The organism is Lelliottia amnigena, from assembly GCF_019047465.1.
GTDB classification, from domain to species: domain Bacteria; phylum Pseudomonadota; class Gammaproteobacteria; order Enterobacterales; family Enterobacteriaceae; genus Enterobacter; species Enterobacter amnigenus.
In genome coordinates this window covers 230687-287491 of sequence record NZ_CP077236.1, presented here as the reverse complement: position 1 = coordinate 287491, position 56805 = coordinate 230687, and the positions used below count along the sequence as shown (strand labels likewise).

General features: G+C 53.0%; 53 protein-coding genes and 1 riboswitch (1 of these 54 running past the window's edge). Of the genes, 33 read left to right on the top strand and 20 right to left on the bottom strand.

Annotated features, from left to right (window positions below):
- Positions 1–836, top strand: partial view of a catecholate siderophore receptor CirA gene (cirA, locus tag I6L74_RS01400; RefSeq protein ID WP_059179262.1) — the 3' portion only. It extends 1135 nt beyond the left edge of the window; the window shows 836 of its 1971 coding nt (coding positions 1136–1971); its start codon lies beyond the left edge, outside the window; it ends in the stop codon at positions 834–836.
- Between the two features lie 49 nt (positions 837–885).
- On the opposite strand, the gene fghA is transcribed toward cirA, so the two are convergent.
- Entirely contained in the window at positions 886–1722 is an 837-nt protein-coding gene (fghA, locus tag I6L74_RS01395; protein ID WP_059179261.1) for an S-formylglutathione hydrolase, read from the bottom strand.
- Positions 1723–1860: 138 nt separating this feature from the next.
- On the opposite strand from fghA, the gene I6L74_RS01390 reads away from it, so the two are divergent.
- The 7 genes from I6L74_RS01390 (at position 1861) to mglC (ending at position 10059) form a co-directional block, all read left to right on the top strand.
- Entirely contained in the window at positions 1861–3009 is a 1149-nt protein-coding gene (locus I6L74_RS01390) for a YbfB/YjiJ family MFS transporter (RefSeq protein WP_059179260.1), read from the top strand.
- 104 nt (positions 3010–3113) lie between these two features.
- Complete coding sequence (gene folE / locus I6L74_RS01385) at positions 3114–3782, top strand: GTP cyclohydrolase I FolE (protein WP_059179259.1); 669 nt, start codon at positions 3114–3116, stop codon at positions 3780–3782.
- 16 nt (positions 3783–3798) lie between these two features.
- Positions 3799–4956 (top strand): DUF418 domain-containing protein YeiB, encoded by a 1158-nt coding sequence (gene yeiB, locus I6L74_RS01380; RefSeq protein WP_059179258.1) that lies wholly within the window; start codon positions 3799–3801, stop codon positions 4954–4956.
- A 155-nt stretch (positions 4957–5111) separates the two neighbouring features.
- A complete protein-coding gene (galS, locus tag I6L74_RS01375; protein WP_059179493.1) occupies positions 5112–6134 on the top strand; it encodes an HTH-type transcriptional regulator GalS in 1023 nt (340 codons plus the stop codon).
- 297 nt (positions 6135–6431) lie between these two features.
- Entirely contained in the window at positions 6432–7430 is a 999-nt protein-coding gene (gene mglB, locus I6L74_RS01370) for a galactose/glucose ABC transporter substrate-binding protein MglB (protein ID WP_059179257.1), read from the top strand.
- An 82-nt stretch (positions 7431–7512) separates the two neighbouring features.
- Complete coding sequence (gene mglA, locus I6L74_RS01365; RefSeq protein WP_059179256.1) at positions 7513–9033, top strand: galactose/methyl galactoside ABC transporter ATP-binding protein MglA; 1521 nt, start codon at positions 7513–7515, stop codon at positions 9031–9033.
- Between the two features lie 15 nt (positions 9034–9048).
- Complete coding sequence (gene mglC, locus I6L74_RS01360) at positions 9049–10059, top strand: galactose/methyl galactoside ABC transporter permease MglC (protein ID WP_015959746.1); 1011 nt, start codon at positions 9049–9051, stop codon at positions 10057–10059.
- Between the two features lie 49 nt (positions 10060–10108).
- Here mglC and sanA read toward each other — a convergent pair whose 3' ends face one another.
- The 4 genes from sanA to I6L74_RS01340 form a co-directional block, all read right to left on the bottom strand.
- On the bottom strand, positions 10109–10828 hold the full coding sequence (sanA, locus tag I6L74_RS01355; protein WP_015959745.1) for an outer membrane permeability protein SanA: 720 nt from the start codon (positions 10826–10828) through the stop codon (positions 10109–10111).
- Positions 10829–10955: 127 nt separating this feature from the next.
- Entirely contained in the window at positions 10956–11840 is an 885-nt protein-coding gene (gene cdd, locus I6L74_RS01350; protein ID WP_059179255.1) for a cytidine deaminase, read from the bottom strand.
- Between the two features lie 128 nt (positions 11841–11968).
- Positions 11969–12664, bottom strand: coding sequence for a CidB/LrgB family autolysis modulator (locus tag I6L74_RS01345; protein ID WP_059179254.1), 696 nt, complete (start codon positions 12662–12664; stop codon positions 11969–11971).
- Positions 12661–13059, bottom strand: a complete 399-nt coding sequence (locus I6L74_RS01340) for a CidA/LrgA family protein (protein WP_059179253.1) — start codon at positions 13057–13059, stop codon at positions 12661–12663. The genes I6L74_RS01345 and I6L74_RS01340 overlap by 4 nt, the downstream gene beginning before the upstream one ends.
- Positions 13060–13274: 215 nt before the next feature.
- On the opposite strand from I6L74_RS01340, the gene I6L74_RS01335 reads away from it, so the two are divergent.
- The 5 genes from I6L74_RS01335 (at position 13275) to I6L74_RS01315 (ending at position 18981) form a co-directional block, all read left to right on the top strand.
- Positions 13275–13538 (top strand): hypothetical protein, encoded by a 264-nt coding sequence (locus I6L74_RS01335; protein ID WP_059179252.1) that lies wholly within the window; start codon positions 13275–13277, stop codon positions 13536–13538.
- Positions 13539–13625: 87 nt separating this feature from the next.
- Positions 13626–14558: a tRNA dihydrouridine(16) synthase DusC gene (gene dusC / locus I6L74_RS01330; RefSeq protein WP_059179251.1), complete on the top strand. Its 933-nt coding sequence runs from the start codon at positions 13626–13628 to the stop codon at positions 14556–14558.
- Between the two features lie 183 nt (positions 14559–14741).
- Positions 14742–15575 carry a transcriptional antiterminator BglG gene (gene bglG, locus I6L74_RS01325; RefSeq protein WP_059179250.1) on the top strand — a complete coding sequence of 278 codons (834 nt, stop codon included), beginning with the start codon at positions 14742–14744 and terminating at the stop codon, positions 15573–15575.
- 136 nt (positions 15576–15711) lie between these two features.
- Positions 15712–17568: a PTS beta-glucoside transporter subunit IIABC gene (bglF, locus tag I6L74_RS01320; protein WP_059179249.1), complete on the top strand. Its 1857-nt coding sequence runs from the start codon at positions 15712–15714 to the stop codon at positions 17566–17568.
- A 15-nt stretch (positions 17569–17583) separates the two neighbouring features.
- Complete coding sequence (locus tag I6L74_RS01315; protein WP_059179248.1) at positions 17584–18981, top strand: glycoside hydrolase family 1 protein; 1398 nt, start codon at positions 17584–17586, stop codon at positions 18979–18981.
- 45 nt (positions 18982–19026) lie between these two features.
- Here I6L74_RS01315 and yohP read toward each other — a convergent pair whose 3' ends face one another.
- Entirely contained in the window at positions 19027–19110 is an 84-nt protein-coding gene (gene yohP, locus I6L74_RS01310; RefSeq protein WP_015572324.1) for a small membrane protein YohP, read from the bottom strand.
- 220 nt (positions 19111–19330) lie between these two features.
- On the opposite strand from yohP, the gene mdtQ reads away from it, so the two are divergent.
- Both mdtQ and I6L74_RS01300 read left to right on the top strand, forming a co-directional pair.
- Positions 19331–20749: a multidrug resistance outer membrane protein MdtQ gene (gene mdtQ, locus I6L74_RS01305; protein ID WP_059179247.1), complete on the top strand. Its 1419-nt coding sequence runs from the start codon at positions 19331–19333 to the stop codon at positions 20747–20749.
- Positions 20750–20800: 51 nt separating this feature from the next.
- Positions 20801–21574: an SDR family oxidoreductase gene (locus I6L74_RS01300; protein WP_059179246.1), complete on the top strand. Its 774-nt coding sequence runs from the start codon at positions 20801–20803 to the stop codon at positions 21572–21574.
- 48 nt (positions 21575–21622) lie between these two features.
- Here the strand turns inward: I6L74_RS01300 and I6L74_RS01295 are convergent, their stop codons facing one another.
- Positions 21623–22189, bottom strand: coding sequence for a DedA family protein (locus tag I6L74_RS01295; protein WP_059179245.1), 567 nt, complete (start codon positions 22187–22189; stop codon positions 21623–21625).
- Positions 22190–22364: 175 nt separating this feature from the next.
- Between I6L74_RS01295 and I6L74_RS01290 the strand changes: the two genes are divergently transcribed.
- Positions 22365–22952 carry a Yip1 family protein gene (locus tag I6L74_RS01290; protein WP_059179244.1) on the top strand — a complete coding sequence of 196 codons (588 nt, stop codon included), beginning with the start codon at positions 22365–22367 and terminating at the stop codon, positions 22950–22952.
- 168 nt (positions 22953–23120) lie between these two features.
- Positions 23121–24065, top strand: a complete 945-nt coding sequence (gene pbpG, locus I6L74_RS01285; protein ID WP_059179243.1) for a D-alanyl-D-alanine endopeptidase — start codon at positions 23121–23123, stop codon at positions 24063–24065.
- On the opposite strand, the gene I6L74_RS01280 is transcribed toward pbpG, so the two are convergent.
- Together I6L74_RS01280 and dld are read right to left on the bottom strand one after the other, a co-directional pair.
- Positions 24066–24620, bottom strand: coding sequence for a GNAT family N-acetyltransferase (locus I6L74_RS01280; protein ID WP_059179242.1), 555 nt, complete (start codon positions 24618–24620; stop codon positions 24066–24068).
- Positions 24621–24713: 93 nt separating this feature from the next.
- Complete coding sequence (gene dld, locus I6L74_RS01275) at positions 24714–26480, bottom strand: D-lactate dehydrogenase (protein ID WP_059179241.1); 1767 nt, start codon at positions 26478–26480, stop codon at positions 24714–24716.
- Positions 26481–26668: 188 nt separating this feature from the next.
- Between dld and bglX the strand changes: the two genes are divergently transcribed.
- The 5 genes from bglX to I6L74_RS01250 all read left to right on the top strand — a co-directional run bounded on the left by bglX (position 26669) and on the right by I6L74_RS01250 (position 32863).
- On the top strand, positions 26669–28966 hold the full coding sequence (gene bglX / locus I6L74_RS01270) for a beta-glucosidase BglX (RefSeq protein ID WP_072241871.1): 2298 nt from the start codon (positions 26669–26671) through the stop codon (positions 28964–28966).
- A 145-nt stretch (positions 28967–29111) separates the two neighbouring features.
- Complete coding sequence (osmF, locus tag I6L74_RS01265; protein ID WP_059179239.1) at positions 29112–30029, top strand: glycine betaine ABC transporter substrate-binding protein OsmF; 918 nt, start codon at positions 29112–29114, stop codon at positions 30027–30029.
- Positions 30030–30041: 12 nt separating this feature from the next.
- Positions 30042–31199 (top strand): ABC transporter permease, encoded by a 1158-nt coding sequence (locus tag I6L74_RS01260; protein WP_059179238.1) that lies wholly within the window; start codon positions 30042–30044, stop codon positions 31197–31199.
- On the top strand, positions 31192–32142 hold the full coding sequence (locus I6L74_RS01255) for an ABC transporter ATP-binding protein (RefSeq protein ID WP_059179237.1): 951 nt from the start codon (positions 31192–31194) through the stop codon (positions 32140–32142). The genes I6L74_RS01260 and I6L74_RS01255 overlap by 8 nt, the downstream gene beginning before the upstream one ends.
- On the top strand, positions 32126–32863 hold the full coding sequence (locus I6L74_RS01250) for an ABC transporter permease (RefSeq protein ID WP_015959725.1): 738 nt from the start codon (positions 32126–32128) through the stop codon (positions 32861–32863). The genes I6L74_RS01255 and I6L74_RS01250 overlap by 17 nt, the downstream gene beginning before the upstream one ends.
- Here I6L74_RS01250 and I6L74_RS01245 read toward each other — a convergent pair.
- On the bottom strand, positions 32838–32951 hold the full coding sequence (locus I6L74_RS01245; RefSeq protein WP_015959724.1) for a protein YohO: 114 nt from the start codon (positions 32949–32951) through the stop codon (positions 32838–32840). The two genes, I6L74_RS01250 and I6L74_RS01245, sit on opposite strands and share 26 nt — an antisense overlap.
- A gap of 79 nt (positions 32952–33030) precedes the next feature.
- Positions 33031–33762 (bottom strand): HTH-type transcriptional regulator MlrA, encoded by a 732-nt coding sequence (gene mlrA / locus I6L74_RS01240; RefSeq protein ID WP_059179236.1) that lies wholly within the window; start codon positions 33760–33762, stop codon positions 33031–33033.
- A gap of 219 nt (positions 33763–33981) precedes the next feature.
- Here mlrA and I6L74_RS01235 point away from each other — a divergent pair, with 219 nt between their 5' ends.
- Genes I6L74_RS01235 through I6L74_RS01225 form a run of 3 tightly spaced genes read left to right on the top strand, consistent with a single transcriptional unit; the run spans position 33982 to position 36896 of the window.
- The gene (locus tag I6L74_RS01235; RefSeq protein ID WP_059179235.1) at positions 33982–35670 is read left to right on the top strand and encodes a sensor histidine kinase; all 1689 of its coding nucleotides are present in this window, start codon (positions 33982–33984) and stop codon (positions 35668–35670) included.
- Complete coding sequence (gene btsR / locus I6L74_RS01230) at positions 35664–36383, top strand: two-component system response regulator BtsR (RefSeq protein WP_059179234.1); 720 nt, start codon at positions 35664–35666, stop codon at positions 36381–36383. Before I6L74_RS01235 ends, btsR begins: the two co-directional genes overlap by 7 nt.
- 45 nt (positions 36384–36428) lie before the next feature.
- A complete protein-coding gene (locus I6L74_RS01225; protein ID WP_059179233.1) occupies positions 36429–36896 on the top strand; it encodes a YehS family protein in 468 nt (155 codons plus the stop codon).
- A gap of 31 nt (positions 36897–36927) precedes the next feature.
- On the opposite strand, the gene metG is transcribed toward I6L74_RS01225, so the two are convergent.
- Entirely contained in the window at positions 36928–38961 is a 2034-nt protein-coding gene (gene metG, locus I6L74_RS01220; RefSeq protein WP_059179232.1) for a methionine--tRNA ligase, read from the bottom strand.
- A gap of 166 nt (positions 38962–39127) precedes the next feature.
- Between metG and apbC the strand changes: the two genes are divergently transcribed.
- Positions 39128–40237, top strand: coding sequence for an iron-sulfur cluster carrier protein ApbC (apbC, locus tag I6L74_RS01215; protein ID WP_059179231.1), 1110 nt, complete (start codon positions 39128–39130; stop codon positions 40235–40237).
- A 23-nt stretch (positions 40238–40260) separates the two neighbouring features.
- On the opposite strand, the gene I6L74_RS01210 is transcribed toward apbC, so the two are convergent.
- Both I6L74_RS01210 and I6L74_RS01205 read right to left on the bottom strand, forming a co-directional pair.
- The gene (locus I6L74_RS01210; protein WP_059179492.1) at positions 40261–40746 is read right to left on the bottom strand and encodes a GNAT family N-acetyltransferase; all 486 of its coding nucleotides are present in this window, start codon (positions 40744–40746) and stop codon (positions 40261–40263) included.
- Positions 40691–41020 carry an RcnB family protein gene (locus I6L74_RS01205; RefSeq protein WP_059179230.1) on the bottom strand — a complete coding sequence of 110 codons (330 nt, stop codon included), beginning with the start codon at positions 41018–41020 and terminating at the stop codon, positions 40691–40693. Before I6L74_RS01205 ends, I6L74_RS01210 begins: the two co-directional genes overlap by 56 nt.
- 485 nt (positions 41021–41505) lie before the next feature.
- On the opposite strand from I6L74_RS01205, the gene I6L74_RS01200 reads away from it, so the two are divergent.
- Genes I6L74_RS01200 through etk form a run of 3 tightly spaced genes read left to right on the top strand, consistent with a single transcriptional unit; the run spans position 41506 to position 45275 of the window.
- Positions 41506–42645 carry a polysaccharide export protein gene (locus I6L74_RS01200; RefSeq protein ID WP_059179229.1) on the top strand — a complete coding sequence of 380 codons (1140 nt, stop codon included), beginning with the start codon at positions 41506–41508 and terminating at the stop codon, positions 42643–42645.
- Positions 42633–43079 carry an arsenate reductase/protein-tyrosine-phosphatase family protein gene (locus I6L74_RS01195; protein ID WP_059179228.1) on the top strand — a complete coding sequence of 149 codons (447 nt, stop codon included), beginning with the start codon at positions 42633–42635 and terminating at the stop codon, positions 43077–43079. The genes I6L74_RS01200 and I6L74_RS01195 overlap by 13 nt, the downstream gene beginning before the upstream one ends.
- Positions 43080–43094: 15 nt before the next feature.
- On the top strand, positions 43095–45275 hold the full coding sequence (gene etk, locus I6L74_RS01190) for a tyrosine-protein kinase (protein ID WP_059179227.1): 2181 nt from the start codon (positions 43095–43097) through the stop codon (positions 45273–45275).
- 118 nt (positions 45276–45393) lie between these two features.
- Here the strand turns inward: etk and I6L74_RS01185 are convergent, their stop codons facing one another.
- The 3 genes from I6L74_RS01185 to I6L74_RS01175 all read right to left on the bottom strand — a co-directional run bounded on the left by I6L74_RS01185 (position 45394) and on the right by I6L74_RS01175 (position 49047).
- Complete coding sequence (locus I6L74_RS01185) at positions 45394–46860, bottom strand: pyridoxal phosphate-dependent decarboxylase family protein (RefSeq protein ID WP_059179226.1); 1467 nt, start codon at positions 46858–46860, stop codon at positions 45394–45396.
- Positions 46861–46878: 18 nt separating this feature from the next.
- Positions 46879–48255, bottom strand: coding sequence for a diaminobutyrate--2-oxoglutarate transaminase (locus tag I6L74_RS01180; RefSeq protein WP_059179225.1), 1377 nt, complete (start codon positions 48253–48255; stop codon positions 46879–46881).
- Positions 48256–48543: 288 nt separating this feature from the next.
- Positions 48544–49047 (bottom strand): hypothetical protein, encoded by a 504-nt coding sequence (locus tag I6L74_RS01175; RefSeq protein ID WP_059179224.1) that lies wholly within the window; start codon positions 49045–49047, stop codon positions 48544–48546.
- A 670-nt stretch (positions 49048–49717) separates the two neighbouring features.
- A riboswitch (TPP riboswitch) is annotated at positions 49718–49814 on the top strand.
- 35 nt (positions 49815–49849) lie between these two features.
- Between I6L74_RS01175 and thiM the strand changes: the two genes are divergently transcribed.
- Genes thiM through I6L74_RS01160 form a run of 3 tightly spaced genes read left to right on the top strand, consistent with a single transcriptional unit; the run spans position 49850 to position 52213 of the window.
- The gene (gene thiM, locus I6L74_RS01170; RefSeq protein WP_059179223.1) at positions 49850–50620 is read left to right on the top strand and encodes a hydroxyethylthiazole kinase; all 771 of its coding nucleotides are present in this window, start codon (positions 49850–49852) and stop codon (positions 50618–50620) included.
- Positions 50617–51417 carry a bifunctional hydroxymethylpyrimidine kinase/phosphomethylpyrimidine kinase gene (gene thiD / locus I6L74_RS01165; protein WP_059179222.1) on the top strand — a complete coding sequence of 267 codons (801 nt, stop codon included), beginning with the start codon at positions 50617–50619 and terminating at the stop codon, positions 51415–51417. Before thiM ends, thiD begins: the two co-directional genes overlap by 4 nt.
- 49 nt (positions 51418–51466) lie before the next feature.
- Positions 51467–52213 (top strand): GntR family transcriptional regulator, encoded by a 747-nt coding sequence (locus tag I6L74_RS01160; RefSeq protein WP_059179221.1) that lies wholly within the window; start codon positions 51467–51469, stop codon positions 52211–52213.
- Here I6L74_RS01160 and I6L74_RS01155 read toward each other — a convergent pair.
- From I6L74_RS01155 to I6L74_RS01145, 3 genes are read right to left on the bottom strand one after another with little or no spacing between them, the layout of a single operon-like run.
- Positions 52187–53143 carry a PfkB family carbohydrate kinase gene (locus I6L74_RS01155; RefSeq protein ID WP_059179220.1) on the bottom strand — a complete coding sequence of 319 codons (957 nt, stop codon included), beginning with the start codon at positions 53141–53143 and terminating at the stop codon, positions 52187–52189. The genes I6L74_RS01160 and I6L74_RS01155 overlap by 27 nt on opposite strands.
- A complete protein-coding gene (locus tag I6L74_RS01150) occupies positions 53140–54144 on the bottom strand; it encodes an ADP-ribosylglycohydrolase family protein (RefSeq protein ID WP_059179219.1) in 1005 nt (334 codons plus the stop codon). Before I6L74_RS01150 ends, I6L74_RS01155 begins: the two co-directional genes overlap by 4 nt.
- Positions 54141–55418 (bottom strand): nucleoside permease, encoded by a 1278-nt coding sequence (locus tag I6L74_RS01145; RefSeq protein WP_059179218.1) that lies wholly within the window; start codon positions 55416–55418, stop codon positions 54141–54143. Before I6L74_RS01145 ends, I6L74_RS01150 begins: the two co-directional genes overlap by 4 nt.
- A 251-nt stretch (positions 55419–55669) precedes the next feature.
- Between I6L74_RS01145 and fbaB the strand changes: the two genes are divergently transcribed.
- Positions 55670–56722: a class I fructose-bisphosphate aldolase gene (gene fbaB, locus I6L74_RS01140; RefSeq protein WP_059179217.1), complete on the top strand. Its 1053-nt coding sequence runs from the start codon at positions 55670–55672 to the stop codon at positions 56720–56722.
- Positions 56723–56805 lie beyond the last annotated feature (83 nt).

Here is a 56805-nt window from a genome sequence, read left to right as displayed (position 1 = left end):
CCGGCGTGCGTATGGATGACCATGAAACCTATGGCGATCACTGGAGCCCGCGTGCGTATCTGGTGTATAACGCGACCGACACGATGACGGTGAAAGGTGGCTGGGCCACGGCCTTTAAAGCGCCATCACTCCTGCAGCTTAGCCCTGACTGGACCACCGGTTCTTGCCGCGGCGCATGCGAAATTGTGGGGAGCCCGGATCTAAAACCAGAAACCAGCGAAAGCTTCGAACTCGGCCTTTATTACGCCGGGGAAGAGGGCTGGTTAGAAGGCGTTCAGGCCAGCATCACCACCTTCCAGAATAACGTGGATGATCGCATTAGCATCACCCGTACCGCCAACGTTAACGATGCGCAAAGTTACCCGAATTATGTCGGGTTGAACGGCGACGGCGAACCGATTTTCCGCTATTACAACGTCAACAAAGCGCGTATTCGTGGCGTCGAAACGGAACTGAAATTCCCGCTGGCAGAAGACTGGAAAATGACGCTGAACTACACCTATAACGATGGGCGTGATATTAGCAACGGCGGTAATAAACCGCTGTCCGAACTGCCGTTCCATACGGCAAACGGTACGGTTGACTGGCAGGCGACCCAGGCATGGTCATTCTACGTGCAGGGTAACTACACGGGTGAGAAGCGCGCCGTTGCCGATGGTGATACAACGCCTGGCGGTTATGTCGTCTGGAATACGGGCGGAGCGTGGCAGGCAACGAAAAACGTTAAGCTGCGTGCCGGCGTGCAAAACCTGCTGGATAAAGATCTCAGCCGTGACGATTACAGCTATACGGAAGATGGCCGTCGTTACTTTATGGCCGTAGATTATCAGTTCTGATGTATGAAATGCCCGGTGAGCGAAAGGCTACCGGGCATAATGCTCGGGCTTACTTGAACAAATGCTCCGCATGGAAACGGAGATGATCTTCAATATACGATGCGATGAAATAGTAGCTGTGATCGTGACCCGGCTGAATGCGTAACGTCAGCGGCCAGGCTTTCTGGCGCGCCACTTCTGCAAGGACAGCTGGCTGGAGCTGGTTGGCGAGGAACTGATCCGCATCGCCCTGATCGATAAGCGTAGGAATGGCGTCTCCCGGCTGGCTCGCCTGCATCAGCGCACAGCTGTCCCACTCCTGCCATTTATCCGTATCTTCACCCAGATAGTGTGAAAACGCTTTTTGTCCCCACGGTACCTGCGTGGGATTCACGATCGGGGCAAACGCCGACACGCTGGTGAACATGCCAGGATTTTTGAGCGCCATAATGAGCGCACCGTGTCCGCCCATCGAATGCCCGCTGATCGCGCATCGGTCACCGACATCAAATTCCGCTGCAATCAGCGCGGGCAGTTCATTACGAATGTAATCATACATCCGGTAATGGCTTGCCCACGGCTGCTGCGTGGCGTTCAGATAAAATCCTGCGCCTTTACCTAAGTCGTAACCCGCATCATCGGCGACATCATCGCCACGGGGACTGGTGTCCGGCATAACAAGAGCAATGCCCAGCTCGGCGGCAACGCGCTGCGCACCCGCTTTGGTGGTGAAGTTTTCATCGTTGCAGGTCAGGCCAGAAAGCCAGTACAGCACCGGCGGTTTTGCCTTCCCGTCGGTTGGCGGTAGAAATATACTGAACGTCATCGCGCAATTCAGTGTTGTGGAGTCGTGCCGCCAGCGCTGCTGCCGACCTTCAAAACAACGGTGCTCTTCGAGCAGTTCCATGCAAGGCTCCTTAATGCATACAGGTATTCATTAAACCCATAATACATATTATTCATTCACCTGTGAGCAACTTTCACTTCCGCTGTTACCCGATATACTGCATCATAAATTTACTTAAATTTAACATTTGGAGCGATCATGGCGCTGCGTATCGCGCTTAGTGGATTTGTGGTGCTTGTCGTCGCGATGGGAATAGGGCGTTTTGCCTTTACGCCCCAGGTTCCGCTGATGATCGCGGCTGGACAGCTGACGCTTACCAGCGCCGGATTAGTGGCTGCCATGAATTATCTTGGCTACCTGGTCGGTGCATGGGATGCCATGCGTGCGCATCGTTTTGTCGAAGGGCGCTTGTATCTGGGGATTGTAGGCTCCGTGGCGCTGACGCTGCTCTCTGCTGTGGCGGATAACGCCATCGTACATGGAATGATACGCTTTGTGATCGGCTGCATGAGCGGCTGGTCCATGGTGTTGATCGCCGCGTGGACCAATGAACGGCTGGCGCATTCCGGCAAGCCTGGTCTGAGCGCGGCAGTGTTTGCGGGTCCAGGGGCGGGCATTGCGCTCAGCGGCCTGCTGGCCGTTTATATTCAGGCGCGATCGCTTTCGGCGGGTGCAGCCTGGCAAATTTATGGCGTACTGGCGCTGATTTTAATTGTGCTGGTGGCGCGCTATTTACCGCGTGGCGGACAGCTGCACCGCCCTGGTACCGCACCCGATCCGCTGGTACTGACACCCGATTTGCGTCGCCTGGTCTGGAGCTATAGCCTGGCCGGGTTTGGGTATATTCTTCCGGCGACATTTTTGTCGCAGATGGCCGCTTTGCGTTTTCCGGGAAGCCTGTTTGCCCAGTTTGTCTGGCCGATTTTTGGCGTAGCGGCCGTGGTGGGGATCGCGTTGAGTATCGCACTGCGCCATGTCTCGACGTCGAATCGACGTTTATCCATTGTGCTGTGGTTGCAGGGATTGGGCGTTTTTGCCGCCTGGTTAATGCCGGGGATCGCGGGTCTGGTGACCGGTGCGTTGCTGGTCGGAGGCGGATTTCTCTGCGCCGTTCAACTCTCGCTGCTGTGTGGTCGCGAGCTGGCACCCGAACATACCCGTTACATGGCGGGACTCTTGACCACGGGATACGCGATAGGCCAGCTGGTGGGCCCGGTGACATCCGCGATTTCCACCTGGCTGACTCACCAACTGGAGCCTGCGCTGGGTCTGGCGGGTGTCGCCCTGATTGTTGGCGGAGCACTGGTCTGGAACCGTCAGGCTGAAAGGCAACGGCAATCGCAATAATTATCGCTGTGAATACTGGATTATGTGCGTCACCTCACGCACAATGAGCGAACACTTTTGCCTCTATGAGGGTAAAAGGCAGCCACACCTGCAGGAGAAAAATAATGCCATCACTCAGTAAAGAAGCCGCTCTCGTCCACGAAGCGCTGGTTGCGCGTGGTCTTGAAACCCCGCTGCGTCCACCGGTCACCGAACTGGACAATGAAACACGCAAACGTCTTATTGCCGGGCACATGACCGAGATTATGCAGTTGCTGAATCTCGACCTGAGCGACGACAGCCTGATGGAGACGCCGCAACGCATCGCAAAAATGTATGTCGACGAGATTTTCTCCGGCCTGGATTACGCTAATTTCCCAAAAATCACCGTCATCGAAAATAAAATGAAAGTCGATGAAATGGTGACCGTGCGCGAAATTACGTTGACGAGTACCTGCGAACACCACTTTGTTACTATCGATGGCAAAGCGACCGTGGCGTATATCCCTAAAGATACGGTGATTGGCCTGTCTAAAATTAACCGCATTGTGCAGTTCTTTGCCCAGCGTCCGCAGGTTCAGGAACGTTTGACCCAGCAAATTCTGACTGCGCTTCAAACGCTGTTGGGGACCAACAATGTGGCTGTATCCATTGATGCCGTGCATTATTGCGTGAAAGCGCGCGGCGTACGTGATGCCACCAGTGCAACGACCACGACCTCCCTTGGCGGTCTGTTTAAGTCGAGCCAGAATACCCGTCAGGAATTTCTGCGCGCAGTGCGTCACCACAACTGATCGGAAGGCAGGATAAATGGAGCGTAATGTCACGCTGGATTTTATACGTGGCGTTGCCATCCTCGGTATCCTGCTGCTCAACATTAGCGCCTTTGGTCTGCCAAAGGCGGCTTATCTCAATCCTGCCTGGTATGGCGAAATCACCCGCCGCGACGCATGGACCTGGGCGATTTTAGATCTGTTTGCGCAGGTCAAATTCCTCACGCTCTTTGCGTTACTTTTTGGTGCGGGTCTCCAGATTTTGCTCAAGCGCGGCAAGCGCTGGATTCAGTCCCGCCTCACGCTGCTGGTCATCCTCGGGTTTATTCACGGTCTGTTTTTGTGGGATGGCGACATTCTTCTGGCCTATGGTTTAGTCGGGCTGATTTGCTGGCGCATGATCCGCGACGCGCAGGATGCCAAAAGCCTGTTTAACACTGGCGTGATGCTCTATGCCATTGGCATTGGGGTCCTGCTGCTGCTGGGTATGATTTCGGGCGGTACCACGAATCGTTCGTGGATCCCTGGCGCGGCATCGCTCCAGTATGAGCAATACTGGAAGCTGAAAGGCGGCGTCGAAGCGATCAGCAATCGGGCGGATATGCTCGGAGACAATCTGCTCGCATTAGGGGCGCAATACGGCTGGCAGCTGGCGGGGATGATGCTGATCGGTGCCGCGCTGATGCGCACCGGCTGGCTAAAAGGGGCGTTTAGCCTCAGGCATTATCGCCTCACGGGAGCCGGACTGGTTCTGTTGGGCATGGCGATTAACCTGCCTGCGGTGAGTGCGCAATGGATGTTGGGCTGGGACTATCGCTGGTGTGCTTTTCTGTTGCAGGCTCCGCGAGAGCTAAGCGCGCCGTTCCAGACCATCGGCTATGCGTCGCTTATTTTCGGGTTCTGGCCGCAAATTGCACGTTTCAGATTAGCCGCTGCTGTCGCGTGCGTTGGACGCATGGCTCTCAGTAATTACCTGCTGCAAACCGTAATCTGCACGACGCTTTTCTATCGATTAGGCCTGTTTATGAAATTCGACAGGTTCCAGCTCATGGCATTTGTGATCCCCGTTTGGATGGTCAACATGCTCTTTTCCGTTATCTGGTTGCGCTATTTCCGTCAGGGCCCGGTGGAATGGGTATGGCGTCAATTAACCGCACTTGCTTCGGGTGTTTCATTGAATAATACATCCAGATAACGATCTGGATCACAATCATTAACAAAACGGATGTAACCGTTTTCATCTGTGTGAGCTTCTTCACGTAGTCCCTTCTCCGTCGCTGCCAAAATAGCCTCCTTGCTAAACACAGGGGGTGTCTGTGAGTTGCTGCAATCCTACAAAGTGTGGTGAATATGATCACCATTCGTGACGTGGCCCGCATCGCGGGTGTTTCTGTTGCTACCGTTTCTCGCGTCCTGAACAACAGCGCGCTGGTGAGTCCTGAAACGCGTGAAAGCGTGATGAAAGCGGTCACGCAGCTGGGCTATCGGCCAAATGCTAACGCTCAGGCGCTCGCCACTCAGGTGAGTGACACCATCGGCGTTGTGGTGATGGATGTGTCAGATGCATTCTTTGGCGCGCTGGTGAAAGCCGTGGACGTTGTTGCCCAGCAGCACAATAAATACGTGCTGATCGGCAACAGCTATCATGAAGCTGAAAAAGAGCGTCATGCCATTGAAGTGCTGATACGTCAGCGATGTAACGCCCTGATTGTTCACTCAAAAGCGTTGAGCGATGAAGAGTTGGCAGGTTTCATGGATCACATCGATGGGATGGTTCTGATTAACCGCGTTGTACCGGGCTACGCCCACCGCTGCGTGGCGCTGGATAACGTCAGCGGCGCCATGATGGCCACGCGAATGCTGATCAATAACGGCCACCAGCGCATCGGTTATCTGGCCTCAAGCCATCACATTGAAGATGACGACATGCGGCGTGAGGGCTGGCAGAACGCAATGAAAGAAGCGGGGATTATGCCTGTCGATAGCTGGATAGGTACCGGTGCACCGGATATGCAGGGTGGGGAGGCCGCCATGGTCGAATTGCTAGGACGCAATTTGCAGCTCACGGCGGTATTTGCCTACAACGACAGCATGGCCGCCGGGGCGCTTACCGCGCTAAAAGACAACGGAATTGCGGTGCCACAGCATTTGTCATTGATTGGTTTCGATGATATCCCCATTGCGCGGTACACAGACCCTCAGCTAACCACGGTGCGTTACCCTATTGCGTCGATGGCGCGTCTTGCCACTGAGTTGGCGTTACAGGGCGCCGCAGGGCAGCTTGATTCGAGCGCAACACACTGTTTCATGCCAACTTTAGTGCGTCGTCATTCTGTTGCTATTCGGCAAATTGTGGCTCCGATCACTAACTGATAACGATGAGTGATGTAACCGTTTTCAATCTGTGAGTAAATTCACAGTATCTTAACAAGGCGCTGACTATGATGTCAGCGTTTTAGGAACTGAAACGCTATGTAACGGTGATTAATCACTTTTACTATAGCCAAAGTGCCGCAAACAACCATAAAGCGCATTTCTGGAGCGTTACCGAACACGGAAGAGAGAAATTTTATAAGTGAACTTCGGCGGTCAGTAACGTTTTTTTAACACCCGCCTGCCGATCGTTATTCACAAGAAGAATTACCCTGCATAAAAAAAACCGGAGATACCATGAATAAGAAGGTTTTGACTCTGTCTGCCGTTATGGCAAGCATGCTTTTTGGCGCAGCAGCGCACGCTGCGGATACCCGTATTGGCGTGACAATCTATAAATACGACGACAACTTCATGTCTGTTGTGCGTAAAGCAATTGAAAAAGATGCTAAAGCAGCGCCAGACGTCCAGCTGCTGATGAACGACTCCCAGAACGACCAGTCCAAACAGAACGATCAGATCGACGTTCTGCTGGCAAAAGGCGTTAAAGCCCTGGCAATCAACCTGGTTGACCCGGCTGCGGCAGGTACGGTTATCGAGAAAGCGCGCGGGCAGAATGTGCCAATCGTCTTCTTTAACAAAGAACCTTCCCGCAAAGCGCTGGACAGCTACGACAAAGCCTTCTACGTGGGTACTGACTCCAAAGAGTCCGGTATTATTCAGGGCGATCTGATCGCTAAACATTGGGCAGCAAACCCGAACTGGGATCTGAATAAAGATGGTCAGATTCAGTTTGTTCTGCTGAAAGGCGAGCCGGGTCACCCGGATGCTGAAGCGCGTACCACTTACGTTATCAAAGAGCTGAACGACAAAGGGCTGAAAACGCAGCAGCTGGCGCTTGATACCGCGATGTGGGATACCGCAATGGCAAAAGACAAGATGGACGCATGGCTGTCTGGTCCGAATGCTAACAAAATCGAAGTGGTTATCGCGAACAACGATGCGATGGCAATGGGTGCGGTTGAAGCGCTGAAAGCGCACAACAAATCATCTATTCCAGTCTTCGGTGTGGATGCATTGCCAGAAGCGCTGGCGCTGGTGAAATCGGGCGCAATGGCCGGTACCGTGCTGAACGACGCTAACAACCAGGCGAAAGCCACCTTCGACCTGGCGAAAAACCTGGCCGCGGGCAAAGGTGCTGCAGATGGCACCACTTGGAAAATCGAGAACAAAATTGTACGTATCCCATACGTGGGCGTAGATCAGTCGAACCTGGCTGAGTTTGTCGGTAAATAAGTTATTTGATTGCATGTTCTCACAGGGCGCAATTCGTTGCGCCCTTTTATAACGCGATATGCGAGGCCGTCAAGGTATAATTATGGTCAGCACAACTACTCAGTCGTCACGCGAATTCTTGTTAGAAATGAGCGGTATTAACAAGTCATTCCCGGGCGTTAAGGCTCTCGATAATGTTAATTTAAAAGTGCGTCCTCACTCTATTCACGCGTTGATGGGAGAGAACGGTGCAGGTAAATCAACATTATTAAAATGCCTTTTTGGAATCTATCAAAAAGATTCTGGTAGCATCCTTTTTCAGGGGAAAGAGATCGATTTCCATTCAGCCAAAGAAGCGCTGGAAAATGGTATTTCGATGGTTCACCAGGAGTTAAACCTGGTGCTTCAACGTTCTGTTATGGACAATATGTGGTTGGGTCGTTATCCGACCAAAGGCGTATTTGTCGATCAGGACAAAATGTACCGTGATACAAAAGCTATTTTCGATGAACTGGATATTGAGATTGACCCGCGCGCACGCGTAGGGACATTATCCGTTTCGCAGATGCAGATGATCGAAATTGCAAAAGCTTTCTCCTATGATGCGAAAATTGTCATCATGGATGAGCCAACATCTTCATTGACGGAAAAAGAGGTGAATCACCTTTTCACTATTATCCGTAAATTGAAAGATCGTGGCTGCGGTATTGTGTACATCTCGCATAAAATGGAAGAAATTTTCCAGCTTTGCGATGAAATCACTATTCTGCGTGATGGTCAGTGGATCGCCACCCAGCCTCTCGAAGGGCTGGACATGGACAAAATCATCGCCATGATGGTTGGGCGCTCTTTGAACCAGCGCTTCCCGGACAAACAGAACACGCCAGGCGAAGTGATTCTTGAGGTGCGCAACCTCACGTCGCTGCGTCAGCCTTCCATCCGCGATGTCTCTTTCGATCTGCACAAAGGCGAAATTCTGGGTATTGCCGGGCTGGTCGGTGCAAAGCGTACTGATATTGTGGAAACCCTGTTTGGTATCCGTGAGAAAGCCGATGGCACCATCACGCTGCACGGTAAAAAAATTAATAACCATAATGCCAACGAAGCCATTAATCATGGTTTTGCACTGGTGACTGAAGAGCGTCGCTCGACGGGTATTTACGCGTATCTCGATATTAACTTTAACTCGTTAATTTCGAATATTCGTAACTATAAGAATAAAGTCGGCCTGCTGGATACTTCCCGCATGAAAAGCGATACCCAATGGGTTATCGATTCAATGCGTGTGAAGACCCCAGGACATCAGACGCAAATTGGTTCGCTTTCCGGCGGTAACCAACAGAAAGTCATTATCGGTCGCTGGTTATTAACCCAACCAGAAATTTTAATGCTGGATGAACCGACGCGCGGTATTGACGTTGGGGCCAAATTTGAAATTTATCAGCTGATTGCTGAACTGGCCAAAAAGAATAAAGGGATCATTATTATATCTTCCGAAATGCCGGAATTGTTAGGGATCACAGATCGTATTCTGGTTATGAGCAATGGTCTCGTTGCCGGAATTGTTGACACCAAAACGACAACGCAAAACGAAATTCTCCGTCTTGCGTCTTTGCACCTTTAAGATCAGGGGCTCCTCATGAGTGCGTTAAATAAAAAAAGTTTTCTCACTTATCTGAAAGAAGGCGGAATTTACGTCGTACTTTTAGTATTACTGGCCATTATTATTTTCCAGGACCCTACGTTCTTAAGTTTATTAAACTTGAGTAACATTCTGACCCAGTCCTCAGTGCGTATTATTATCGCATTGGGTGTGGCGGGTCTTATTGTCACTCAGGGTACCGACCTGTCAGCAGGACGTCAGGTGGGCTTAGCGGCTGTTATCGCGGCAACATTATTGCAGTCCATTGATAATGCAAACAAAGTGTTCCCGGAAATGGCTACCATGCCTATCATTCTGGTGGTGCTGATTGTGTGCGTTATCGGTGCCATTATCGGTCTGATTAACGGCATCATCATCGCGTATCTGAACGTAACGCCGTTTATTACGACGTTGGGTACGATGATTATCGTTTACGGGATCAACTCCCTGTATTACGACTTCGTGGGCGCATCACCGATTTCCGGTTTTGACAGCGGCTTCTCCACCTTCGCACAAGGCTTTGTGGCGCTGGGCAGCTTCCGTCTGTCGTACATCACCTTCTATGCGCTGATTGCAGTCGCGTTCGTCTGGGTGCTGTGGAACAAAACGCGCTTCGGTAAAAACATCTTTGCTATCGGCGGTAACCCTGAAGCCGCGAAAGTGTCTGGCGTTAACGTTGCGCTGAACCTGCTGATGATTTACGCATTGTCCGGTGTGTTCTACGCATTCGGTGGTTTGCTTGAAGCGGGCCGTATCGGCTCTGCAACGAACAACCTCGGCTTCATGTACGAGCTGGATGCCATCGCAGCCTGCGTCGTGGGTGGCGTATCGTTCAGCGGCGGTGTGGGTACGGTAGTGGGCGTGGTCACCGGTGTTATCATCTTCACCGTAATCAACTATGGCCTGACGTATATCGGCGTGAACCCTTACTGGCAGTACATCATCAAGGGCGCGATCATCATCTTCGCCGTCGCTCTGGATTCACTGAAATACGCACGTAAAAAGTAATAGTCGTAGCCAAAAAAAGCCCGCTGAGATAGCGGGCTTTTTTGTTTTCTTATTTCTTGTCTTTTATCTGTAGATCCAGAAGTTGCTCGGGTGTGACTGCCGGATAATCCTGCGCACCTTCGGGCACTTCGTGCAGCTCCGGAATAGGCACCAGCGGACCTAAAAAGCGTGGTTCACGTTTGAAGAGATACAGGTCGGCGAGCGCGCCAAAGCGAGCACCAAACTCACGAACGCGGACGCTGAGCATATCTTTTGGCGACGGTACGGCGTAGCACTGGGCCTGAATGCCCATATGGAGCGCAATAAAGAGCGCGCGCTCGCAGTGGAAACGCTGCGTGATAATAATGAAATCGTTGGTATCAAATACTTTGCGGGTACGCACAATAGAATCCAGCGTACGGAAACCGGCGTAATCCAGAACGATATCCGCGGGGTCGACGCCTGCGGCAATCAAATCTTTGCGCATGGTCATCGGCTCGTTATAGCTTTGCTGCGCATTATCGCCGCTTAACAGCAGGTAATTCACTTTGCCGCTGTTGTAGGCATTTAACGCGCCCTGAATGCGGTAGCGGTAATACTGATTGATAACGCCGGTACGATAATATTTTGCCGTCCCCAGCACCACGCCAACCTGTCGATAAGGCAGATCCTGTAAATCGTCAAAAATATAGGGGGCGGTTTTCCAGCTCATCCAGCGGTCGAGGCCGAGCGCAGCCAACAGCAGTATGCCGACCAGGACAGACAGGCTGTAAAACACACGCTTTAACATGAAGATGACTCGTCCGTGGGTGAAATTTCACTCAGGCTACTTTACCCGCCTGGGAAGCGCAAGAAACTGCGATTTGATTGAGGGGAATTTCATCAGTTTTGCGGGCATTTCTGCCCGCAAAGAAAGATTACGCCAAGAGCGTGCGGTCGATATGAGAACAGCCCAGTGCTTTCAGGGTGGCCGCGGTGGCATCCCACTGAATCAGCGGCGCGTCGGCTTTTTCGGCGAGGATCGCGCGCTGAATATCCGGGTAATCATAGCCGTTCAGGCTCAGCAAATTCAGGGCACCTTGCAGTGGTGGCAGGGTTGGGTTGAATGCGGCGTTCTCGGCATAACTGCCAGAGAAAATACGACCATCACGGCACTCCAGCGCAACACCACTCGGTGACTGGCTGTACGGCGCGTGACTTTTGTTGGCGGCGGCAATGGCAGACTGCGCCAGGTCATCGCCCGTTAACGCATAGCCGTGGTTCTGCTCATCCATCAGCAGCGTTTTGATGTCGAGGTCTTTCGGACCAAAGGCATCCGGCAGGTAATCTCCGAGCGTATGTGGCTCACGACCCGGCAGATTGATGCGCAGTTCCAGACCGCTGTTCAGTTCATTCATAAACTGGCGACAGTGACCGCAAGGGGTGTAGTTGACGGTAATGGCTTTCAGGGCATGTTCCCCGCGCAGCCAGGCGTGACTGATCGCGCTCTGCTCTGCGTGGACAGTTTGTTGCATCGTCGCACCCAGGAACTCCATGTTCCCGCCGAAATACCATGTGCCACTCACGCCGCGCGCGATGGCACCAACGTTGAAGTGGGAAAGGTCGGCTCTTGCGCAGGCAGCGGCCAGCGGGAGCAGTGCGAAAGCCAGCGCGTCTTCGTCGAGTCCCGTAGCCTGTTTAAGCATCGTGACCTGCTCAGCCGTCAGCAGGGCGGGGAAGTGCTCATCCGCCAGAACCGGAGCCAGGGCTGATTGCAAATTCTCGGCGAGCTGGGCGAAAGCAGATTGAAAACGTGGGTGCATGGCAATGCCTCATAAAGGTTAATGGATCGGTAGTTTACGGAGCCATTACCGCTTTATATGTGATCCAGTTCTCATTATGTATGCAACTTATGAAATCAAAATAAAAATTGCGCGACGCATCGCAAATTTTAGCCCACCACCGCCAAAATAATTGGGAATAAGAACGGCGCAATGAGCGACGTCATGATCCCACAGATCACCAGGGCCAACGAGCTAAACGCGCCTTCCTGATAATCCAGTTCCGCGCAACGCGCAGTGCCGAGCGCATGTGACGCGGTTCCCATTGCCAGCCCACGTGCCGCTTTGGTTCGAATGCGCATCACATTCAGCAGCGAGTGACCGAATACGGCACCCAAAATACCAACAAAAATCACGCACATCGCGCTAATCGCGGGAATGCCACCAATGCTGCCACCCACGGCCATCGCAATCGGCGTGGTCACGGATTTCGGTAATATTGAGGCGGCGATTTGCGGCGAAGCGCCCATCAGCAGGGCAACAGAGGTCCCTGTGACCATCGCGACGACGCTGCCAATCAGGCAGATCGTGATGATGGATTTCCAGCGAGCCCGGATCTGGTGAAGCTGCTCGTAGAGTGGAAACGCCAGGGCAACGACCGCAGGCTGCAACAGATCGTTCAAAATTTTGCTGCCCGCAAAGTAGCGCTCGTAAGGTATATGGGCGATCAGCAGGAAGGGAATAATCACCACCATGGCCACCAGCAGCGGGTTGAGCAGCGGCATTTTAAAACGGGCGGCCAGTTTCCGTGCAGCGAAGAAAACCACCAGCGTTAACGGCAGTGACCACCAGATATTGGCCATCATTTTTGGTTTCCTTTTTGCCCTACCACTTTACGTTCGCCATGCACCAGATGCGAACTCCAGCTCACCACAAGGAACACCACCAGCGTGCTGATGGCGCATGAGACAACAATCGGACCAAACTGGGCTTTCAGCACATCGTAATATTGCATCACCCCCACGCCGATCGGCACGAACAGCAGCGCCATATAACGAATCAGCACGAAGCATCCAGGGTTGACCCACTTTGGCGGCAAAATTTGTAGCGCCAGTAGCAAAAACATAATCAGCATGCCGATTATGCTGCCCGGAATGGTGATAGGCAGTAGAGACGCGACGAAAATGCCTGCATAGAGGCAAGCGTAAATAAGGATAAACGCGCGCAAATATTGCCAGACAGCATTGAGAAATTTGATCATGGTGAAAGTCCTTGATGAAACGCATTCATCATACAATTAAACCTGGAAACGTGCTACGGATCACATCATGAAATTTGAGCATACCAGACATTCCTATTTGGAACGTCGGGCATTTCCCCAGAATTAAAGGTAAAGGTGATATAAAACAGTGTAGTACCGGGCCGTTTTTCGGCGGTAATGATATGATAAATCTCCCACACAGGCAGGAGATCCTCATGCCAGAATATTTCATTTTCAAAAAAGGCAGTGCGGTTCACGCACGGCCAGCTGCAGATATTGACGCCGCGTCTGCGCTCAAAGAGCAGGGCTACGAAAAGCAGTTCGAAGAAATCATTGCTTCAGATGAGAAAAGCGCCCTTGCGCGATTTGCTTCCATTAAGAAAGAAGAACAACTGACCGTGCACGCGTTTATGACGGGACCGGCGATCATTTCGCTGGCGCTTGTCATCATGGTGGTCATCGGTTTTGTGTTGACGTGATGTCACCTCGGGACGCGCGTTAAACAGCCCTTTCCACACGCCAGGAGAGCGGCTACCATAGCGCGTCTTTTTTCACAGGTATTGAGAATGCGTGTATTACTGGCGCCGATGGAAGGTGTGCTCGACTCACTGGTGCGCGAGCTGCTGACCGAGGTAAATGATTACGATCTCTGCGTCACCGAGTTTTTGCGTGTGGTGGATATGCTGTTGCCTGCAAAGTCGTTTTATCGACTCTGCCCGGAATTGCATCGTCAGAGTCGGACGACGTCAGGCACGCTGGTTCGCATTCAGCTTCTGGGCCAATACCCCGAGTGGCTAGCGGAAAACGCTGCGCGGGCCGTGGAACTGGGCTCTTATGGCGTTGATCTCAACTGCGGTTGTCCGTCGAAAATGGTTAACGGGAGCGGGGGCGGCGCAACGCTGCTCAAAGATCCTGAGCTGATTTATCGCGGCGCGAAAGCGATGCGTGAAGCCGTGCCGTCTCATCTGCCCGTCACGGTAAAAGTGCGTTTGGGCTGGGACAGTGGCGATCGCCAGTTTGAGATTGCGGATGCTGTTCAGCAGGCCGGCGCGAGCGAACTGGTCGTACACGGGCGTACCAAAGAAGACGGCTACAAAGCGGAGCGCATTAACTGGCAGGCGATTCGCGACATTCGCCAACGGCTGAATATTCCTGTTATCGCCAACGGTGAAATATGGGATTACGCAAGTGCGCAAGCCTGTCTACAGGAAACGGGCTGTGACTCGGTGATGATCGGTCGCGGTGCCCTCAATATTCCAAATCTGAGCCGGGTGATTAAATATAACGAACCGCGCATGGCCTGGCCTGATGTGGTGACGCTGTTGCAAAAATATACTCGACTCGAAAAGCAGGGCGACACCGGGCTATATCACGTTGCTCGTATCAAACAGTGGCTGAGTTATTTACGCAAAGAATACGATGAGGCGCTGGGGTTATTTCAGGAAATCCGCACGCTGCAAACGTCAGCGGATATTGCTCGCGTCATCCAGTCCAAATAAAACGGATCCCCCCGTCTTTCCGGCGATACTAATCTCGATCTAAATCACATTTTTACTCGTGACGCATTGAGGCCATGAATGAAAGTGATAGAGTGACAAAACTGGATTGTTACTGCTACGGCAGGCAAAACCTGATTTTCTGGCATTTGTCAGAGGTCAGGTTTTTTTGTTTCTGGGGTTCCAATGAAAATCGCCAAAATTCTTAATAATAATGTGGTGGTTGTTCTGGATGAGCACGGGCGTGAGCAGGTCGTGATGGGCCGTGGGCTGGCCTTTCAGAAACGCATCGGTGAAGATCTGGACACAGATAAAATAGAGAAAGTGTTCGCGCTGCAAAGCGATGAACTGGTCGGACGGCTTGGGGAATTACTCAGTCAAATTCCCCTTGAAGTGATGACCACCTGCGATCGCATTATTGGGCTGGCGGCGCAGAGACTCGGAAAATTGCAGGACAGCGTCTACATCACGTTAACGGACCACTGTAACTTTGCCATCGAGCGGCAAAAGAAAGGGGTCGCTATCAAGAACGTATTGTTATGGGAAATTCGACGTCTGTATCCGAAGGAATTCGCTCTGGGCCAGGAGGCTCGCGCAATTATTGCCAAACGGTTGGGGGTTGAGCTTGCCGAAGATGAAGCCGGTTTTATCGCCCTGCATCTGGTGACTGCACAACTCAACAGCGAAATGCCAGAAGTGATGCACGTGACCCGCGTGATGCAGGAAATCTTGCAGCTGGTGAAATACCAGCTGCAGCTGGAGTACGACGAAGAGTCACTAAGCTATCAACGTTTTGTGACGCATTTGAAGTTCTTTGCCCAACGAATGCTGACCCGTACCGTGGTGCAGGACGACGATGTGTCGCTGCATACAGCGGTGAAGGATAACTACGCTAAAGCGTGGAAGTGTGCGGAAAAGATTGGGCAGCATTTGCAGAATAGCTATCAGCGAGAGCTGACGACCGAAGAAATTATGTTCCTCGCCATTCATATTGAACGGGTGAGAAAAGAAGGGCGTTAAGCCCCAAAACTGGATTGTTACTGCATACCGCAGGCAAAACCTGAGCGCGGCTTCTGAAAGGAAGACGTTCTCGGGTTTTTTTATTTTTCTACTCAGTCAACCGGTGCCTGTGGGCATCAGATGTAAGGAAATCGAAATGGAATACCAAGCTTTGGCGAAGGATATTCTTGCCCATGTTGGGGGGAAAGAGAATATCGTCAGTCTGGTTCATTGCGCCACCCGGCTTCGTTTCAAATTAAAAGAGAATCAAAAAGCAGATGCGCAAGGGCTCAAGAAAAATCCGGGCGTAATTATGGTTGTCGAAAGCGGCGGACAGTTTCAGGTGGTCATCGGGAATCACGTTCACGACGCCTGGCAGGCGGTGCGGGCAGAAGCAGGCTTGACGGACGAAACTCCCGTTGCGACTGATGAACACGGTGACAAAGGCAATCTGCTGGGACGCCTGATTGACATCGTGTCAGGTATTTTCACCCCATTTATCGGCATACTGGCGGCCTCCGGTATTCTGAAAGGGCTGCTGGCACTGGCGGTGGTCTGCGGTTGGCTCTCGACCGACAGCGGAACGTACAAAATCTGGTTCGCGGCAAGCGATGCGCTGTTCTTCTTCTTCCCGCTGGTGCTGGGCTACACCGCCGGTAAAAAGTTCGGCGGCAATCCGTTTATCACCATGGTCATCGGCGGGGCGCTCACGCATCCGATGATGATTCAGGCGTTTGAAGCCAGCCAACAGGTGGGGGCGGTATCAGAGGCGTTCATGGGTATTCCCGTGACCTGGTTTAACTACAGCGCCTCAGTTATTCCAATCATTCTTGCCGCATGGGTGAGCTGCTGGCTGGAAAAGCAGAGCAACAAATTATTACCGTCGTCGATGAAAAACTTCTTCGCGCCGCTTATCTGTCTGGTCGTGACCGTACCGCTGACGTTCTTGATTATTGGTCCCGTCGCAACCTGGCTGAGCCAGCTACTGGCGAACGGCTATCAGTGGATTTATGTTCTGGCACCGTGGTTGGCTGGGGCGGCGATGGGGGCACTGTGGCAGGTCTGCGTGATCTTTGGGCTGCACTGGGGGCTGGTGCCATTGATGATCAATAATCTGGCCGTACTCGGCCACGACTCAATGCTGCCAATGCTGCTGCCTGCGGTGATGGGGCAGGTGGGGGCCGCACTGGGTATATTCCTGCGTACCCGGGACGCGCGCCAGAAGATGATAGCGGGTTCCTCCGTTACCGCAGGGATTTTCGGCATCACCGAACCGGCTGTGTATGGCGTTAACCTGCCGCTGCGACGCCCGTTTATCTTCGGTTGCGTGGCGGGCGCGGTGGGGGGCGCGATTGTAGGCTTTAGCGATACGCACGTTTACTCCTTTGGCTTTGCCAATATCTTTACCGTGGCGCAGATGATCCCGCCGGGTGGCGTGAATACCACGCTTTGGGGCGGCATTATCGGCACGCTTGTGGCGCTGGTCTTGAGCTGCGTCATGACGCTGATCGCTGGGTTACCTAAAAGTGCAGCGCAGGATGAGCAGGTTATAACAGCATGCGAGGACGACGTTTTGGCTCCAATGAGCGGAACCGTGTTGGCGCTTGATCAGGTGCCCGACGCCACCTTTGCCAGCGGCTTACTAGGGCAAGGTGTGGCGATTATTCCTTCCGACAACAGAGTCATTGCTCCGTTTGCGGGTGAAGTGGCGTCGTTATTCCAGACCAAACATGCCATCGGCCTTCTGAGTGAGAGCGGTATTGAGGTGCTGATCCATGTCGGTATCGACACCGTGAAGCTCGACGGCAAGCCCTTCACCGCGCATGTCAAGGTGGGAGACAAGGTTCAGCCCGGCGATCTGCTGCTGGAGTTCGATCGTCAGGCCATTATCGATGCAGGATACGATCTGGCGACCCCCATTATTATCAGTAACAGTGACGATTACCGTGATGTGGTGATTGTGGCGGCAACGTCTGTCAGTGCCGGAACACCGCTATTAAACGTAAGCCATTAATAACAGGAGAACGTGATGAAAACTTTCCCGAAAACCTTTTTGTGGGGCGGCGCGGTTGCCGCAAACCAGGTAGAAGGCGCTTATCTGGAGGATGGTAAAGGCCTGTCGACCTCTGACGTACAGCCGCAAGGTGTATTTGGCAAGGTGGTCGAGCGCGTTGAGGGCGACAGCGGCATCAAAGATGTCGCAATTGATTTTTATCATCGCTACCCGGACGATATCAAACTGTTTGCCGAAATGGGCTTTAGCTGCCTGCGCGTATCGATCGCCTGGACACGTATCTTCCCGAACGGTGACGAGCAGCAGCCGAACGAGGCTGGGCTGGCATTTTACGACAAGCTGTTTGACGAGCTCGCGGTACACAACATCACGCCGCTGGTTACGCTGTCGCATTATGAAATGCCGTGGGGGCTTGTGAAGCAGTACGGCGGCTGGGGCAATCGTCAGACGATCGACTTCTTTGAGCGCTACGCGCGTACCGTCTTTGCGCGGTATAAACAGAAAGTAAAGCTGTGGCTCACCTTCAATGAAATCAATATGTCCCTGCATGCGCCGATGACCGGCGTCGGCCTGCCGGAAGACAGCAGCAAAGCGGATGTTTATCAAGCGATTCACCATCAGCTGGTGGCGAGTGCGCTGGCGGTGAAGGCCTGCCATGAGATTATCCCGGATGCCAAAATTGGCAACATGCTGCTCGGCGGCCTGGTTTATCCTCTGACCTGTAAGCCAGAAGACGTGCTGGAAGCCTTACAGGAAAACCGCGCGTGGCAGTTCTTCGGCGACGTACAGTGTCGTGGGGCGTATCCGGGCTATATGCTGCGATTCTTCCGCGATAACGGAATTACGCTTGAAATCACCGATGCCGATCGCGAAGCGCTGAAAGCCACCGTCGATTTTATCTCTTTCAGCTACTATATGACCGGCTGCGTGACCACTGACGAGGAGCTCAACCAGCAGGCGCGAGGCAATATTCTGAGCATGGTGCCGAACCCGCATCTGGCGAGTTCCGAATGGGGCTGGCAAATTGACCCCATTGGCCTGCGTACGCTGCTGAACGTGCTGTGGGATCGTTATCAGAAACCGCTGTTTATCGTTGAGAACGGTTTGGGTGCGAAGGATAAGCCAGACGCTAATGGCGTGGTGCAGGACGACTATCGCATTCGCTATCTCAACGACCATCTGGTGCAGGTGCGCGAGGCGATCGACGACGGCGTGGAAGTGATGGGCTACACCAGCTGGGGACCGATCGATCTGGTGAGCGCATCCAAAGCTGAGCTTTCTAAACGTTATGGTTTTATCTATGTCGATCGCGATGATAGCGGCAACGGTACGCTGGCGCGCAGCCGTAAGAAAAGTTTCTACTGGTATCGAGAAGTGATTGCAACCAACGGGGCATCGCTGAAAGCGGAGTGAACGTAGGACGTGCCCGTCAGGCGCAATACCTGACGGGCAAAATCATCAGAAAATCATCTTAAAGACGCCCGTCACGACCAGCAAACCAATCAAGAAAATAATCAGAATTACCCACAGTAAAATCTTCATTCCCTTCTCCCTCGCCAAATGAGCTTAAGTAAATAAAGTGTAGCAGCCCGAAAGAAAAGTAGACTTATAACTGCCATAAATAATGAATTTTCATCAATTTAGCGGGTGTATATTTTTCTGGTTATGTGAATGTATGACAAATTGCGGGTTGCCACGGGTTACTAAAAAAAAGTAAAGCATCCAGCGTAATTTGCGCCTTTCTTTTTATGTGAATGGCGTAATGAAACGTTCAATTATTTTCTCTTTAAGCTTGCCTCTCGCTTTCACGATTGTCGCGTGTGCTCCGCATCACGACACGTCGGCATCGCTGGCGCAGTTTATTCCGGCAACAAAAATCAACACTCAGCTGGCGCAAAACTCGTGGCCACAAAACTCGTGGTGGAAAGCGTACAACGACCCACAGCTGGATTCGCTGATCGCTCAGGCTCAGGCCGATGCACCGGATATGCAGATTGCGCGTCAACGCATTGCGCTGGCGGAGGCACAGGCAAAGCTGGCCGCAGCGGCGGAGGGTCCTCAGCTTGATTTCTCTGCGAATGCCGAGCGGCAAAAAATGTCGGCAGAAGGATTAATGGGGCCCTTTGCCACTACCGACCCGGCCGCAGGCACGACGGGCCCGTGGTACACCAACGGTACGCTTGGCTTAACCGCCGGATGGGATTTGGATCTGTGGGGGAAAAATCGCGATCGGGTTGAGGCTCGCATTGGCAAAGTGAATGCGCAGAAAGCCGAGATGGAACAAACCCGGCAATTGCTCGCGAGCAGCGTTGCCCGCCTTTACTGGGAGTGGCAGACGCAGAACGCGATGGAACAGGTACTGGTGGCGATCAAAAAAGAGCAAGGCAATATCATTGGTGCCGATCGCGAGCTGTATAAGAACGGCATCACGTCGTCCGTGGAAGGGGTGGAGACAGACATTAACGCCAGTAAAACGGATGAACGCCTGGCGGAAGTGAACGGCAAAATGAAAACCATTGAAGCCCGCCTGCGGGCTCTCACCCACTCTTCAGCAATCGTATTAAAACCGCACTCACTGCCGACGGTGGAGGCCTCTCTGCCTGCGACGCTGGGCTATGAACTGCTGGCCCGCCGTCCCGATCTTCAGGAGGCGCACTGGTATATCGAATCGTCGCTCAGTGAAGTTGATGCCGCAAAGGCGGCCTATTACCCAGATATAAATTTGATGGCCTTCCTGCAACAGGATGCGCTGCACTTAAGCGATTTATTTCGTTCATCAGCACAGCAAATGGGCGTCACGGCCGGGCTGACGCTGCCGATTTTCGACAGCGGCAGGCTCAACGCCAGTCTGGATATCGTCCAGGCGCAAAGTAATCTGAGCGTGGCAAATTACAATAAGGCCGTGATTGACGCGGTAAATCAGGTTGAACATGCCGCCAGTGAAGTCGAAACACTGATGCACAAAAATCAGCAACAGCAACATGTCGAAGCCGATGCCGCGCGCGTGGTTGCGCTCGCGCAGGCCCGTTTTAACGCCGGGATCATTGCCGGGTCGCGCGTCAGCGAAGCGAAGATCCCGGCGTTGCAGGAGCGCATCGCCGGTCTGGCGCTGAAGGGGCAATATGTCGATGCGACGCTTCAACTGACGGCGGCACTGGGCGGCGGTTATCACCAGAGTTAATCAGTGAGCATTATCTATACTTAACTCTTTGTGATTTCTCCGGAGGTGAGTATGGCAGCAGCAAATCGCGTCGCAATTGTGACCGCATCAGATTCAGGGATAGGCAAAACCACGGCGTTGATGTTGGCTGAACGTGGCTTTGACATTGGTGTGACCTGGCATTCCGATGAAGACGGGGCGCTGAAAACCTGCCGTGAAATTGAGGCACGGGGTCAGCGCGCCGAAGCTATCCAGCTGGATCTAAGCGAACTTCCGCAGGGCGCGAAGGCGATCGAATCACTCATCGCCCGGTTTGGTCGCCTGGATGTGCTGGTAAACAACGCCGGGGCAATGACCAAAGCGCCGTTTCTGGATATGGCATTTGACGACTGGCGGTCAATATTCACCGTCGATGTGGATGGGGCGTTTTTGTGCTCGCAAATTGCCGCGAGGCAGATGGTGAAGCAGGGGCGGGGCGGGCGGATCGTCAACATTACGTCCGTGCATGAACACACGCCGCTGCCTGATGCCAGCGCCTACACGGCGGCTAAACACGCGCTGGGGGGATTAACCAAATCGATGGCAATGGAACTGGTGCAGCATAACATTCTGGTCAACGCCGTCGCGCCTGGGGCGATAGCCACGCCGATGAACGACATGGATGACAGCGAAGTCGAAGAGGGATCAATGCCAGAAATCCCGCTCGGACGCCCGGGGCACACCAAAGAGATCGCCAGCATGGTGGCCTGGCTCTGCGACACCGACGCCAGCTACACCACCGGACAATCTTTTATTGTCGATGGGGGATTCATGATCGCAAACCCGCAATTTAAACCGGCAGAGTAATATCTTCCCCTCTCTCATCGGGAGAGGGGATGACGTCACCCTGCTGATTTACTCTCGCTTTTTGTCCCGGTATTTCAGCCACAGCCGCACCGCAATGACCGCCACGGCAATCACTATCACCCAAATCCAGTGTTTCAAATGCTGATCGAGATCGTGCAGCCATGGGCCAATCACTTCGCCGCCAACGTATCCCAGCGAGGTGAAAATCAACGCCCAGGCGATGGCGCCGATGATATTGAGCGGCAGGAAGATTTTCGGCGACAGTCGGCTGGCACCAATCAGCAACGGACCGATGATGCGAAACCCGTACATAAACCGCGTTCCGATAACGAATAAATAAGGGTGGCGCTGAATCAGGCGCTGCGCGCGATTAATCTTCTTTTGATGTTTCTTAAAACGTTTTAAAAGCGCAGGGCCGAAGCGTAATCCCAGCAGATAAAGCAACTGATCGCCAATCATGCCGCCTAGCGCGACAGCGGCAACCACCAGCGGGAAGCGCAGCAATCCCTGATGGGCCGCCACGCCGCCAAGCAGGGTAATGGTTTCGCCTTCTGCCACGCTACCAATCACCAGGGCAACATATCCGTACTGTTCAATTAGATTATTGATATCCATAAGGTAAGCATAGTCTCCCTCAGTGAACCCGCTTTAATCATACACCCTGTCAATTAATGGTGTCGCAACCAACGCCGTTTCGTCTCCGTGGCCTTTTTTTAGGCTGTACATAAAATAATCGAAACCCTGCATTATACTGACAGTATCGCTTGCGGGCTGACAATGAGGGGGCTGTATGAACCATGTCTGGGGCCTTTTTTCCCATCCCAATCGTGAAATGCACGTTATCAGAAGTGAGAACGAAACGGTCGCGCACCATTACACGCACCATGTCCTGCTCATGGCGGCAGTCCCGGTGATATGCGCTTTTATTGGTACCACGCAAATCGGCTGGAATTTTGGCGATGGCAACATCGTAAAACTGTCGTGGGTGACCGGCCTGGCACTTGCGGTGATCTTCTACGGCATCATGCTCGCAGGTGTGGCGATCATGGGGCGTGTCATTTACTGGATGGCGCGTAACTATCCGCAGCGCCCATCATTGACGCTGTGTATGGTTTTCGCAGGTTACGTGGCAACACCGCTGTTTATGAGCGGCATCGTGGCGCTGTATCCGCTGGTCTGGCTGTGCGCGCTTGTCGGCACTCTTGCGCTGTTTTACACCGGTTATCTGCTGTTTGTCGGTATCCCGACCTTCCTGAATATTAATAAAGAGGAAGGGTTAAGTTTCTCGGGATCGACGCTGGCTATCGGGGTGCTGGTGCTAGAGGCCTTGCTGGCGCTGACGGTGATCCTGTGGGGTTACGGCTATCGACTGTTCTAACCTGAATGCATTGCTGGCGTAAATGCCAGCAATACAGCATCTGTTCACGATTCTTCGCTGGCGACATGCGCCCGGCACCGCTATGATGCCTTTGCCAGCCTGTGTCCGCGCGTTTTCACAGGAGGCGTACGTCATAACGTGCATGAATAATTATCAGAAGTTTCCCCCATGCTGAAATTCCGAGTCTCATTACTTAGCCTTGCGCTGATCCTGGCGGCGCCCGTTGCCGTACCTGCGATCGCGAAAACACCTGCACTGACGACTGCCGCTCAACCGGAAATTGCTTCGGGTAGCGCGATGATTGTCGATCTGAACACCAACAAAGTGATCTATTCCAGTCACCCGGATCTGGTGCGTCCGATTGCCTCAATTACCAAATTAATGACCGCGATGGTGGTGCTGGATGCACGACTGCCGCTGGATGAGAAACTCAAGGTCGATATCAGCCAGACGCCGGAAATGAAGGGGATTTACTCTCGCGTGCGTTTGAACAGCGAAATCAGCCGTAAAAATATGCTGCTGCTGGCATTGATGTCCTCGGAAAACCGTGCGGCAGCGAGCCTGGCACATCATTATCCTGGCGGTTACGACGCGTTTATTCGCGCGATGAACGCGAAAGCGAAATCACTGGGGATGAAGAATACGCGTTTTGTGGAGCCGACGGGTCTGTCGATCCATAACGTGTCGACCGCGCGCGATCTGACCCAAATGCTGATCGCCAGCAAGCAGTATCCGCTGATCGGACAGCTCAGCACCACGCGTGAAGAGATGGCCACGTTTGCGAATCCGGCTTACACGCTGCCGTTCCGCAATACTAACCATCTGGTTTATCGGGAGAACTGGAATATTCAGTTAACCAAAACGGGCTTTACCAATGCGGCGGGTCACTGTCTGGTGATGCGTACTGTGTTCAACGGTAAACCGGTGGCGCTGGTGGTGATGGATGCCTTTGGTAAATACACCCACTTTGCCGATGCCAGCCGTCTACGGACCTGGATTGAAACCGGTAAAGCCCAGCCAGTACCGGCGGCAGCGTTGAGCTATAAAAAGCAAAAAGCTGCGCAAATGGCCTCAGCGTCATCGGCGGGTGAACAAACCGCGCAAAACGATTAACTATTCCGGCAGCGTCCAGTCACCGTCGTTGAGTGGACGCTGCATGATCAGCGTATCCCGCCAGTTCCCTTTCTTGTAGCCCACGCTTCTGAGCTGTCCGGCCACTTCAAAGCCATGCTTTTTGTGCAGACGAATAGAGCCTGAATTGTTGTGCCCGTCACCCACCACCGCAATCATTTGTCGCCAGTGGCCTTGTTCGCAGCGTTCAATCAGGGCATCCATCAGCGCGCTGCCAAAACCGCGTCCAGTGGCGCTGGCATCGACATAGATCGACTCTTCAAGCGTATAGCGATAGGCAGGGCGAGCGCGATACAGCGCGGCATAGCAGTAACCCACCACCACACCACGATAAAGCGCCACCAGCCAGGGCAACCCCTCGGCGGCGATATCGCGCATGCGCTGGCGAATTTCATCAATAGCGGGAGGGACTTCTTCAAACGAGGCGCGACCGTTCAACACATGCCAGGCATAGATGGCGGCAATCGCGTGGACATCGTCAGGCTGGGCGTCGCGCACCTCAACTTCATTCGCAGATAAGATCTCAACGGCCGACATGGCGGGCTTTCTCCTGGAAGAAAAAAGCCGGAGAAACGTTTCTCCGGCACGTGTCGATACTCTAGTACGATTGATGTGCGCTTAACAATATTTTCAGTGAGGCTTTACGGATTGTTCAGAGGCTTGCGAATCACCACCGTCTGAAGTAACCGCTTCACGCCAGTATTTATGCTTTGTCGTTTTGCCAATGCCGGGGTTCATGCTGTTTGTTGGATCATTCTCGCGATAAAAACGCTTAAGCGTGTCCGGCGCTTCATACAAATGACCAACATTGTGTTCAGCAGGGTACTGCGCCCCGCGAACGCGCAACAGTTCAAGCATTTCGTCTTTCAGAGCATGCGCATCGACACCCTTTTTGACGATGTAATCCTGATGGAAAACGTGGCACATAAAGTGACCGTAATAGAGTTTATGCACCAGCTTGCTGTCGATCTCAGGCGGCAACTGTTCAAACCATTCCGTATCGTTACGACGCAGGGCAATGTCCAGCGCCAGAATGTCTTCGACCTCTTCGGAATGGACGGCCTGATAGCGAATCGCTGCGCCCGCCGCCGCAAAGCGGTGTAAAAACGCTTTGCTGCCTTCTTCCGGTGTACAGGCAAAGAAATCGCCCTCGGCAGTTTTGAAGAATTCACTCAGCCAGGTTTGCGCTTCATTAATCCCGTCGCCCGCCATCTTCAACAGCAGATGGTGTTCGTATTTATCACGCCAGCTTTTCATGCGCGGCGGTAAATGCGCCGGGAACGCGTTGCCCAGTTTCTGCATAAAACGATCGGTAAAATGCGGTTTAAACAGCGAGACTTTACCCAGCATCGCGTCGGCGCGGCCTTTCATGGTGAAGAAGAACGGCATTTTATCGGTGCCGAGCTTGTCGATCATCAGGAAGGTGTCTTTGCCGTAGCGCTCAGCGATATCGTAAATATCACGGTGCATGTATTCGCCCGCCACCGGCAGATTCGCGAATTCACCCAGAATATGGCGGCGGATTTCCGTCAACACGTCCGGCTGGTTGGTGCCGATATAAAAGACCTGCTGTTTCTTCTCGGCGGGGAAGGTATCGAGACGCACGGCGAACACCGCCAGCTTGCCCGCACACCCGGAGGATTCAAACAGACGATCCGGATCGGCGTTGTAACGCGCCGGGGTATCGGCGTCGATATCCCGCACGCGGGTAATGTAATCATGATCGTGGGCGTGACGACCGTCGTGCTGAACGTCAGCGTCGGTGACGCGCTCGTCGTCAAGTTTACTGAGGATCTGTTCTGGCGTGACGCCGAGATTGATACCCAGATGGTTCACCAGCGTGAGCTTGCCGTTTTCGTCAATGCGCGCGTACAGCGACATTTCGGTATAAGCCGGCCCGCGCTGCACCAGCGAACCGCCAGAGTTGTTGCAGATCCCACCGACCACCGATGCGCCAATACAGGATGAACCAATCACAGAATGCGGTTCGCGACCGAGCGGTTTAAGCGCCTTTTCCAGTGAATACAGCGTGGTGCCAGGGTATGCCAGCACCTGCTCACCTTTATCCAGCACATGCAGCTTATCCAGGCGTAAAGTGCTGATAATGACAATATCGCGGTCGTAATCATTGCCGTTTGGCGTGGAGCCCTCTGTCAGACCGGTATTCGCCGCCTGCATCAGAATGATTTTGTCGGCTTCGACGCAGGCCGCCAGCACGCGCCACAGGTCGAGCAGCGTACCCGGGAAAACCACAGCCAGCGCCTCGCCCTGACCGGAACGAAAGCCTTTGCGATAACGGGCCGTTTTTTCCGGGTCAGTCAGCAGGTGCGAGTGGCCGACCAGCCGCGACAGTTCGTTAATGAATGCGTTGTGATGTTGAGTCCGAACAGAAGTCATTTTCCACTCCTTGTGGTGGGGCAAATTTCTCGCTGTAAAGCATAGCGCGATTAACTTATAAGCGAACAAGTATTCACGAGAAAAATCAGAGAATAACCCTGCAACGTTTTAAGGGTTTGTGGCACACTGCGCTTTTCGCACGGTCTGGCCGAGTTTTCCGGCGGTTGATGATGAGAGAGTACAACAACATGAAATGGCTTTGTTCTGTAGCTGTCGCAGTAGGTCTGGCGCTGCAACCCGCGCTCGCTGAAGATCTGTTTGGCAATCACCCGTTAACCCCGGAAGCACGCGATAAATTCGTCAACGAATTGCTCACGAAAATGACGGTCGATGAGAAAATCGGCCAGCTGCGTCTGATCAGCGTCGGACCGGATAACCCGAAAGAGGCGATTCGCGACATGATTCAGGAGAGTCAGGTCGGGGCGATTTTTAACACCGTGACCCGTGAAGACATCCGCAAAATGCAGGATCAGGTGATGCAGTTGAGCCGCCTGAAAATTCCTCTGTTCTTCGCTTACGATGTCGTCCACGGCCAGCGTACCGTTTTCCCTATCAGCCTCGGTTTAGCGTCCTCTTTCAATCTGGATGCAGTCAGAACCGTTGGGCGTATTTCTGCTTATGAAGCGGCGGATGATGGCCTGAACATGACCTGGGCGCCTATGGTCGACGTCTCCCGCGATCCGCGTTGGGGCCGTGCGTCAGAAGGGTTTGGTGAAGATACCTACCTCACCGCGACCCTGGGCAAAACCATGGTAGAAGCGATGCAGGGTAAAAGCCCGGCGGATCGCTACTCGGTGATGACCAGCGTTAAACACTTTGCGGCGTATGGCGCAGTCGAAGGCGGTAAAGAGTACAACACCGTGGATATGAGTCCGCAGCGTCTCTTCAACGACTACATGCCACCGTATAAAGCCGGGCTGGATGCCGGTAGCGGTGCGGTCATGGTGGCGCTGAACTCTTTGAATGGCACACCGGCGACCTCAGATTCCTGGCTACTCAAAGATGTTCTGCGCGATCAGTGGGGCTTTAAAGGCATCACCGTTTCCGATCACGGCGCGATTAAAGAGTTGATTAAGCACGGTGCGGCGTCCGACCCAGAAGACGCGGTGCGCGTGGCGCTCAAAGCCGGTATCAACATGAGCATGAGCGACGAGTATTACAGCAAATATCTGCCCGATCTGGTGAAAACCGGCAAGGTGACGATGGCAGAGCTGGATGACGCCACGCGCCATGTGCTGAATGTAAAATATGACATGGGCTTGTTTAACGATCCGTACAGCCATCTGGGACCAAAAGATTCCGATCCGGCGGATACCAACGCGGAAAGTCGTCTGCACCGCAAAGATGCCCGTGAAGTGGCGCGCGAAAGTTTGGTTCTGCTGAAAAACCGTCTCGAGACGTTGCCGCTGAAAAAATCGGGCACCATTGCGGTCGTTGGTCCTCTGGCTGACAGCAAACGCGACGTGATGGGGAGCTGGTCCGCTGCGGGCGTAGCCGATCAATCCGTTACCGTGTTGACGGGGATTAAAAACGCGCTGGGTGAAAACGGCAAAGTGGTTTATGCCAAAGGCGCGAATGTCACCAACGATAAAGATATCGTGACGTTCCTGAATCAGTACGAAGAGGCGGTGAAAGTTGATCCGCGTTCTGCCCAGGCGATGATCGACGAAGCCGTTAACGCGGCAAAGCAGTCTGACGTGGTGGTTGCCGTCGTCGGCGAAGCGCAAGGCATGGCGCACGAAGCGTCCAGCCGCACGGATATCAACATTCCACAAAGTCAACGCGACCTGATTGCTGCGCTGAAAGCCACCGGTAAACCGCTGGTGCTGGTGCTGATGAACGGTCGTCCGCTGACGCTGGTCAAAGAAGATCAACAGGCTGACGCGCTGCTGGAAACCTGGTTTGCGGGTACTGAAGGCGGTAACGCGATTGCCGATGTGCTGTTTGGCGATTACAACCCATCGGGCAAACTGCCGATGTCCTTCCCGCGCTCGGTTGGGCAGATCCCGGTGTACTACAGCCATCTCAATACCGGCCGTCCGTATAACGCGGATAAGCCAAACAAATACACCTCACGCTACTTTGACGAAGCGAACGGCCCGCTGTATCCGTTTGGTTACGGTCTGAGCTATACCACCTTCAACGTTTCCGACGTGAAAATGTCAGCATCGTCTATGAAGCGTGACGGAAAAGTGACGGCCAGTGTGGAAGTGACCAATACCGGTAAACGTGAAGGGGCGACCGTCATCCAGATGTACGTTCAGGACGTCACCGCGTCGATGAGCCGTCCGGTGAAGCAGCTGCGCGGCTTCGAAAAAGTGGATCTGAAACCGGGCGAGACGAAAACCGTCAGCTTCCCAATTGATGTCGACGCGCTGAAGTTCTGGAATCAGCAGATGAAATATGACGCTGAGGCCGGCAAGTTTAACGTCTTTATCGGGGTTGACTCCGCTCGCGTGAATAAAGGCGAGTTCGAACTGCTGTAATTTCTCCTGCCCCTGAATCCCCCGCCAGTCGGGGGATTGTTCTTACCTTATGCTAATAACGCATTTTGTCGGTTAAATTGCCCGTTTTAAACTACGCTTTTCTCTCAAGCCTCTGATAAGGGCGATAAAAAATGAGGATAGCGGAATGACAATTTCAAAGCGGGTTTTAGGGTCTGCGGCGTTGCTGGCGGCGTTAAGCCTGCCATTACAGGCGGCTGAGCCGGTAAAAGTCGGATCGAAAATCGATACCGAAGGGGCTTTGCTCGGCAATATTATTCTTCAGGTTCTTGAAAGCCACGGCGTTAAAACGGTCAATAAAGTGCAGCTTGGTACAACGCCCGTCGTGCGCGGCGCGATCACGTCTGGTGAACTGGATATCTATCCGGAATACACGGGCAACGGCGCATTTTTCTTTAAAGATGAAAACGATGCGGCGTGGAAAAATGCCAGCGCAGGCTACGAGAAAGTGAAAAAACTCGACGCCGAGCAGAATAAGCTCATCTGGCTGACGCCAGCCCCGGCAAACAACACCTGGACCATTGCCGTGCGCAAAGATCTGGCTGAGAAAGGTAAACTCACCTCCCTCGACGATTTAAGCCGTTATCTTAAAGATAAAGGTGATTTTAAACTCGCCGCATCGGCCGAATTTATCGAACGTCCGGACGCGTTACCGGCCTTTGAAAAAGCGTACGATTTCAAACTCGATCAGAAACAGCTTCTGTCTCTGGCTGGCGGTGACACCGCGGTGACGATTAAAGCTGCAGCGCAGCAAACATCAGGCGTGAATGCCGCGATGGCGTACGGCACAGACGGTCCGGTTGCCGCGCTGGGGCTGCAAACGCTCACCGATCCAAAAGGTGTCCAGCCGATCTATGCGCCCGCGCCCGTTGTACGTGAAGCGGTGCTGAAAGCCTATCCGCAGATGGGCGACTGGCTGAAGCCGGTGTTTGAAACGCTTGATGAAAAAACGCTGCAACAGCTCAACGCGAGCATTGCTGTGGAAGGGCTGGATGCTAAAAAAGTGGCGGCCGATTACCTGAAGCAAAAAGGTCTCGTAAAGTAACAGGGAAAAGTGGTGCCAATAAAATGTCATAACCGTGTACTGTTGCTGCTGGCGTGCTTTGCGCTGGCAGCGTGCGCGTTGCCGTTTGTTAATTTTGCCCCTAATCGCCTGGTTTCCGGTGAAGGGCGTGCGGTCTGGCAGATATGGGCATTTTCGCCCATGTTGTTGGGACTGTCTCTGGTGCTGATGGCGTTGCTGTCGTTCTGGCGGGGGCGTCTGTCGCTGATTCTCACGTTGTTCCTGTGCGAATCTCTTTTCGCGTTACTGGTGTGGAGTGCCGGTCTGGCCGCTACGCATTTGAGCACGGTTGAAAGCCCGCTGGCACGAACGTCAATCGGCAGTGGATTGTGGCTGTGGATAGCCCTGTGCCTGTTGGGCTGTAGCGATGCGATTCGCCGACTCACTCAGCAGCCGCTCTGGCGCTGGCTGCTGAATGCGCAGATCTGGATCGTGCCGCTGCTGATCGTGTTTAGCGGCGAGCTACATTCGCTTTCGTTGCTGAAGGAGTACGCTAATCGCCAGGATGTGTTTGACGATGCGCTGGTCCAGCATTTGACCATTCTGTTTGGTACGCTGATTCCGGCGTTGCTGATCGGCGTACCTGTTGGCATGTGGTGTTATCGTCATCCCTCTCGTCAGGGGCCGGTTTTTGCCGTACTTAACGTGATTCAGACTATCCCTTCTGTAGCCCTTTTTGGTTTGCTGATTGCTCCGCTCGCCGGGCTGGTGAAATCATTTCCTGCGCTTTCATCATTGGGTATCGCAGGCACAGGGCTGACGCCTGCGCTCATTGCGCTGGTGCTATATGCATTGCTGCCATTGGCGCGCGGGGTTCTGGCGGGGTTAAGCCAGGTTTCACCGGACGTGCTGGAAAGCGCCAGTGCGATGGGCATGAGTCAGCGTCAGCGCTTCTGGAAGGTGCAGCTACCCATCGCGTTGCCGCTTCTGCTGCGCAGCCTGCGCGTGGTAACGGTACAAACCGTCGGTATGGCGGTGATTGCGGCGCTGATTGGTGCCGGCGGTTTCGGGGCGCTGGTTTTCCAGGGGTTACTCAGCAGTGCGCTGGATTTAGTTTTGCTTGGCGTCATTCCAACCATTGCGCTGGCGGTGGTCATTGACGCCGTCTTTGCCTTGTGGCTCGCTCTGCTGAAAGGGAAAAATCATGATTGAATTTCATAATGTGAATAAGAATTTTGCCGGTCAGCCCGCAGTCCGCAACCTCAATTTACGCTTTGAAGAAGGGGCATTCTCAGTGCTGATTGGCACTTCCGGCTCCGGGAAATCCACGACGCTCAAGATGATCAACCGGCTGGTGGAACATGACAGCGGGATGATTCGTTTTGCCGGAGAGGAGATCCGAAGTCTGCCGGTGCTGGAGTTGCGCCGCCGCATGGGGTATGCCATTCAGTCGATTGGCCTGTTCCCGCACTGGACGGTCGCGCAGAATATTGCCACCGTGCCGCAACTGCAAAAATGGTCGCGGCAGAAAGTCGCCGAGCGGTTAGATGAACTGATGGCGCTGCTGGGCCTTGAGCCGCAGTTGCGCGAGCGTTTCCCGCATCAGCTTTCCGGCGGTCAGCAGCAGCGCGTGGGCGTGGCGCGGGCGCTGGCGGCGAATCCCCAGGTGCTGTTGATGGATGAGCCTTTTGGTGCGCTGGACCCGGTCACGCGCGGCGCGTTGCAAACCGAGATGACGCGCATTCACCGCATTCTGGGCCGTACCATTATCCTGGTGACGCATGATATCGATGAAGCGCTGCGCCTTGCCGACCGACTGGTATTGATGGACAACGGTGAAGTGGTGCAGCAGGGAACGCCGCTCGAACTGTTAACCCGTCCGGCGACGGATTTTGTCCGCGAATTCTTTGGCCGCAGCGAACTGGGCGTCCGACTGCTTTCGCTTCGCACGGTAGGGGAATATCTGCGTCCTCAGAATGCCACCGTGACGGGCGATGCGCTGCATATTCAGATGAGCCTGCGTGATGCGCTTTCAGCCTTTGTCGCCCACCAATGTGAAGTCTTGCCGGTGGTTGATGAGCACGGGACGCCGTGCGGCACGCTGCATTTTCGCGATCTGCTGGCAGGGGAGGTGGCGCATGAAGTGGATGCGTGATCCGCTGCTATGGCTGGTTGTGGTGTTTGTCGCGTTATTGGGATGGATGCCGCATAGCGGTGCGCTGTTTGGCGCGTTATTTCCTGAATTACCGCGACCGGTTTATTTGCAGGAGAGTTTTATCAGCCTGACGCTGGCGCATTTCTGGCTGGTGGGCGTGTCGAGCGTGATCGCAATTGTGCTGGGGGTTGGCGCCGGTATCGCGGTAACACGTCCCGCAGGCAAAGAGTTTCGCCCGCTGGTCGAGACCATTGCTGCCATCGGTCAGACGTTTCCGCCAGTGGCGGTGCTCGCCATTGCCGTTCCGGTGATCGGGTTTGGTCAGGAACCGGCGATTATTGCACTGATATTGTATGGCGTGTTGCCGATTTTACAGGCGACGCTGGCGGGACTGACGGCGGTTCCAGCGGCGGTGGTGAGCGTCGCAGAAGGCATGGGCATGAGCGCCGGACAGCGGCTGAGAAAGGTAGAACTGCCGCTTGCTGCCCCGGTGATTCTGGCGGGGATCCGAACGTCAGTCATTATTAATATTGGCACCGCGACCATTGCATCAACCGTTGGGGCGAATACGTTAGGCACGCCGATCATCATCGGTCTGAGCGGATTTAACACCGCGTATATTCTGCAAGGCGCGGTGCTCGTTGCGCTGGCGGCGATTGTGGTCGATCGTGGTTTTGAACGACTGGCGCGGTATATCAGCCGACACCGCCACGCACGATAAATGAATAACCGGCCAGCATGACGCCGCCGATGCCGCTGATAGCCATTAAGGCGAAGAGAGTAATGGCGGCCACTTTGGTTGCCTTCATGATGTGCTCCTTTTGTTAACCGTCCAATTATACGGTGAAGCACGTCTGTTAATGAACCATTAAATGCCGTGAAGGTAAATTACGGACCGAGAGTAAAGACGGGATAGCCATGCTCTCGCCATTCGCTCAGGAGCTGTTGCTGAGCGGCGGTCGGAATATCGCCGCACCAGACAAGCAGCGTTTGCCCTTCGAACAGCTCCGGACGAAGGTTGGGTAAGGAATGCGCCAGCACGTCGACGCGCCAGCCTTGCTGAGTCGCAATCCACGCTTCAAGCCATAGACGTGTGGTATCGTGCACATTCCAGCCAACGACCAGTGCATCTTTGCCGCTCTTCTTGCGTGCCGATGAGAGGCACACGGAAATGTAATTGATCAGTACGCCATCCAGCATGCTCAGTAACGTCTGCAATGCCGGTTGCTGGGACTGGAGGCGACGGCGAAGAGGAATAAAGAGGTGAGTGATCAACGTCTGGGCAGGATAATCCCGCCCCTGTTCCTTGATCCAGGTGCGCAAGCGCTGAAGGTTTCCAGCCTGCAGGAACCGTAGCAGGGTTTCCTGATGCTCACGCCATTCGCTCTGGCAACCGGGTTCGTGTTCGGTTAACAGCGACTTAACCTTGCTGACCTGTACGCCATTATCGATCCAGCTTTTGATTTCGCGGATACGGTCAATATCCGCATCGTTAAACAGGCGGTGTCCACCGTCGGTTCGCTGCGGTTTCAATAACCCATACCGTCGCTGCCAGGCTCGCAGTGTCACGGGATTGATCTCACAAAGCACTGCCACTTCACCTATTGTGTAAAGCGCCATGTTCGCCCCCTGGCTTGCGCATCCCCAGAATAACTGTAGACGCTGATTCACGAACCAGGAAGAATCGACCGTTTTTTGTACAAATAATGCGAAGGATGGACTATCTCCGGGTAAACGATGTGATACCGGACACGAATTACAGCTTTTTTGGAATGCTTCAAAGAAAGTTAATGTGCATCAGTGTATGTTACGCGTTTTTAGAAAGTGCGGTTTTCGGCTATGTACGAATTTAATCTGGTGTTGCTGCTGCTTCAGCAGATGTGTGTGTTTTTGGTCATCGCGTGGCTGATGAGTAAAACGCGGCTGTTTATTCCGCTGATGCAGGTGACCGTTCGCCTCCCGCACAAACTACTTTGCTACGTCACTTTCTCCATTTTCTGCATTCTGGGGACCTATTTTGGTCTTCATATCGAAGATTCCATCGCCAATACTCGCGCTATCGGTGCCGTGATGGGCGGGTTGCTCGGCGGCCCGCTTGTCGGTGGCCTGGTGGGATTAACCGGCGGATTACATCGCTATTCGATGGGCGGGATGACGGCGTTGAGCTGTATGATCTCCACCATTGTTGAGGGATTGCTCGGCGGTCTGGTTCACAGCTATATGATCAAACGCGGTCGCCCGGATAAAGTTTTTAGCCCGCTGACCGCGGGGGCGATTACGCTTGTGGCCGAGCTGGCCCAAATGCTGATCATCTTGCTGATTGCGCGTCCCTTTGAAGATGCGCTGCATTTGGTCAGCAGCATCGCGGCACCGATGATGGTGACTAATACTGTGGGTGCGGCGTTGTTCATGCGCATCCTGCTCGACAAGCGCGCCATGTTTGAAAAATACACCTCGGCATTTTCCTCCACGGCGTTAAAAGTCGCCGCGTCGACAGAAGGCATTTTGCGCCAGGGTTTTAACGAAGAGAACAGCATGAAAGTGGCGCAGGTGCTGTATCAGGAGCTGGATATCGGTGCCGTCGCCATTACCGACCGCGAACGATTACTGGCGTTTACCGGAACCGGTGACGACCATCATTTACCGGGTAAGCCCATTTCGTCCGCTTACACGCTGCGGGCGATTGAAACAGGCGAGGTAGTCTACGCCGACGGTAACGAAGTGCCTTATCGCTGCTCGTTGCATCCCCAGTGCAAGCTTGGCTCTACGCTGGTGATCCCGCTACGGGGTGAAAATCAGCACGTGATGGGGACCATTAAATTATACGAGGCCAAAAACCGCCTGTTCAGTTCCATCAACCGCACCTTAGGCGAGGGGATTGCACAGCTGTTATCGGCGCAAATCCTGGCCGGGCAATATGAACGGCAGAAGGCGTTGCTGACACAGTCAGAGATCAAACTGCTGCATGCGCAGGTGAATCCGCATTTCTTGTTCAATGCCCTGAATACGCTGAAAGCAGTGATCCGACGAGACAGTGACCAGGCGGCACAGCTGGTGCAATTTCTCTCGACCTTTTTCCGCAAGAATTTGAAACGCCCGTCGGAGATAGTCACGCTGGCTGATGAGATTGAGCATGTGAATGCGTATCTGCAAATTGAAAAAGCACGATTCCAGTCGCGCTTGCAGGTGTCGTTATTTGTGCCGGATGAATTAGCGCATCAGCATCTTCCGGCGTTTACTCTGCAGCCGATTGTTGAAAACGCGATTAAACACGGGACGTCTCAGCTGCTGGGCACCGGTGAAATTAGCATCACGGCCAGCCAGTTTAATCATCATCTGGTGCTGGATATTGAAGATAATGCCGGGCTTTATCAGCCTGCAGCCGTAGCAGGCGGGTTGGGAATGAGCCTGGTGGACAAACGCCTGCGCGCGCATTTTGGCGATGATTGCGGAATCACCGTCGCCTGCGAAGCAGACAGCTTTACCCGTATTACCTTAAGATTGCCGCTGGAGGAAAACGTATGCTAAGAGTGCTGATTGTTGATGATGAGCCGTTAGCGCGGGAAAACCTGCGGGTTCTGCTTCAGGAGCAGAACGATATCGAGATTGTGGGCGAATGCGCGAATGCGATAGAAGCTATTGGCGCAGTGCATAAATTGCGCCCGGACGTACTCTTCCTGGATATTCAGATGCCGCGCATTAGCGGTCTGGAAATGGTCGGAATGCTCGACCCCGAACACCGCCCGTATATCGTTTTTCTGACGGCGTTTGATGAGTACGCGGTGAAAGCATTCGAGGAGCATGCGTTCGATTATTTGTTGAAACCGATTGAAGAAAAGCGGCTCGACAAGACGCTTAACCGTTTACGTCAGGAGCGTACCGTGCAGGACGTCTCGCTGCTACCGGAACATCAGCAGACGTTGAAATTCATTCCCTGCACCGGACATAGCCGAATTTATCTCCTGCAAATGGACGATGTGGCTTTCGTCAGCAGCCGCATGAGCGGTGTTTTTGTCACTAGCGCTGAAGGCAAGGAAGGTTTTACGGAGCTGACGCTGCGCACGCTCGAAAGCCGTACGCCGCTGATACGCTGCCATCGCCAGTATCTGGTGAACATGGCACATCTGAAAGAGATCCGTCTGGAAGAGAACGGCCAGGCCGAACTGGTGTTACGCGCAGGGCAGACGGTGCCGGTGAGCCGCCGCTATCTCAAGAGCCTGAAAGAGGCGATTGGGCTGTAAAACTGGTACACTGCACCCATCGCAATACCGAAAGCTGAAGGCATTATGTTAAGTAACGACATTCTTCGTAGCGTGCGCTACATCCTGAAATCGAATAACAACGATCTGGTGCGTATTCTCGCACTCGCCGAAGTGGAAACTACGCCGGCAAATATTACCAGCTGGATAACCAAAGAAGACGAAGAGGGCTTTGTTCGCTGCCCGGACATCATTCTCTCGTCGTTTTTGAATGGCCTGATTTACGATAAGCGCGGAAAGGCAGAAGACACGCCTCCGCTGTCGCCAGAGCGTCGTGTTAACAACAATCTTGTGTTGAAGAAATTGCGTATCGCATTTTCCCTCAAAACCGATGATGTGCTGGCGATCATGGCCGAGCAGAAATTCCGTGTGTCGATGCCGGAAATTACCGCCATGATGCGTGCGCCGGATCATAAGAATTACCGTGAATGCGGCGACCAGTTTTTGCGTTACTTCTTACGCGGGCTGACCAACCGCTTGCATAAGAAAGCATAAAAAAAGCCGGAGATTATCTCCGGCTTTTTATTTATTTCACCTGCTGACCAGGCTTGGCACCTTCGTCAGGGCTTAACAGGAAGATATCTTTCCCGCCAGGGCCTGCAGCCATCACCATCCCTTCAGAGATGCCGAAACGCATTTTGCGCGGCGCAAGGTTAGCAACCATCACCGTCTGGCGACCAATCAGCACCTGCGGATCGGGATAGGCAGAGCGAATGCCTGAGAAGACGTTACGCTTTTCACCACCCAGATCCAGCGTCAGGCGCAGCAGCTTGTCGGAGCCTTCAACGAATTCTGCATTTTCAATCAGCGCGACGCGCAAATCGACTTTTGCGAAATCGTCAAAAGTGATGGTTTCCTGAATCGGGTCATCCGCCAGCGGGCCCGTCGCCGGAGCCGCAGCGGCTTTCACTTCTTCTTTAGACGCCTCAACCAGCGCTTCAACCTGTTTCATTTCGATACGGTTATACAGCGCTTTAAAGGTGTTCACCTTGTGGCTGAGCAACGGCTGCTGAATAGCATCCCAGGTCAGTTCGGTGTTCAGGAATGCTTCTGCACGTTCAGAGAGCGTTGGCAGAACGGGCTTCAGATAGGTCATCAGCACGCGGAACAGGTTGATGCCCATAGAGCAAATCGCCTGCAGATCCGCATCGCGGCCTTCTTGCTTCGCGACAACCCACGGTGCCTGCTCATCGACATAGCGGTTTGCCAGATCGGCCAGGGCCATGATTTCGCGTACGGCTTTGCCGAACTCACGCGCTTCCCACGCTTCGCCAATGGTCGCCGCTGCGTCGGTGAAGGTTTTATACAGCGCCGGATCGGCCAGTTCAGCCGCCATCACACCGTCAAAACGCTTGCCGATAAAGCCTGCGTTACGGGACGCCAGGTTGACTACTTTATTCACGATGTCTGCGTTCACGCGCTGGACGAAGTCTTCCAGATTCAGGTCGATATCATCAATGCGAGACGAGAGCTTCGCGGTGTAGTAATAGCGCAGACTGTCGGCGTCAAAGTGATTCAGCCAGGTGCTGGCTTTAATGAACGTACCGCGAGATTTGGACATCTTCGCGCCATTCACCGTGACATAACCGTGGACGAACAGATTTGTCGGTTTACGGAAGCCGCTGCCTTCCAGCATGGCGGGCCAGAACAGGCTGTGGAAATAAACGATGTCTTTGCCGATGAAGTGATACAGCTCGGCGTCGGAATCTTTCTTCCAGTATTCCTCAAAGCTCGTGGTATCGCCGCGCTTGTCGCACAGGTTCTTGAACGAGCCCATGTAGCCAATTGGCGCATCGAGCCAGACGTAGAAATATTTGCCCGGCGCGTCGGGAATTTCAAAACCGAAGTAAGGCGCATCGCGGGAAATATCCCACTGCTGCAGACCGGATTCGAACCACTCCTGCATTTTGTTCGCGACCTGTTCCTGTAGCGCACCGCTGCGTGTCCACGCCTGCAGCATTTCGCTAAACGACGGCAGGTCAAAGAAGAAGTGTTCAGAATCACGCATCACTGGCGTCGCGCCAGACACCACGGATTTTGGCTCGATAAGCTCGGTTGGGCTGTAAGTTGCGCCGCACACTTCGCAGTTATCGCCGTACTGATCCGGGGATTTACATTTCGGGCAGGTGCCTTTCACGAAACGATCCGGCAGGAACATGCCTTTTTCTGGATCGAACAGCTGAGAGATGGTGCGGTTTTTAATAAAACCGTTCTCTTTCAGACGGGTGTAGATAAGCTCCGACAGTTCGCGGTTCTCGTCGCTGTGCGTGGAGTGATAGTTGTCGTAGCTGATGTCAAAGCCAGCAAAATCGGTCTGATGCTCCTGACTCATTTCGGTAATCATCTGCTCTGGAGACATGCCCAGCTGCTGTGCTTTCAGCATGATCGGTGTGCCGTGGGCATCGTCTGCGCAGATGAAGTTTACCTGGTGGCCGCGCATTCGCTGGTAACGGACCCAGACATCAGCCTGGATATGCTCCAGCATGTGGCCGAGGTGGATTGAACCGTTTGCGTACGGCAGTGCGCACGTTACCAGAATTTTTTTCGCGACTTGAGTCATAGTGGGCATTACTTCTTTTAACTGTAAAAAGGGCTTTTGATGTTACCCGAAAGGCCATAACTACGCCAAGAATTAAGGGCATCAATCCATAAATGAATAATTGTGACCACTGGGGTAAACTTAACGGTGACGAGTACTTTTTCAGAACAACAACAAAGGAGTCGGGATGAGTCCTCAATCCCAGGCCAAATCACCGGAAGCCTTACGAGCAATGGTCGCCGGGACGCTGGCAAATTTTCAGCATCCAACACTGAAACACAATCTTACGACGCTGAAAGCGTTGCACCACGTGGCATGGCTGGATGACACCCTGCATATCGAAGTGCAGATGCCGTTTATCTGGACGAATGCTTTCGAGGCGCTCAAAGAGCAGTGCAGTTCAGATCTGCTGCGCATCACAGGCGCGAAAGCGATTGACTGGAAATTGACGCACAATATCGCCACGCTAAAACGCGTAAAAAACCAGGCGGGCGTGAATGGTGTTAAGAACATTATCGCCATCAGCTCCGGTAAAGGCGGAGTAGGGAAATCCTCTACCGCAGTCAATCTGGCGCTGGCGCTGGCGGCTGAAGGGGCAAAAGTCGGGATTCTTGATGCCGATATTTACGGCCCCTCTATCCCAAATATGTTAGGTGCGGAGAATCAACGACCAACCTCACCGGATGGCACCCATATGGCGCCTATTATCGCTCACGGGCTGGCGACCAATTCCATTGGTTATCTCGTCACCGATGATAACGCGATGGTGTGGCGCGGCCCGATGGCCAGTAAAGCGCTGTTGCAAATGCTGCAGGAAACCCTGTGGCCGGATCTTGATTATCTGGTCCTGGATATGCCGCCGGGCACCGGCGACATTCAGCTGACGCTGGCGCAAAATATTCCTGTCACGGGTGCTGTTGTCGTTACGACGCCGCAGGATATTGCGCTGATCGACGCTAAAAAAGGCATCGTCATGTTTGAGAAGGTTGAAGTGCCGGTGCTGGGTGTTGTCGAAAATATGAGTGTGCATATTTGCAGCAACTGCGGGCATCACGAAGCGATCTTTGGTACTGGTGGCGCTGAGAAACTGGCCGAGCAGTATCACACACAGCTTCTCGGACAAATGCCGCTGCATATCACGCTGCGTGAAGATCTTGATAAGGGTAAGCCAACGGTTGTTAGCCGTCCTGAAAGCGAGTTTGCCGAGATGTATCGCCAGCTGGCAGGGCGCGTCGCAGCCCAGCTTTACTGGCAGGGTGAAGTCATTCCGAGTGAGATCGCCTTCCGCGCGGTTTAAACACGCATAATACAGGCTGCCTGTCAGGGTAGCCTGTAATGCATCAGATAATATTCCCCGTCCGGAGAATCCCCCGTCGCTTCGATGTGCCAACCGTGTCGTTGATAAAACCTCACGGCGCGCTCATTTTTGACCAGACACTTCAGAGCACCCGTGCTGGTGAAGCTTTTCTGAACGTGTGTTAACAACGCGCTTCCTACGCCTGCGTGCAGCCGTTGCGGATCGACAAACAGATTGTGCAGAAAATTATCGTTAGTCCATACCGAGGCAAATCCAACCCGATGACCGTCATGGATGGCGACCCAGATTTGCTCATTACGCGTAGCGGCATCGAAATCTTCGAGTTGCCACCGATCGCTATTAAGCCACGGCCAGGCCACCCGGCGAGAATGCAAAAAGAGCGTCCGCAGGAAAGGGCGATCGCTCTCCTGCCAGGGTCTAACGACGATCGAATCAGCGATGATAGAAAATATCCCCGTTGTACGCTTTATAAATTTTACCGTCAGTATCGCCAATCAGGACGTAATTTTCGCCCATGTAAGTCCAGTGTGTCCCTGCGTCCGGCGCGGGAAGATTACGCAGTTGATATTGTTTGATGGTGTACTCAGGCGTTTGGTACTGCGCCGGAGCGGTGTCACCAATTTTAAATTTTGTAAAGTCGGCGATGAATTCTTGTTCTTCATAGGCTTGAATGCCTGATGGTGAAGCCGTTTGTGGGGCAGAATAAGCCGCACTGGTCAGTGACATCAAGACACCCAAAAGCAGCATTTTACGCTTAGTCATTTTCTCTCCGCTTAGACTTTTACTGTTACCTCAACCCACTGTCTCATGCAGTGTGGTCAACAGGCTATTTTAAATGGCATGGCTGTGCTTGTTCGATAAAAAATGTAACAAATTTGGGCAGGTTTGCACATGGATTGATTCAATTCTCACGGGAATGCATTGGTGTGAATTGAATCATCGAAATTATGATTCGTGAGAAGTATTTGAGTAATGGATAAAGTATAAAACTGGACACTACAGTGAATGAATTTATTAACACGACGTTCTAGTATTTAAAATTCATGCGAATACCCTGCATGACTTTATAGCTGACAGTATTTTGGCTTGCAATGGATTGCTAAAACATTCTCTGGTTTGTTTTTTGTCCATTACCTGATAAGGGTTTAATTTAAGTTTTTGATAAACTTTAAATTAAATGTATCACTTGCTTGTCATTTATAAGCAAGCCCTAATAATTTCTTAGAAAGTAAGACCTCGCTATTTACATGAAAAATAAAATATCGCTGCCAATTTTAACACTAATAATAAGCCATTTGACCGGGTGCGCTGCTTTACCTGGGCAACAACTTGGCTTATCAGGTAAAAATATCATTCCTGCAACGGATGCAAATTTTAATATTAATGAGAAAGTTGATGTGTATACCGTTACGCCTTCTCTCATCGATATGTTACGTCCAACGACGTTGAAATCTCAGTCAAATCCTAGTCTGGATGAGCGATTAAAGAAGTGGGAATACCATGTTGACGTTGGTGACATCCTCACGATTACCGTCTGGGATCACCCGGAACTCACCACACCTGCGGGTCAATATCGCAGTGCGAGCGATACCGGTAACTGGGTCGCATCAGATGGGACTCTTTTCTACCCTTATATCGGTAAATTACATGTTGCCGGCAAAACAGTGTCGCAAATCCGCGAAGAGATCGCTGCTCGTCTGGATTCAGTGATCGAAAGTCCGCAAGTTGACGTTAGCGTCGCGTCCTTCCGCTCTCAAAAAGCGTATGTGACAGGTGAAGTCGTTAAATCCGGGCAACAACCTATCACCAATATTCCACTGACTGTGATGGATGCAGTGAATGCAGCAGGGGGATTGTCTCCTGATGCTGACTGGCGTGACGTAGTGATCACGCATAATGGGCAGGACAGTCATATTTCGCTTTATGCGCTCATGCAACATGGCGATCTCACGCAAAATAAATTGCTTTATCCCGGCGACATTTTATTTGTCCCACGCAACGATGCGCTGAAAGTTTTCGTGATGGGAGAAGTTGTCAAACAGAGCACATTCAAGATGGATCGCAGCGGAATGACGCTCGCGGAGGCATTAGGAAATGCCGGCGGGCTCAATCAGGATATGGCGGATGCAACGGGCATTTTTGTTATCCGCTCGGAAGCCAAAACCGCGAAATCAGGAAAAATTGCCAGCATTTACCAACTCAATGCTAAAGATGCCTCGGCTTTGGTATTGGGAACGGAATTCCAGCTACAGCCTTACGATATTGTGTACGTGACGACTGCGCCATTATCACAGTGGAATCGTGTCATTTCCCAACTCGTTCCGACAATCAGTGGCGTGCATGATCTGACTGAAACCGTTCGCTATATCAGAACGTGGCCGCAGTAATGATTAACTCCATTTTGGTGGTTTGCACCGGAAATATATGCCGCTCGCCTATTGGTGAGCGGTTGTTACGCCAGCAAATGCCTGGTTTAACCGTGGCGTCTGCTGGCGTGAGTGGCCTGGTCGGTCACTCGGCGGACGCACGAGCCCAGGAGGTGGCCGCGTTACACGGTATTTCGCTTGAAGGTCATGTTGCGCAAAAACTTAGCCTGGAGTTGATGCGCGCTTACGATCTTATTTTGGCAATGGAACCTGAACATCTGAACCATATTTCATCTATTGCACCTGAAATCAGAGGCCGATCGCTCCTCTTTGGGCAATGGCTACAACCTCGGGAGATTCCCGATCCGTTTCGTAAAAGTCATGAAGCGTATGAATACGTATTTGATCTGCTTGGCAAGGCGAGTCAGGAATGGACTCAACGACTGAGTCACTAAAGGAATTAAGCATTAATGTCTTCACATACTACAAACGGTTATGTCGCAGCGACTGAAAATCAGGAGGTTGATCTCATTCGTTTGCTGGGCGTCATGATCGACCATCGTCTGCTTATTTTGTGCATTACCTTCCTCTTTACTGCGATCGCAGGACTGTATGCGTGTGTGGCGACGCCGATTTACAAGGCAGACGCCATGGTGCAAATCGAAGGGAAACAGGATAACAGCCTGCTTAAAAATCTTGGTGAATTGAACCCAGAACTTTCTCCCGATGCGTTACCTGAAATTCAGTTGCTTAAATCACGCATGATCCTTGGTAAAACGGTGGACGATCTTCATCTGAACTATGACGTAAAAAATTATTATTTCCCCGTGTTTGGGCGTATCTGGGGGCGGATGACGGGACGCAAACCCGCCACGTTGAGTCTCATCAATTTACATATACCCGCTGTGAAGGGTAAGGCTCAGTCGCTGACGCTGACGATACAGGATTCAAAGAATTATCGTATTGAAGTTGATGATTTTCAGGGGGAAGGCGTTGTAGGTGAATTTTTCGAAAAGAATGGAGTGTCTCTCTGGGTAAACTCGATGGTTGGGCCATCTGGAACGCGGTTTATTCTGAATGAACAATCGAAGCTGGAATCCATTAATGTACTTAACAACCGGTTTGCTGTCGTCGAAACGGCCAAGCAAAGTGGTGTGCTTAACCTGTCGCTAACGGGCCCGGATCCCGACTTGATTGCCCGTTCGTTGGATAGCATCACAGAAAACTATTTACGCCAAAACATAGATCGTCAGGCCGCTCAGGATGCGAAAAGTCTGGCATTTTTACAGCGAGAATTGCCGCAAATCCGGGCAGATCTGGATTTGGCCGAGGAGCGGCTCAATAGCTATCGTAAACAACGCGATTCTGTTGACTTAACGCTGGAAGCAAAGTCCGTACTGGAACAGATTGTTAACGCGGATAACCAGTTGAATGAACTCACGTTTCGTGAAGCGGAGATTTCTCAGCTTTTTAAAAAGGATCACCCGACTTATCGGGCGTTGAATGAAAAGCGGCAAACACTTGAAAACGAAAAAGCGCGCCTGAATAAACGCGTGACCGCGATGCCTTCAACGCAACAGGAAATACTGCGCTTGAGCAGGGACGTTGATTCCGGCCGTGCGGTTTACCAACAGCTCCTGACGCGCCAGCAGGAGCTCAGTATTTCTCGCTCAAGCGCAATTGGTAACGTCCGTATTATTGACTCTGCGGTCACACAGCCTGAACCGATTAAACCTCAGAAACCGTTAATCGTGGTAATAGGAGGCCTGTTGGGCTTCGTCCTTTCTGTGGGCATCGTCCTGCTGCGTATGGCAATGAAACGGGGTATCGAAACGCCTGAGCAACTCGAAATGCAGGGAATAACTGTTCTTGCAACGTTGCCGCGTTCTGAATGGCTGTGGAAAAAGACGCGTTTGCGGAGTAAGCGATTTATCAGCGAACGCTGGAATCACAGAACACGAGATGTTCCTTTCCTGCCCGTGGACAGGCCGGTCGATGTCTTTGTTGAGGCTATTCGTGGCCTGCGTACCAGCCTGCATTTCACCATGATGGGGACCCATAATCGCGTCATCATGCTGACGGGCCCTACGCAGGACTGCGGTAAGACGCTGGTGGCTACATCACTTGCTGCCATCGTTGCGCAAGCTGGGCAGAAAGTGCTGTTTATCGATGCAGATATGCGCAAAGGTTATGTCCATCAGATATTTTCGCTCACCAACCGTTGCGGTCTGGCTGATGTGTTAATGGGAAAAGGGGGATATCAGGACGCTATACAGCACTATGCGCCCGGTGGCGTTGATGTGCTGACCTGCGGCCAGGCGCCGACTAACCCTTCGGAGTTGCTCAACGGGGATCATTTCCAGCAGCTACTAAAATGGGCCAACGAGCATTATGAGATGGTTATCGTTGATACCCCCCCAATACTTGCTGTCACGGATGCGTCATTAGTGGGAAGAAGGTCGGGTACAACATTGCTGGTGGCGAGATTTGGTATGACTAGCGTCAAAGAGATGCAGGCATGCGTTAAACGCCTTCATCTGGCTGGCGTTTCTATCGATGGTGCCATTCTGAATGATGTTGTTAAATCCGCTGCCATCTATTACACCGCGGGTTATGGCTCGTATGAGTACCGTCAGGCGGCCGAAAAGTAAAACGATGATGTGCACTCAGCGCAGCGAACGGTAATTCTCCGTGTCGGCATGAGTGTAGGGGCGCTTTCGATTGACTAAAATTGTTCCCCTCTCCATGAGAAGAGGGGAACAAGCAAGATTATTTTGCCAGAATTTCTTGCGCGGTGCGTTCTACCAGTGAAAGCAGCACGATAACATCATCCATCGTTACCGTTGGATTCAGCAGCGTCAGCTTCAGGCAGGTCACACCGTTGTGCTCGGTTACACCGACGTTCGCACGACCAGAATCGAGTAGCGCGTCACCAATTTTCTGATTCAACAATGCAATAGCCGCATCATTCAGCTCTTGCTCAGGACGGAAGCGGAACAGCACGCTTGCCAGCTGCGGCTGCATGACCAGTTCCAGTGCATTATGGTTCTGCACATACACAGCCACTTCCTGCGCCAGCGTGACGCCATGATCGATAATTGCGGCATACTGCTCCTGACCTAACGCTTCCAGGCTCATCCACAGCTTCAGCGCATCAAAGCGACGCGTGGTCTGTAATGATTTGGACACCAGGTTCGGAACGCCTTGCTCTTCGTCGAACTCAGAGTTCAGGTATGCCGCCTGGTAACGCATCAGCTCATAATGACGGGCTTCTTTCAGCAGAAACGCGCCGCAGCTGATGGTCTGGAAGAACTGCTTATGGAAGTCCAGAGTGATCGAGTCCACCAGCTCAATGCCGTCCAGATAGTCACGATATTTCTCTGACATCAGCAGCGCGCCGCCCCATGCCGCATCGACATGCACCCAAATCTGCTGTTCTGCAGCCATCTCAGCAATCGCGCGCAGCGGATCAATTGCACCCGCATCGGTAGTGCCCGCAGTTGCCACGATTGCCAGAATTTGCTCGCCGTTAGCATTGCAGTGCGCAATTTTAGCAGCCAGATCGTTCAGGTCCATACGTGAACAATCGTCTGTTTTCACCTGGATAACAGACTGATAGCCAAGACCCAACAGTGCCATATTCTTCTGCACCGAGAAGTGTGCGTTTTCAGAACATAACACGCGGATTTTGCGCAGATCGCCAACCAAACCGTCCTGCTGGATCGAATGACCTTTAGCCGCGAAGAAAGCATCGCGCGCCAGCATCAGCCCCATCAGATTGCTCTGGGTCCCGCCGCTGGTGAACACGCCTGCATCACCGGATTGATAGCCAACGCGTGTGCGCAGCCAGTCGATCAGCTTCATTTCAATAATGGTGGCTGAAGGACTTTGATCCCAGGAATCCATGCTCTGGTTAGTGGCGTTGATCAGCACTTCCGCCGCCTGGCTGACCACCAGGCTTGGGCAATGCAGATGCGCTACGCACTGTGGATGGTGCACAGACAGACTGTCTTTCAGGAAATACTCAACGGCACGCGCAATAGCCGCTTCGTTGCCGAGGCCTTTCTGCCCGAAATTCAGGGAAATGTTGTCGCGCAGTTCGGCAACGCTTTTCCCCTGATACATTTCAGACTGTTGTAGCCACTGCATAACCGCCTGAGAGCTTTGCTCGATAGCCTGCTGATAGGCCTCGATGCTCTGCGCCGATGACGACAGAATTGGGTTTGAATCAGACATCGTGTTCAATAACTCCGTTTACGCGGGGCGAACGCCCGCAGCAAGCAGGGCCTGCTCAAATTTATCCAGGAAGACCTTCAGCTCTTGCTCGTTGATCAGCAGGGACGGCAACAGACGCAGTACGACGCCATCACGGCCACCACGTTCCAGAATCAAACCGGCTTCGAAGCATTTTTTCTGAATCAGCGCGGACAACTCGCCATCGCCCGGGAAGCTACCCATATGATCAGGCGCTTCGTTTGGTTTCACGATCTCAATACCGATCATCAAACCCAGACCGCGTACGTGGCCAATCACCGGATAGCGTTTCTGCAGTTCGGCCAGTTTGCCTTTCAGCCACTCGCCCTGTGCAGCCACTTTGTCGGCAATGTTCTGATCTTTCAGGATTTTCAGCGTCGTCAGGCCGGTCGCCATCGCCAACTGATTACCACGGAAAGTACCGGTGTGATGACCTGGCGCCCAGGCATCAAACTGCTTTTTAATACCGAGAACGGCCAGCGGCAGACCGCCACCGACGGCTTTAGACATAACGATGATATCTGGCTCGATACCGGCGTGTTCAAAGGCGAAGAACTTACCAGTACGTGCAAAGCCCGCCTGAACTTCATCAAGGATCAGCAGAATGCCGTGTTCCTGAGTCACTTTACGAATGCGTTGCAGCCACTCAGCCGGAGCCGGGTTCACGCCGCCTTCACCCTGAACGGCTTCCAGAATCACGGCCGCAGGTTTACGCACGCCGCTTTCAACGTCGTTGATCAGGTTGTCGAAATAGTAAGTCAGCGCTTTCACGCCCGCGTCACCACCAATGCCCAGCGGGCAGCGGTACTGGTGCGGATAAGGCATGAACTGCACTTCAGGCATCATGTTATCGACCGCTTCTTTCGGTGACAGGTTACCTGTCACGGACAGCGCGCCGTGGGTCATGCCGTGATAGCCGCCGGAGAAGCTAATAATGCTGCTACGGCCGGTCACTTTTTTCGCCAGCTTCAGCGCAGCTTCAACGGCGTCAGCGCCGGATGGGCCGGTGAATTGCAGGCAATATTCTTTACCCTGACCAGGGAGCAGAGAGAGCAGGTATTCAGAAAACTCGTCTTTCAACGGAGTTGTCAGATCCAGTGTATGTAACGGCAAGCCGCTGGTAATGACATTTTGGATGCTTTTCAGCACATCAGGATGGTTATGGCCAAGCGCGAGGGTGCCAGCGCCTGCAAGACAGTCAAGGTATTCTTTATTATCTGCATCGGTAATCCATACGCCGTCTGCTTTAGTAATCGCTAAAGGCAGCTTGCGAGGATAACTCCTGACGTTCGATTCAAACTCGGCCTGACGGGCCAGATAGGTTTCGTTGCTTTTGTGGGCATCTACGGTGTCAATACGGACTTTATCCGTCATCATATCACTCCTACAACCGGGGCTGTCTTATACGCCTCGATTGAATTAATAGTTAGTTAAGGATGGGTCAGGTAAAAAACGCGGCCAATATAGAGCCTTTTGGCGCGTGGCTCAATGGTTAATTTGTTTACTGTTTTGTTACAATGTAAAGGTGTTGGGGAAGGGGAAGTAAGACGATGTTTTTGCTGTGGTTTTATTGTATCAAAACACAGAAAAAAATCTCACAGATCCACACACTCAAAAGCCGCGCTGATGAAAGCGAAAAAGGCGGCTTTTTCAGCCGCCCATTCGTTACTTCTGAATGACCTGAAGTAATCCATTATCTCTGCCCTGCGTCTTATTCCATGACGCATCGGTAATTCCGTTTTCGTCCAGGGTAATAGAGAGAACATATCCCGCGCCTTTAATTTCGTAAGCATTGGCATTGAAACGTTTTACTGTGGCTTTTTTGCCATTAATAGTGGCAGTAAAGAAGCCATTACTGGCCGTTGCATGAATTCCATTTGCCGAGAATGACGCTTCACGTAATGGATCGGCAACGTGTGCGGCCTGCGCATGTTGATCTACACCATGATGATGATGCTTATTATCATATTGCTGCGCGTATACATCTGAACGGTTGTACGCATTCTGAAGTGCTGCGGCGCGGATAACATTTTGATTATCATGCTCAACTTTATAACACGTATCCAGGCTTACACCCGTACTTGTGCAATTGGCAATGCGCTGTGATTCTGTCGTACAACCCGAAAGCGTCGCCGCGCATACCAATACCGCTAATATCATCTTCATCATTCATTGATCCTAATATATTTTTATAAAACGACACTGTGAAATAACCTGGCTGTTTCCAGGTTTTTTGTAGTGGTCAGGCATTTAAAGTGGTTATTTCCATAATGACGAGACAATGAAATCCCAGTCATTGGCTGATGCAATTTTCTGCCATATTGCTAACCGTATTTTTATATATCACGCCGATAAAAATCCCTGTGCCGACTAGGGAAATTGATACGATTGCCGAGGCAATAATAAGTTTTAACATTTGCTACCATATTATTAGAAATCATTCGGTCTATAGCGGCTCTTACACAGAAACTAAGTGGTTACCTTGGGCAACTATCCCGTAATTCGCTTCCACTGCATTTGATTTAGATCACGTAATATACGAATGAATAAGTAATTATGGGTTGATTGATTATTAAATATGATGTTGTTTTAATTGGCTTTATTTTGTTTGTAATAGTCTGAAGAGTTGGGCGTGAATAGGGTTTTGTTCATGGATGAAAGATTATTAACCCTAAGAAATCAAGGATATTTAATGTTTACATATATAGGGAATGACACTACCTAAGTACGCCTGAAATAATAAATGTTTACAGCATTTTATGCTCGGGAAAGAGGGGGCTAAGACGCTTGCTTAAGATAATCACTTCCTCTACGCTGTCCCGATTACTGAAGTTTTAGGTAATTTGACTCGGGGTGCCCTTCTTTGTGAAGGCTGAGAAATACCCGTACCACCTGATCTGGATAATGCCAGCGTAGGGAAGTCAGGTGACTTTTAGGGTTATCGCTTCTTCGCGCAAGGCAGGAGCGAAATATGCAGCTTGACCGACTCGATTTACACGCCTTACATCACTTCCGCACGCGTTCCCCGCTCACACACTGCATGACCAACGATGTGGTGCAAACCTTTACGGCCAACGTTTTGCTGGCACTTGGCGCGTCTCCCGCAATGGTGATTGAAGCCGAAGAGGCTGAGCAATTTGCCGCGATGGCTGATGCTTTACTGATCAACGTCGGAACGCTGACCGCGCCGCGCGCGCAGGCGATGCGTCGGGCAATTGAAAGTGCGGTGGCCGCTGGGAAACCGTGGACGTTGGATCCCGTCGCCGTGGGTGCGCTTGCGTACCGCACCCGTTTTTGCCAGCAAATCCTCACACTCAAACCTGCGGCGATCCGCGGTAATGCCTCGGAAATTCTCGCGCTTGCCGGTATGAGCGCCGGTGGGCGAGGCGTTGACACCACCGATACCGCTTCCAGCGCCTTGCCTGCCGCGATAGCCCTTGCCCGACAGACCAATGCCATTGTCGCGGTGACGGGCGAAGTGGATTACATCACCGATGGGCAACGCACGCAGACCATCACCGGGGGCGATGTGATGATGACGCGCGTCGTGGGGACCGGCTGTGCGCTATCGGCCGTTGTCGCGGCAAGCTGTTCATTGCCTGGCGACCGGCTGGACAATGTTGCCGCGGCATGCGGGTTTATGAAACACGCCGGAAGCGTGGCTATCAAACAAAGCCGTGGACCGGGAAGCTTTGCCTGCACATTTATTGACGCACTCTGGAACCTGGAGGCGCAGGCATGAAACGTATCAACGCATTAACCATTGCTGGCACCGATCCGAGTGGTGGTGCCGGGATTCAGGCGGATCTGAAAACATTCTCCGCCCTTGGGGCGTATGGCTGCTCGGTCATTACCGCACTGGTGGCGCAAAATACGCGCGGCGTGCAGTCGGTGTATCGTATCGAACCGGATTTTGTCGGTGCACAACTGGACTCTGTGTTCAGCGATGTCCGCATTGATTCCACCAAAATCGGCATGCTGGCAGAGGCGGATATCGTGGAAGCGGTCGCGGAGCGCCTCAAACATTATCGCGTTAAAAACGTGGTACTTGATACGGTGATGCTGGCGAAAAGTGGCGATCCGCTGCTATCTCCCGCTGCTGTCGAAACTCTGCGAAAACACCTTCTGCCACACGTCGCGCTGATCACGCCAAATTTGCCGGAGGCGGCGGCGCTGCTGGATGCGCCTCATGCCCGTACCGAGCACGAGATGAAAGAGCAGGGGCGCGCACTTCTGGCGCTTGGCTGCGAGGCAGTGCTGATGAAAGGCGGCCATCTTGACGATCCTGAGAGCCCGGACTGGCTCTTCACGCGTGAGAGTATCCAGCGATTCACCGCGCCACGCGTCATGACCAAAAACACCCATGGTACCGGCTGCACGCTATCGGCAGCGCTGTCTGCACTCCGCCCACGTCATGATAGTTGGGAGGATACGGTGAAGGAGGCCAAAATTTGGCTATCGCGCGCGCTGGAAAAAGCTGACAGTCTCGAAGTCGGTCACGGTATTGGCCCGGTTCACCATTTTCATGCGTGGTGGTAATGCCCCGAACGAGTATACTGGATAAGGATTTTCGGCCTGGAAAAGAGAGATGGAACAAGCGCATACCCGATTAATTGCTCAGCTAAATGAACGTATTGCGGCAGCGGATAATACTCCGCTATACCTTAAGTTCGCCGAGACGGTAAAAAACGCCGTCCGTAGCGGCGCGCTGGAGCATGGCAATATTTTGCCGGGTGAGCGCGATTTGAGCCAACTGACCGGTGTGTCACGCATCACCGTGCGTAAAGCGATGCAGGCGCTGGAAGAAGAGGGCGTGGTGACGCGCGCCCGCGGTTACGGGACGCAAATCAACAATATCTTTGAATACTCGCTGAAAGAGGCGCGCGGATTTTCTCAGCAGGTTGTGTTGCGGGGCAAAAAACCTGACACGCTGTGGGTCAACAAGCGGATCGTGAAATGCCCGGATGACGTGGCGGGGGAATTGTCCATCGCTCCGCAAAGTGACGTTTTCATGCTTAAACGCATTCGCTACGTGGACGAAGATGCAGTCTCCATTGAAGAGTCCTGGGTTCCGGTTGGACTCATTCACGACCCCGATGCGATTGGCATTTCACTGTATGACTATTTCCGTAGCCAAAACGTTTTCCCGCAGCGCACGCGCTCTCGCGTGAGCGCCCGGATGCCGGACAGTGAGTTCCAGAAGCATATCAACATGGACGAAAAAATTCCGGTGCTGGTGATCAAGCAGGTTGCGCTTGACCAGCAACACCGGCCCATTGAGTACAGCATCAGCTACTGCCGAAGCGATTTATATGTCTTTGTGTGCGAGGAGTAATGCCTCGCGCGTCGGCGCACAGTCGCCGCCGCGGTGACTGACGACCCACGCCGCCACTGCATTTCCCAGCGCGACAGCATCAGCAAAGCCCCAGCCCGCCGCTAGCCCTGCAAGCGTTCCGCCCGCGTGGCTGTCGCCTGCCCCGATCGTGTCCACCACGGTTGCGGGAAACGCCGCCACATGCCCGGTGTTTTCGCCGTCGTAATACCACGCGCCGTCTTTGTCATAACGCACAATCAGCGGGCAGCCATAGCGCTTCTGCCAGGCTTTGCCCAGTGACGCGTCATCAGCGCCAATGCACGCGGCGGCGATATGCGCCTCCTGACGGTTAAGCGAAACAATCGGTTTGCAGGCCATAATCCGCGCCATTAATGCATCCGGAATATCTTCGAAGCGCGGGCCGAAATCGATAAACGGGGTGACGTCGTGCAGTTGCTCCAGCCAGCGGGTGAGCAACTCACCACAGGGTGCGGCCAGCTGATAGCCGGATAAATAGACCAGGCTTTTTGCGGGCACAACGAGTGTGTCCAGCCAGCGCTGCTGCCACTGATTTTCCACACCGCTGAACGACATAAACGTGCGCTCGCCGTCTGGCTCAACCAGCGCCAGGCACCAGCCGTTATCGCCCGTTTCGGCTTCCACCGCGCTGTGCAGATCCTGTGTTGCCATCGCGTTGCGAATGATATCTGCCCAAACGCCATGCCCCACCGGCAGCGCGTTTTGCGCGTCAATACCCAGACGTTTCAGCGCGATGGCAATATTCAGCGCGCATCCGCCAATATTAACGCCCTGTTGCTTAAGCTCAATATCGCAGCCGCGCCAGGGCAGGGCGTAAGCGTCGGCGATCACGTCGATGACCGCTGCGCCCAGAACCGTCACCGGACGCTGTGCTGTTAGCGACTCAAGACGGCGGGAAAATCCTGTGTTCATGTGCCCTCTCTTTGTTCCCGATAGTGCAGCAGTTTTTCGCTGTAATACTCAAAATTGAGCTGATTGACCGCATCCAGTTCAGCTTTAAATTCCGGGTTAATGGCCTGAACACCGTGTAATGCGCCACAAATGGCCGTTGCCATTGCCCCGATGGTGTCCGTATCGCCGCCGAGATTGGCGCACAATATGGCACAGCGATTGGGGTCGGTGCCGGCAAGTTCTACCATCGCAATTGCAGCCGGAACGGATTCGATCGTGCTGGTTCCAGCGCCGATCAGCTGATAAATCCGCTCGCTGGCGGATTCGATGCCGTTGGCTTCACGCACGGTTTTTAGCGCCAGTTCGAGACGTGCCGCCAGCGACGCGCTAAAGGTCGTAACGTTGGACTCTTGAGCGTAGCGCGCAATGCCGGGTAGGGCGTCGACAATGTTCTGCCAGCACTCGCCGTCTATCGCGCGGGAAATCGCCCACGAAATCACTACCGCACCGGCAATCGCCAGATCCGATTTGTGCGTCGGGCTGGATGCAAGCGCAACCTGACCCACAAAATGCTCAAGACGGGTGACCGGGAGCAGGCAGCCCAGCGGTGAGGCGCGCATCGCCGCACCGTTCGTCACGCCGTTATTTTCCAGTTCACTGACGGGCTTCCCGTCGCGAATGGCGTTCAACGCAATTTTAGACGTCGGGCCGAGCACATTTTTGTTGAAGGCATCGAACCGGTTTGCCCACAGCAGGATGTGCTTCCCAATGGTGTCAGCATGAATCTGTCCGTCGCACTCGATGATGGCATCGGCCAGCGCCAGTGCCATGGAGGTATCATCGGTAAACTCCGCGCGACCAAAATAGCAGGCGGCGTTGTTCTCTGCAGGTCCCGGCAAAAAGCGGTCTATCCAGCCGAAGTGCGCTTTGACACGGCTGCGCGGCCACAGCTCCGACGGCATGCCCATTGCGTCTCCCAGCGTCTGCCCATAAAGGGCACCGAGAATACGATCTGCTTTCATTTAACTTCCCCTCGTGTCAGCGCGGTATCGCCATCAACCACCTCAATTGCGGTGATCTCTTTATCCGATTCGCGGAAAAACAGCATAAACAGCACGGCGATAACGGCGATCATGATGCCGCCGAACGCCCACATTCCGGCCCAGTTGAAGGTCAACCCATTCACCGGCTCTTTATAAGCAAACATTTTTTCCATCATCACGCCGCCCAGGCGGTAGCCTAAAAGACTGCCAAAACCCTGACAGCACAGCGTGATCAATCCTTGCGCGGCGGTGCGCATATGCACTGGCGCTTTCTTATCCACGTAGATATAGGCGGTGACGTAATAGAAGTCGTAGCTCACACCGTGCAGCAAAATACCGAGGAACAGCAGGCCGTAGGTGAAGTACTCGTCCGCACCGCCAAAGACGAAAAAGGCGTAACGGATGGCGGCGGTGATAAGACCTAATAACAGAACCTTTTTGATACCAAAGCGCTTGGTAAAAAACGGCAGCGCCAGCATAAAGAAGATCTCGGAGAACTGGCCGAGCGTCATCCAGCCGGTGGCATTTTTCATGCCGACTTCAGTGAGATACCCGTTAGCGAAGATGTAATAAAACGCCAGCGGCATTGCGAACAGGAATGAACAGAAGAAGAACACCAGGAAATTTTTGTCGCGCAGCAGGATCAACGCGTCCAGCCCCAGCATGACTTTAATGTCCATTTTCCCCGTGCTCTTCGGCGGCGTGTTGGGCAGGAACAGCGCGAAGACACCCAGTACGACAGAGCTCGCTGCCGTCATAAGCAGTGGAATATTGGTATCAGAAATATCGTTATAACCCATCATTTGCGGTAAGAACCCGCAGGCCAGACCCGACGCAATCCAGCCAATTGTGCCCATCACGCGGATGCGCGGGAAGTCGGCTTCCACATCGTCCACGTTGGAGAAGGCGATGCTGTTGGTCAGCGCGATGGTTGGCATGTAGGTCAGTGAATAGGCCAGCAGAAGCGGGAAGAAGCTGCTGAATTCGGTTTGCTGTGCGGCGAAATAAATCAAGGCAGCACCAACAAACATCAGCAGCGACAATACTTTTTGCGCGGCAAAGAAACGGTCGGTCAGGGAGCCAACAAGAATCGGCGAGAGGATGGCAGCGATGGCGGTACAGGCGTAAGACCAGCCAATTTCGCCAGCGGTAAAGCCGCTTTTGCTCAGCCACAGCCACAGCGGCACAAACCAGGCGCCCCAGATAAACCATTCAACAAACATCATGAATGACAGTTGGACTTTCGTTTTCATTATTTAATCCTGCATGTCAGAGAGGGTACGCCTTTAACATACCATTCAATAATACCTTTTAAATACCTTTGTGGTGAATGTTTGATCAATGTAACAGTTTTGTTGTACACGAAACGCGCCAGCACAGTGTGCTGAAAAAAAGCGCAGGCGGTGGAAATTCTGCTGTGTCGGTACCAGGCTTAGTCTGCCCATGAAATTTGGGTTTGGTTCACTCGCTCCGACATGACGTCGGAACTTACGGGAGCATCACTATGACTGATATTGCGCAGTTGCTTGGCAAAGACGCCGACAGCCTTTTACAGCATCGTTGTATGACTATTCCAGCCGAGCAGCTCTATCTGCCGGGCCATGATTACGTTGACCGCGTCATGATTGATAACAACCGGCCACCGGCAGTGCTGCGGAACATGCAGACGCTTTACAACACCGGACGGCTGAGCGGAATCGGCTACCTGTCCATTTTGCCCGTTGACCAGGGCGTGGAGCACTCTGCTGGCGCATCATTTGCCGCGAATCCGCTCTATTTTGATCCAAAAAATATTGTTGAGCTGGCGATAGAAGCCGGCTGTAACTGTGTCGCGTCGACCTACGGCGTGCTGGCTTCGGTGTCACGTCGCTACGCACACCGCATTCCATTCCTCGTTAAGCTCAACCATAACGAGACGCTGAGTTATCCCACTGAATATGACCAAACGCTGTATGCCAGCGTGGAGCAGGCTTTTAACATGGGTGCGGTGGCGGTCGGGGCGACCATTTACTTTGGTTCTGAGCAGTCGCGTCGGCAGATTGAAGAGATCTCCGCAGCCTTTGAGCGCGCGCACGAGCTGGGTATGGTGACCGTGCTGTGGGCGTATCTGCGTAATAATGCGTTCAAGAAAGACGGCGTGGATTATCACGTCTCTGCAGACCTTACCGGTCAGGCCAACCATCTTGCGGCCACCATCGGCGCAGATATCGTGAAGCAAAAAATGGCTGAAAATAACGGCGGCTACAAAGCGGTGAATTTTGGCTATACGGACGACCGCGTCTACAGCAAATTGACCAGCGATAACCCCATCGATCTGGTGCGCTACCAGCTTGCGAACTGCTATATGGGGCGGGCCGGCTTGATTAACTCCGGCGGTGCGGCAGGCGGTGAAACCGATTTAACCGATGCGGTACGGACGGCGGTTATCAACAAACGCGCTGGTGGGATGGGGCTGATCCTCGGTCGAAAAGCGTTTAAAAAGACGATGGCCGATGGCGTTAAGCTGATAAATGCGGTGCAGGATGTCTATCTGGATAGCAAAGTGACGATTGCGTAAATTTCCCCTCACCCTAACCCTCTCCCGGTGGGAGAGGGAATCGCCCGGCGCACTCTTTTCTCCCTCAATTTTCCTCTCACACT

What these genes read in the sequence shown, in the direction of transcription:
- fghA (WP_059179261.1), bottom strand. Translation starts at nt 1,722, where the DNA reads ATGGAACTGCTCGAAGAGCACCGTTGTTTTGAAGGTCGGCAGCAGCGC.
- I6L74_RS01390 (WP_059179260.1), top strand. Translation starts at nt 1,861, where the DNA reads ATGGCGCTGCGTATCGCGCTTAGTGGATTTGTGGTGCTTGTCGTCGCG.
- folE (WP_059179259.1), top strand. Translation starts at nt 3,114, where the DNA reads ATGCCATCACTCAGTAAAGAAGCCGCTCTCGTCCACGAAGCGCTGGTT.
- yeiB (WP_059179258.1), top strand. Translation starts at nt 3,799, where the DNA reads ATGGAGCGTAATGTCACGCTGGATTTTATACGTGGCGTTGCCATCCTC.
- galS (WP_059179493.1), top strand. Translation starts at nt 5,112, where the DNA reads ATGATCACCATTCGTGACGTGGCCCGCATCGCGGGTGTTTCTGTTGCT.
- mglB (WP_059179257.1), top strand. Translation starts at nt 6,432, where the DNA reads ATGAATAAGAAGGTTTTGACTCTGTCTGCCGTTATGGCAAGCATGCTT.
- mglA (WP_059179256.1), top strand. Translation starts at nt 7,513, where the DNA reads ATGGTCAGCACAACTACTCAGTCGTCACGCGAATTCTTGTTAGAAATG.
- mglC (WP_015959746.1), top strand. Translation starts at nt 9,049, where the DNA reads ATGAGTGCGTTAAATAAAAAAAGTTTTCTCACTTATCTGAAAGAAGGC.
- sanA (WP_015959745.1), bottom strand. Translation starts at nt 10,828, where the DNA reads ATGTTAAAGCGTGTGTTTTACAGCCTGTCTGTCCTGGTCGGCATACTG.
- cdd (WP_059179255.1), bottom strand. Translation starts at nt 11,840, where the DNA reads ATGCACCCACGTTTTCAATCTGCTTTCGCCCAGCTCGCCGAGAATTTG.
- I6L74_RS01345 (WP_059179254.1), bottom strand. Translation starts at nt 12,664, where the DNA reads ATGATGGCCAATATCTGGTGGTCACTGCCGTTAACGCTGGTGGTTTTC.
- I6L74_RS01340 (WP_059179253.1), bottom strand. Translation starts at nt 13,059, where the DNA reads ATGATCAAATTTCTCAATGCTGTCTGGCAATATTTGCGCGCGTTTATC.
- I6L74_RS01335 (WP_059179252.1), top strand. Translation starts at nt 13,275, where the DNA reads ATGCCAGAATATTTCATTTTCAAAAAAGGCAGTGCGGTTCACGCACGG.
- dusC (WP_059179251.1), top strand. Translation starts at nt 13,626, where the DNA reads ATGCGTGTATTACTGGCGCCGATGGAAGGTGTGCTCGACTCACTGGTG.
- bglG (WP_059179250.1), top strand. Translation starts at nt 14,742, where the DNA reads ATGAAAATCGCCAAAATTCTTAATAATAATGTGGTGGTTGTTCTGGAT.
- bglF (WP_059179249.1), top strand. Translation starts at nt 15,712, where the DNA reads ATGGAATACCAAGCTTTGGCGAAGGATATTCTTGCCCATGTTGGGGGG.
- I6L74_RS01315 (WP_059179248.1), top strand. Translation starts at nt 17,584, where the DNA reads ATGAAAACTTTCCCGAAAACCTTTTTGTGGGGCGGCGCGGTTGCCGCA.
- yohP (WP_015572324.1), bottom strand. Translation starts at nt 19,110, where the DNA reads ATGAAGATTTTACTGTGGGTAATTCTGATTATTTTCTTGATTGGTTTG.
- mdtQ (WP_059179247.1), top strand. Translation starts at nt 19,331, where the DNA reads ATGAAACGTTCAATTATTTTCTCTTTAAGCTTGCCTCTCGCTTTCACG.
- I6L74_RS01300 (WP_059179246.1), top strand. Translation starts at nt 20,801, where the DNA reads ATGGCAGCAGCAAATCGCGTCGCAATTGTGACCGCATCAGATTCAGGG.
- I6L74_RS01295 (WP_059179245.1), bottom strand. Translation starts at nt 22,189, where the DNA reads ATGGATATCAATAATCTAATTGAACAGTACGGATATGTTGCCCTGGTG.
- I6L74_RS01290 (WP_059179244.1), top strand. Translation starts at nt 22,365, where the DNA reads ATGAACCATGTCTGGGGCCTTTTTTCCCATCCCAATCGTGAAATGCAC.
- pbpG (WP_059179243.1), top strand. Translation starts at nt 23,121, where the DNA reads ATGCTGAAATTCCGAGTCTCATTACTTAGCCTTGCGCTGATCCTGGCG.
- I6L74_RS01280 (WP_059179242.1), bottom strand. Translation starts at nt 24,620, where the DNA reads ATGTCGGCCGTTGAGATCTTATCTGCGAATGAAGTTGAGGTGCGCGAC.
- dld (WP_059179241.1), bottom strand. Translation starts at nt 26,480, where the DNA reads ATGACTTCTGTTCGGACTCAACATCACAACGCATTCATTAACGAACTG.
- bglX (WP_072241871.1), top strand. Translation starts at nt 26,669, where the DNA reads ATGAAATGGCTTTGTTCTGTAGCTGTCGCAGTAGGTCTGGCGCTGCAA.
- osmF (WP_059179239.1), top strand. Translation starts at nt 29,112, where the DNA reads ATGACAATTTCAAAGCGGGTTTTAGGGTCTGCGGCGTTGCTGGCGGCG.
- I6L74_RS01255 (WP_059179237.1), top strand. Translation starts at nt 31,192, where the DNA reads ATGATTGAATTTCATAATGTGAATAAGAATTTTGCCGGTCAGCCCGCA.
- I6L74_RS01250 (WP_015959725.1), top strand. Translation starts at nt 32,126, where the DNA reads ATGAAGTGGATGCGTGATCCGCTGCTATGGCTGGTTGTGGTGTTTGTC.
- I6L74_RS01245 (WP_015959724.1), bottom strand. Translation starts at nt 32,951, where the DNA reads ATGAAGGCAACCAAAGTGGCCGCCATTACTCTCTTCGCCTTAATGGCT.
- mlrA (WP_059179236.1), bottom strand. Translation starts at nt 33,762, where the DNA reads ATGGCGCTTTACACAATAGGTGAAGTGGCAGTGCTTTGTGAGATCAAT.
- I6L74_RS01235 (WP_059179235.1), top strand. Translation starts at nt 33,982, where the DNA reads ATGTACGAATTTAATCTGGTGTTGCTGCTGCTTCAGCAGATGTGTGTG.
- btsR (WP_059179234.1), top strand. Translation starts at nt 35,664, where the DNA reads ATGCTAAGAGTGCTGATTGTTGATGATGAGCCGTTAGCGCGGGAAAAC.
- I6L74_RS01225 (WP_059179233.1), top strand. Translation starts at nt 36,429, where the DNA reads ATGTTAAGTAACGACATTCTTCGTAGCGTGCGCTACATCCTGAAATCG.
- metG (WP_059179232.1), bottom strand. Translation starts at nt 38,961, where the DNA reads ATGACTCAAGTCGCGAAAAAAATTCTGGTAACGTGCGCACTGCCGTAC.
- apbC (WP_059179231.1), top strand. Translation starts at nt 39,128, where the DNA reads ATGAGTCCTCAATCCCAGGCCAAATCACCGGAAGCCTTACGAGCAATG.
- I6L74_RS01205 (WP_059179230.1), bottom strand. Translation starts at nt 41,020, where the DNA reads ATGACTAAGCGTAAAATGCTGCTTTTGGGTGTCTTGATGTCACTGACC.
- I6L74_RS01200 (WP_059179229.1), top strand. Translation starts at nt 41,506, where the DNA reads ATGAAAAATAAAATATCGCTGCCAATTTTAACACTAATAATAAGCCAT.
- etk (WP_059179227.1), top strand. Translation starts at nt 43,095, where the DNA reads ATGTCTTCACATACTACAAACGGTTATGTCGCAGCGACTGAAAATCAG.
- I6L74_RS01185 (WP_059179226.1), bottom strand. Translation starts at nt 46,860, where the DNA reads ATGTCTGATTCAAACCCAATTCTGTCGTCATCGGCGCAGAGCATCGAG.
- I6L74_RS01180 (WP_059179225.1), bottom strand. Translation starts at nt 48,255, where the DNA reads ATGATGACGGATAAAGTCCGTATTGACACCGTAGATGCCCACAAAAGC.
- I6L74_RS01175 (WP_059179224.1), bottom strand. Translation starts at nt 49,047, where the DNA reads ATGATGAAGATGATATTAGCGGTATTGGTATGCGCGGCGACGCTTTCG.
- thiM (WP_059179223.1), top strand. Translation starts at nt 49,850, where the DNA reads ATGCAGCTTGACCGACTCGATTTACACGCCTTACATCACTTCCGCACG.
- thiD (WP_059179222.1), top strand. Translation starts at nt 50,617, where the DNA reads ATGAAACGTATCAACGCATTAACCATTGCTGGCACCGATCCGAGTGGT.
- I6L74_RS01160 (WP_059179221.1), top strand. Translation starts at nt 51,467, where the DNA reads ATGGAACAAGCGCATACCCGATTAATTGCTCAGCTAAATGAACGTATT.
- I6L74_RS01155 (WP_059179220.1), bottom strand. Translation starts at nt 53,143, where the DNA reads ATGAACACAGGATTTTCCCGCCGTCTTGAGTCGCTAACAGCACAGCGT.
- I6L74_RS01150 (WP_059179219.1), bottom strand. Translation starts at nt 54,144, where the DNA reads ATGAAAGCAGATCGTATTCTCGGTGCCCTTTATGGGCAGACGCTGGGA.
- I6L74_RS01145 (WP_059179218.1), bottom strand. Translation starts at nt 55,418, where the DNA reads ATGAAAACGAAAGTCCAACTGTCATTCATGATGTTTGTTGAATGGTTT.
- fbaB (WP_059179217.1), top strand. Translation starts at nt 55,670, where the DNA reads ATGACTGATATTGCGCAGTTGCTTGGCAAAGACGCCGACAGCCTTTTA.